General features: G+C 65.8%; 49 protein-coding genes and 1 tRNA gene. 32 read left to right on the forward strand and 18 right to left on the reverse strand.

Annotated elements, in window-relative coordinates:
• Positions 1 to 13 precede the first annotated feature (13 nt).
• A complete protein-coding gene (gene rplK, locus ACN4E0_RS02085) occupies positions 14 to 445 on the reverse strand; it encodes a 50S ribosomal protein L11 (RefSeq protein WP_221603399.1) in 432 nt (143 codons plus the stop codon).
• Between the two features lie 276 nt (positions 446 to 721).
• On the opposite strand from rplK, the gene ACN4E0_RS02090 reads away from it, so the two are divergent.
• From ACN4E0_RS02090 to ACN4E0_RS02100, 3 genes are all read left to right on the forward strand, one after another.
• On the forward strand, positions 722 to 1,756 hold the full coding sequence (locus tag ACN4E0_RS02090; RefSeq protein WP_419565040.1) for a retroviral-like aspartic protease family protein: 1,035 nt from the start codon (positions 722 to 724) through the stop codon (positions 1,754 to 1,756).
• A 52-nt stretch (positions 1,757 to 1,808) separates the two neighbouring features.
• Positions 1,809 to 2,183 (forward strand): hypothetical protein, encoded by a 375-nt coding sequence (locus ACN4E0_RS02095; RefSeq protein WP_419565043.1) that lies wholly within the window; start codon positions 1,809 to 1,811, stop codon positions 2,181 to 2,183.
• Positions 2,184 to 2,251: 68 nt separating this feature from the next.
• Complete coding sequence (locus ACN4E0_RS02100) at positions 2,252 to 3,364, forward strand: hypothetical protein (protein WP_419565045.1); 1,113 nt, start codon at positions 2,252 to 2,254, stop codon at positions 3,362 to 3,364.
• A gap of 63 nt (positions 3,365 to 3,427) precedes the next feature.
• Here ACN4E0_RS02100 and nusG read toward each other — a convergent pair whose 3' ends face one another.
• Both nusG and secE read right to left on the reverse strand, forming a co-directional pair.
• A complete protein-coding gene (gene nusG / locus ACN4E0_RS02105) occupies positions 3,428 to 3,964 on the reverse strand; it encodes a transcription termination/antitermination protein NusG (RefSeq protein WP_370032582.1) in 537 nt (178 codons plus the stop codon).
• Between the two features lie 27 nt (positions 3,965 to 3,991).
• The gene (gene secE, locus ACN4E0_RS02110) at positions 3,992 to 4,195 is read right to left on the reverse strand and encodes a preprotein translocase subunit SecE (protein ID WP_419565047.1); all 204 of its coding nucleotides are present in this window, start codon (positions 4,193 to 4,195) and stop codon (positions 3,992 to 3,994) included.
• 255 nt (positions 4,196 to 4,450) lie between these two features.
• On the opposite strand from secE, the gene ACN4E0_RS02115 reads away from it, so the two are divergent.
• Positions 4,451 to 5,974 carry an alanine/glycine:cation symporter family protein gene (locus tag ACN4E0_RS02115; RefSeq protein ID WP_419565050.1) on the forward strand — a complete coding sequence of 508 codons (1,524 nt, stop codon included), beginning with the start codon at positions 4,451 to 4,453 and terminating at the stop codon, positions 5,972 to 5,974.
• Positions 5,975 to 6,072: 98 nt separating this feature from the next.
• On the opposite strand, the gene ACN4E0_RS02120 is transcribed toward ACN4E0_RS02115, so the two are convergent.
• From ACN4E0_RS02120 to ACN4E0_RS02145, 6 genes are all read right to left on the reverse strand, one after another.
• Entirely contained in the window at positions 6,073 to 6,234 is a 162-nt protein-coding gene (locus ACN4E0_RS02120; protein ID WP_419565052.1) for a hypothetical protein, read from the reverse strand.
• A gap of 33 nt (positions 6,235 to 6,267) precedes the next feature.
• Entirely contained in the window at positions 6,268 to 7,428 is a 1,161-nt protein-coding gene (locus ACN4E0_RS02125; RefSeq protein ID WP_419565054.1) for a glycosyltransferase family 87 protein, read from the reverse strand.
• 100 nt (positions 7,429 to 7,528) lie between these two features.
• Positions 7,529 to 9,352, reverse strand: a complete 1,824-nt coding sequence (locus tag ACN4E0_RS02130) for a DUF885 domain-containing protein (RefSeq protein WP_419565056.1) — start codon at positions 9,350 to 9,352, stop codon at positions 7,529 to 7,531.
• A gap of 120 nt (positions 9,353 to 9,472) precedes the next feature.
• Complete coding sequence (locus ACN4E0_RS02135) at positions 9,473 to 11,029, reverse strand: flavin-containing monooxygenase (protein WP_419565058.1); 1,557 nt, start codon at positions 11,027 to 11,029, stop codon at positions 9,473 to 9,475.
• Between the two features lie 86 nt (positions 11,030 to 11,115).
• Entirely contained in the window at positions 11,116 to 12,384 is a 1,269-nt protein-coding gene (locus ACN4E0_RS02140) for an amidohydrolase family protein (RefSeq protein ID WP_419565061.1), read from the reverse strand.
• Positions 12,385 to 12,448: 64 nt separating this feature from the next.
• The gene (locus tag ACN4E0_RS02145; RefSeq protein WP_419565063.1) at positions 12,449 to 13,300 is read right to left on the reverse strand and encodes a MipA/OmpV family protein; all 852 of its coding nucleotides are present in this window, start codon (positions 13,298 to 13,300) and stop codon (positions 12,449 to 12,451) included.
• A 115-nt stretch (positions 13,301 to 13,415) separates the two neighbouring features.
• Between ACN4E0_RS02145 and crtY the strand changes: the two genes are divergently transcribed.
• The 7 genes from crtY to ACN4E0_RS02180 all read left to right on the forward strand — a co-directional run bounded on the left by crtY (position 13,416) and on the right by ACN4E0_RS02180 (position 22,925).
• Positions 13,416 to 14,603 carry a lycopene beta-cyclase CrtY gene (crtY, locus tag ACN4E0_RS02150; RefSeq protein ID WP_419565066.1) on the forward strand — a complete coding sequence of 396 codons (1,188 nt, stop codon included), beginning with the start codon at positions 13,416 to 13,418 and terminating at the stop codon, positions 14,601 to 14,603.
• A gap of 41 nt (positions 14,604 to 14,644) precedes the next feature.
• Entirely contained in the window at positions 14,645 to 16,150 is a 1,506-nt protein-coding gene (locus tag ACN4E0_RS02155; RefSeq protein ID WP_419565138.1) for a phytoene desaturase, read from the forward strand.
• Positions 16,151 to 16,158: 8 nt separating this feature from the next.
• Positions 16,159 to 16,740 (forward strand): TIGR00730 family Rossman fold protein, encoded by a 582-nt coding sequence (locus ACN4E0_RS02160; protein ID WP_419565140.1) that lies wholly within the window; start codon positions 16,159 to 16,161, stop codon positions 16,738 to 16,740.
• A 32-nt stretch (positions 16,741 to 16,772) separates the two neighbouring features.
• Positions 16,773 to 17,759 (forward strand): phytoene/squalene synthase family protein, encoded by a 987-nt coding sequence (locus ACN4E0_RS02165; RefSeq protein WP_419565068.1) that lies wholly within the window; start codon positions 16,773 to 16,775, stop codon positions 17,757 to 17,759.
• Positions 17,760 to 17,795: 36 nt separating this feature from the next.
• Positions 17,796 to 19,667: an acetyl/propionyl/methylcrotonyl-CoA carboxylase subunit alpha gene (locus tag ACN4E0_RS02170; RefSeq protein ID WP_419565070.1), complete on the forward strand. Its 1,872-nt coding sequence runs from the start codon at positions 17,796 to 17,798 to the stop codon at positions 19,665 to 19,667.
• 76 nt (positions 19,668 to 19,743) lie between these two features.
• Complete coding sequence (locus ACN4E0_RS02175) at positions 19,744 to 21,291, forward strand: acyl-CoA carboxylase subunit beta (RefSeq protein ID WP_419565072.1); 1,548 nt, start codon at positions 19,744 to 19,746, stop codon at positions 21,289 to 21,291.
• 17 nt (positions 21,292 to 21,308) lie between these two features.
• Entirely contained in the window at positions 21,309 to 22,925 is a 1,617-nt protein-coding gene (locus ACN4E0_RS02180) for an MFS transporter (protein WP_419565074.1), read from the forward strand.
• Positions 22,926 to 22,932: 7 nt separating this feature from the next.
• Here ACN4E0_RS02180 and ACN4E0_RS02185 read toward each other — a convergent pair whose 3' ends face one another.
• Positions 22,933 to 24,198, reverse strand: a complete 1,266-nt coding sequence (locus ACN4E0_RS02185) for a multidrug effflux MFS transporter (RefSeq protein WP_419565142.1) — start codon at positions 24,196 to 24,198, stop codon at positions 22,933 to 22,935.
• A gap of 66 nt (positions 24,199 to 24,264) precedes the next feature.
• Between ACN4E0_RS02185 and dinB the strand changes: the two genes are divergently transcribed.
• A complete protein-coding gene (dinB, locus tag ACN4E0_RS02190) occupies positions 24,265 to 25,380 on the forward strand; it encodes a DNA polymerase IV (protein WP_419565077.1) in 1,116 nt (371 codons plus the stop codon).
• Here the strand turns inward: dinB and ACN4E0_RS02195 are convergent.
• The 4 genes from ACN4E0_RS02195 to ACN4E0_RS02210 form a co-directional block, all read right to left on the reverse strand.
• Positions 25,377 to 25,847, reverse strand: coding sequence for an NUDIX domain-containing protein (locus ACN4E0_RS02195; protein ID WP_419565079.1), 471 nt, complete (start codon positions 25,845 to 25,847; stop codon positions 25,377 to 25,379). The two genes, dinB and ACN4E0_RS02195, sit on opposite strands and share 4 nt — an antisense overlap.
• Positions 25,835 to 26,455: a 6-phosphogluconolactonase gene (locus ACN4E0_RS02200; protein WP_419565081.1), complete on the reverse strand. Its 621-nt coding sequence runs from the start codon at positions 26,453 to 26,455 to the stop codon at positions 25,835 to 25,837. Before ACN4E0_RS02200 ends, ACN4E0_RS02195 begins: the two co-directional genes overlap by 13 nt.
• A gap of 75 nt (positions 26,456 to 26,530) precedes the next feature.
• Positions 26,531 to 26,992 (reverse strand): Dps family protein, encoded by a 462-nt coding sequence (locus ACN4E0_RS02205; protein WP_419565083.1) that lies wholly within the window; start codon positions 26,990 to 26,992, stop codon positions 26,531 to 26,533.
• A gap of 90 nt (positions 26,993 to 27,082) precedes the next feature.
• Entirely contained in the window at positions 27,083 to 27,646 is a 564-nt protein-coding gene (locus ACN4E0_RS02210; RefSeq protein WP_419565085.1) for a hypothetical protein, read from the reverse strand.
• Between the two features lie 89 nt (positions 27,647 to 27,735).
• On the opposite strand from ACN4E0_RS02210, the gene ACN4E0_RS02215 reads away from it, so the two are divergent.
• Together ACN4E0_RS02215 and ACN4E0_RS02220 are read left to right on the forward strand one after the other, a co-directional pair.
• Positions 27,736 to 28,530, forward strand: a complete 795-nt coding sequence (locus tag ACN4E0_RS02215) for an SDR family oxidoreductase (protein WP_419565087.1) — start codon at positions 27,736 to 27,738, stop codon at positions 28,528 to 28,530.
• A 64-nt stretch (positions 28,531 to 28,594) separates the two neighbouring features.
• Positions 28,595 to 29,668, forward strand: a complete 1,074-nt coding sequence (locus ACN4E0_RS02220; RefSeq protein ID WP_419565089.1) for a PLP-dependent cysteine synthase family protein — start codon at positions 28,595 to 28,597, stop codon at positions 29,666 to 29,668.
• A 23-nt stretch (positions 29,669 to 29,691) separates the two neighbouring features.
• Here the strand turns inward: ACN4E0_RS02220 and ACN4E0_RS02225 are convergent.
• A tRNA-Gly gene (locus ACN4E0_RS02225) sits at positions 29,692 to 29,765 on the reverse strand.
• Between the two features lie 131 nt (positions 29,766 to 29,896).
• On the opposite strand from ACN4E0_RS02225, the gene ACN4E0_RS02230 reads away from it, so the two are divergent.
• The 12 genes from ACN4E0_RS02230 to mmsB all read left to right on the forward strand — a co-directional run bounded on the left by ACN4E0_RS02230 (position 29,897) and on the right by mmsB (position 41,083).
• On the forward strand, positions 29,897 to 30,730 hold the full coding sequence (locus ACN4E0_RS02230; protein ID WP_419565091.1) for a Ku protein: 834 nt from the start codon (positions 29,897 to 29,899) through the stop codon (positions 30,728 to 30,730).
• A 4-nt stretch (positions 30,731 to 30,734) separates the two neighbouring features.
• A complete protein-coding gene (locus tag ACN4E0_RS02235) occupies positions 30,735 to 31,223 on the forward strand; it encodes an MgtC/SapB family protein (RefSeq protein WP_419565094.1) in 489 nt (162 codons plus the stop codon).
• On the forward strand, positions 31,210 to 33,735 hold the full coding sequence (gene ligD / locus ACN4E0_RS02240; RefSeq protein WP_419565096.1) for a DNA ligase D: 2,526 nt from the start codon (positions 31,210 to 31,212) through the stop codon (positions 33,733 to 33,735). The genes ACN4E0_RS02235 and ligD overlap by 14 nt, the downstream gene beginning before the upstream one ends.
• A 104-nt stretch (positions 33,736 to 33,839) precedes the next feature.
• On the forward strand, positions 33,840 to 35,336 hold the full coding sequence (locus ACN4E0_RS02245) for a CoA-acylating methylmalonate-semialdehyde dehydrogenase (RefSeq protein WP_419565098.1): 1,497 nt from the start codon (positions 33,840 to 33,842) through the stop codon (positions 35,334 to 35,336).
• A gap of 28 nt (positions 35,337 to 35,364) precedes the next feature.
• Positions 35,365 to 35,856 carry a hypothetical protein gene (locus ACN4E0_RS02250; protein ID WP_419565100.1) on the forward strand — a complete coding sequence of 164 codons (492 nt, stop codon included), beginning with the start codon at positions 35,365 to 35,367 and terminating at the stop codon, positions 35,854 to 35,856.
• Positions 35,857 to 35,882: 26 nt separating this feature from the next.
• On the forward strand, positions 35,883 to 36,167 hold the full coding sequence (locus tag ACN4E0_RS02255; RefSeq protein ID WP_419565103.1) for an I78 family peptidase inhibitor: 285 nt from the start codon (positions 35,883 to 35,885) through the stop codon (positions 36,165 to 36,167).
• Complete coding sequence (locus ACN4E0_RS02260; protein ID WP_419565105.1) at positions 36,164 to 36,550, forward strand: RidA family protein; 387 nt, start codon at positions 36,164 to 36,166, stop codon at positions 36,548 to 36,550. Before ACN4E0_RS02255 ends, ACN4E0_RS02260 begins: the two co-directional genes overlap by 4 nt.
• Positions 36,551 to 36,598: 48 nt before the next feature.
• Positions 36,599 to 37,753: an acyl-CoA dehydrogenase family protein gene (locus tag ACN4E0_RS02265; protein ID WP_419565108.1), complete on the forward strand. Its 1,155-nt coding sequence runs from the start codon at positions 36,599 to 36,601 to the stop codon at positions 37,751 to 37,753.
• An 11-nt stretch (positions 37,754 to 37,764) separates the two neighbouring features.
• A complete protein-coding gene (locus ACN4E0_RS02270; protein WP_419565145.1) occupies positions 37,765 to 38,139 on the forward strand; it encodes a VOC family protein in 375 nt (124 codons plus the stop codon).
• Positions 38,136 to 39,182 carry an enoyl-CoA hydratase/isomerase family protein gene (locus tag ACN4E0_RS02275; RefSeq protein WP_419565110.1) on the forward strand — a complete coding sequence of 349 codons (1,047 nt, stop codon included), beginning with the start codon at positions 38,136 to 38,138 and terminating at the stop codon, positions 39,180 to 39,182. The genes ACN4E0_RS02270 and ACN4E0_RS02275 overlap by 4 nt, the downstream gene beginning before the upstream one ends.
• Complete coding sequence (locus tag ACN4E0_RS02280; protein WP_419565112.1) at positions 39,179 to 39,961, forward strand: enoyl-CoA hydratase-related protein; 783 nt, start codon at positions 39,179 to 39,181, stop codon at positions 39,959 to 39,961. Before ACN4E0_RS02275 ends, ACN4E0_RS02280 begins: the two co-directional genes overlap by 4 nt.
• Positions 39,962 to 40,216: 255 nt before the next feature.
• Complete coding sequence (gene mmsB, locus ACN4E0_RS02285; protein ID WP_419565114.1) at positions 40,217 to 41,083, forward strand: 3-hydroxyisobutyrate dehydrogenase; 867 nt, start codon at positions 40,217 to 40,219, stop codon at positions 41,081 to 41,083.
• Here the strand turns inward: mmsB and ACN4E0_RS02290 are convergent.
• Positions 41,070 to 41,792, reverse strand: coding sequence for a hypothetical protein (locus tag ACN4E0_RS02290; RefSeq protein WP_419565117.1), 723 nt, complete (start codon positions 41,790 to 41,792; stop codon positions 41,070 to 41,072). The genes mmsB and ACN4E0_RS02290 overlap by 14 nt on opposite strands.
• 65 nt (positions 41,793 to 41,857) lie before the next feature.
• Between ACN4E0_RS02290 and ACN4E0_RS02295 the strand changes: the two genes are divergently transcribed.
• Positions 41,858 to 42,667 (forward strand): hypothetical protein, encoded by an 810-nt coding sequence (locus ACN4E0_RS02295; protein ID WP_419565120.1) that lies wholly within the window; start codon positions 41,858 to 41,860, stop codon positions 42,665 to 42,667.
• A 16-nt stretch (positions 42,668 to 42,683) separates the two neighbouring features.
• The gene (locus ACN4E0_RS02300) at positions 42,684 to 43,955 is read left to right on the forward strand and encodes a lipopolysaccharide biosynthesis protein (RefSeq protein WP_419565122.1); all 1,272 of its coding nucleotides are present in this window, start codon (positions 42,684 to 42,686) and stop codon (positions 43,953 to 43,955) included.
• Here ACN4E0_RS02300 and ACN4E0_RS02305 read toward each other — a convergent pair.
• A complete protein-coding gene (locus ACN4E0_RS02305) occupies positions 43,952 to 44,866 on the reverse strand; it encodes a tetratricopeptide repeat protein (RefSeq protein WP_419565124.1) in 915 nt (304 codons plus the stop codon). The two genes, ACN4E0_RS02300 and ACN4E0_RS02305, sit on opposite strands and share 4 nt — an antisense overlap.
• A 129-nt stretch (positions 44,867 to 44,995) precedes the next feature.
• Between ACN4E0_RS02305 and ACN4E0_RS02310 the strand changes: the two genes are divergently transcribed.
• Genes ACN4E0_RS02310 through ACN4E0_RS02325 form a run of 4 tightly spaced genes read left to right on the forward strand, consistent with a single transcriptional unit; the run spans position 44,996 to position 50,999 of the window.
• Complete coding sequence (locus tag ACN4E0_RS02310) at positions 44,996 to 47,446, forward strand: cyclic nucleotide-binding domain-containing protein (protein WP_419565127.1); 2,451 nt, start codon at positions 44,996 to 44,998, stop codon at positions 47,444 to 47,446.
• Entirely contained in the window at positions 47,446 to 48,342 is an 897-nt protein-coding gene (locus ACN4E0_RS02315; protein ID WP_419565129.1) for a hypothetical protein, read from the forward strand. Before ACN4E0_RS02310 ends, ACN4E0_RS02315 begins: the two co-directional genes overlap by 1 nt.
• A gap of 10 nt (positions 48,343 to 48,352) precedes the next feature.
• The gene (locus ACN4E0_RS02320) at positions 48,353 to 50,116 is read left to right on the forward strand and encodes a cytochrome c3 family protein (protein ID WP_419565131.1); all 1,764 of its coding nucleotides are present in this window, start codon (positions 48,353 to 48,355) and stop codon (positions 50,114 to 50,116) included.
• 31 nt (positions 50,117 to 50,147) lie between these two features.
• A complete protein-coding gene (locus ACN4E0_RS02325; protein WP_419565134.1) occupies positions 50,148 to 50,999 on the forward strand; it encodes a metallophosphoesterase in 852 nt (283 codons plus the stop codon).
• Here the strand turns inward: ACN4E0_RS02325 and ACN4E0_RS02330 are convergent.
• Positions 50,996 to 53,850, reverse strand: a 2,855-nt coding sequence (locus tag ACN4E0_RS02330; protein WP_419565136.1) for a multiheme c-type cytochrome, incomplete at its 5' end; no start/stop codon positions are given. The genes ACN4E0_RS02325 and ACN4E0_RS02330 overlap by 4 nt on opposite strands.

Below are 53,850 nucleotides of genomic sequence, written 5' to 3' on the forward strand. Positions count from 1 at the left end.
CTTTGCCATGGTCTTAGCCCTCCACCACGTCGAGGCCCATCGAACGCGCGCTGCCTTCGATGATCTTGGTGGCCTGTTCGATGTCGTTCGCGTTCAGGTCGGCCATCTTCTGCTCGGCGATTTCGGCGAGTGCCGAACGCTTGATGGTTCCGGCCGAAACCTTGCCCGGCTCCTTCGAGCCCGACTTGAGCTTGGCGGCCTTCTTGATGAGGAAGCTGGCCGGCGGGCTCTTGGTGACGAAGGTGAACGAACGGTCCGCGTAGACGGTGATCGTCGTCGGGATCGGCATGCCCTTTTCGAGGCTGTCGGTCGCGGCGTTGAACGCCTTGCAGAATTCCATGATGTTCACGCCGCGCTGACCCAGCGCAGGGCCGATGGGCGGCGAGGGATTGGCGATGCCCGCGGGCACCTGCAGCTTGATATAGCCGTCGATCTTCTTGGCCATGAATGGCCTCCTTTCTCACTGTTGCCGAACCTCTTTCGACGTCCGGCTCATGGTAAGCGGTCAAGCGGTCCGCCCAATGCGATGGGCTGCGGACCTTCCGCGCGGTTTCCCGAAGCTGGCTTGGGAAGGCGCGCACATAGCGTTTTGGCGCGGGAATGCAAGCGATTCGCGGGCCCGCCGGGTCGGCTAGGAATTGCCCGTTCCCCGATCGACCGCAGTGCCACGCCTGTCGAAGGTCCGTGGTTTTCGGCTTTCTTGTGGTATAGTCACACCCTTATGAGGAGAGGTATCAGCTCGATCGTAACCGTCGCACTGATGTGCGGTGGTTCTCCCGTCGCTGCCCAAGGGCAGAAACCTCCCGAATCCAACGACCTGCGCATGCCCAGCCTGCCAGCGGCGGAATTCGACGAAACGCTGGCCATCGGCGGAGAGGAGATCGGGGCGCGCAAATTGCGCAGCCGGATGACCGTGGACGTCATGGTGAATGGCACCGGCCCGCACAAATTCGTGGTCGACAGCGGTGCGGATTCCTCGGTCGTGGGCGAGAAACTTGCCGGAAGGCTTGCCATGCCGGCGGGCTCGCCGGCAATGCTGCACGGGGTTACCGAGAGCAAGCTGGTCAATCGCGTATTGGTGGACGAAATCGTCCTCGGTCCCACGGTGACGACCGACCTCGAGCTTCCCGTCCTCGACGAACGCGACTTGGGCGGCGACGGGATGATCGGGCTCGATGCGCTGGTCGAGCAGCGCCTGCTGATCGATTTCGAGAATCGCCACATCAGCGTCGACGACGGATTTACCCAGGGCCTGGTGATGGATGGCCTGATCGTGGTGAAGGGCCGTCTTCAGAAGGGCCAGTTGATCCTGACCGAGGTCAAGGTAGGCAAACAGAAGGTCGACGCGGTGGTCGACACGGGATCCGAAATCACCATCGGCAATCGCGCGCTGCGCGACAGGCTGGCGCTCAAACGCGCCGGCAATTTCAGCAAGATCAAGGTCTACGGCGTCACCGGCAACGAGATGGAGCTCGATTTCCTGCTGGTGAAGGAATTGAAGCTGGGTCCAATCCTGCTGCGCAACGTGCCGATCGCCTTTGCCGATATTCCGCCCTTCGAAGTCTTCGGACTGGAAGACAAGCCCTCGCTCCTGCTGGGCACCGACCTGATGGAAAACTTCCGCCGCGTATCGCTCGATTTCAAGGATCGCAAGGTGCGCTTCCAGCTCAAGAAATGCGACAATACTTCGCTCGTCCTGCGAACCACGACCATCGCATCGCGGCTGGCGGCCGATCGGTCGAGCGCCTGCAGCTGACCGCATAGCCGATGCTTGCCGGGCCCAAGCGGCCCGGCTAAGCGCGCGTGCCATGGTGCACGCGCGCTCACCCAAGGCGATTTGGCTGCTGCTGGCTGCAACGCTGTTCCTGCGTGCACTCGTGCCCGCCGGGTGGATGCCCGACACCAGCCGCGGCGACGTGATCGTGGCGAAGATGTGCAATTCGGCCGCCACCGTCACAATTCCGCTCAACCGCGAAAAGGCGCCGGACGATACGGCTGCGCATGACTCGGCGCCGTGCCTGTTTGCCGGTTTCGCCGGCGACGCACCCCTGCCCGCCGTCAGTCCGGCTCTGGTCGCCTCGCCCCCAGCCGCTCAGTTACCCGTCGCCGTCCTGGCCAGCCTGCTGCTCGAACGCACCGCTTTCCTGACCCCGCCCGGCCGCGGGCCTCCTGTCGCTGCCTGACCGGCATTACCCGCTGAATGGGTGATGCCGTCACCACGGCCACATCCAATTCACGACAGGAATCAACGATGAAACATGTATATGCGCGCGCCGTCCTGGCGTCGCTACCGCTGCTTGCCGCCCACCCCGTCCTTGCCCAGGACGCTCCCGCCACCACCGGCGGGCAGGACGATCCGATCGTCGTCACGCCCGTGACCCTGCACCCAGCCGCAGGGCTGATGAACGAGCACACCCATGACGGAGGCGAGTTCATGATCGGCCTGCGCTACACGAGAAGCCGGCACGCGGGCTCCAGCCAGTCTGGTACCGATCCCGTATCCGATGCCGAGATCCTCGCCGCCGGCTACAAGGTGAAGGCGCAGGAAATGACCATGGACATGGTCATGCTCGACCTCATGTACGCGCCCAACGACAAGCTGACGCTGATGGTCATGCCGCATTGGATGCGCCACGAAATGACCATGGTCGGAATCGATCCGATGAACACCGGGTCTGCCGGAATGGACATGGACGGGATGGACATGGGTCACGGCCATGCCGGCCTGCCGTTCGGCCAGAGCATGACGCATTCGGTGCAGGGGCTCGGCGACACGCTGGTGTCGGTGAGCTATCGCCTCGCCAACACGCCGAGATTCAAGGCGCATGCCACGCTGGGAGTGTGGGCCCCCACCGGCAAGGCGGATCGCAAGAATCCCGATGGCACCTTCGTTCACTACATGATGCAATCGGGCAGCGGAACGTGGGACGTGGAACCTTCCGTCACCGTTGCCGGCCAGTCCGGCATGGTGGGTTGGGGCGCTCAGGCAAGCTATCGCTGGCGCACCGAAAGCTCGAACGACAGCGGCTTCGCCTTCGGCGACAAGGCGCAGGTGAGCGGATGGTTGAGCTATCTGGTGGACGACGGCTTCAGCCTGACCAGCCGGGTTACCTGGGAACACGAGGGGCAGGTCCTTGGCCACTACAACGACCCCCACAACCACCGGACTCCTGCCGACCGGCAGGAGAATTACGGTGGGGACAGGCTGCTGGCCGGGTTCGGAGCCAATGTCGCGCTGCCATTCGGCGGAAACGAGCGTCCTCAGATCGGCGTCGAGCTGGGCGTGCCGGTGTACCAGAACCTCAACGGGATCCAGCTGCCAGAGGACTGGCGCGCCTCGATTTCGCTGAGCGACACGTTCTGAATCAAGAAGCCCCGCCGGGCACAGCCGGGCGGGGCTTCTTTCGAAGCATCGAATGTCCGGTGCTTATTTGACCAGTTCGACCTGTTCGAAGTCGAGTTCGACCGGCGTCGCGCGGCCGAAGATCGAGACCGAGACCTTGACCTTCTGCTTGTCGAAATCGAGCTCCTCGACGAGGCCGTTGAAGCTGGCAAAGGGTCCGTCGAGCACCTTGACCTGGTCGCCGATCTCGTAATCGACGCTGATGTCCTTCTTGGGTGCCGCCCGGGCTTCTTCCACACCGCCGAAATAGCGCGCCGCTTCGCGTTCGGAGATCGGCTGGGGCTTGTTGTTGGTGCCGAGGAAGCCGGTCACTTTCGGAGTGTTCTTGACGAGGTGATAGACATCGTCGGTCATGTTCAGCTTGGCGAGCACGTAGCCCGGCATGAACTTGCGTTCGACCTGAACCTTCTTGCCGCGCTTGACCTCGGTGACCGTCTCGGTCGGGACTTCGACCGCCTCGACGCCTTCGGACAGGCCCAGACGCTCGGCCTCCGCGATGATCGCGTCGCGGACCTTGTTCTCGAAACCCGAATAGGCGTGGATGATGTACCAGCGTGCCATGTTCTAACTACCCTGTCGAAATGCGGCTCAGGCGATCGTCAGCAGCCAGCGCACGACCGCGCTGAACAGCGTATCCACGCCGAGGAAGAAGACCGAGAGGATGAGCATCAGTATGAACACGAAGATCGCCGTGCGCACCGTTTCCTCGCGCGTCGGCCACACGACCTTGCGCGCCTCGGTCTGCACCTGCCGGAGGAATTCCGCCGGACTGGTCTTCTTCTGCTCTGCCATTGCTCACGTCTCTCGAGTAAAAATCGTGCCGCCTTCCGCCACGTCCCTTTCAGGTAGGGTCTCTCGCCGCCCCGATGCAAGACCGGGAGGGGCTTTTTCGATTCCCAATGTCGGAAGACAGCGCCGCACCTAGGCCCGCGCGGAGCAAAAGGCAAGCGCGTGGAAGCAGCGAAATCGGCCCTTTCCAAGCCGCGCCCGCGCCTCTAGCTTCCGCTGCGATCCACCCAAACGGGACGCATGAGGGGATAATCCACAATGTCTGCAGCCGAACCAGCCGGCCTGGGCGAGCGACTGATTCAACCGGTCACCAATATTTCCGACTTCATCTGGGGCGGGACCTGGAACGGCGAAAGCGTCATTCCGATCCCGCCGCTCGCCGTTGTCCTGCTCGGCGTGGGCCTGTGGTTCATGGTGGGACTGAAGTTCTATCCCATCACCCGCTTCGGAAGCGCGGTGAAGGGGCTCTTCGCGGGTCGCAAGCAGGCCGGCGAAGGCGAGATCTCGCCTTTCGCGGCACTGTCGACGGCGCTGTCCGGCCAGGTCGGCACCGGCAATCTCGCCGGGGTCGCCACCGCGATCGCGCTGGGCGGCCCGGGCGCGGTGTTCTGGATGTGGATCACCGCGCTGTTCGGCATGGCGCTCGCCTTCGCCGAGGGCAGCCTCGCCATCCGCTATCGCGAGACGACCAGCGACGGGGTCAAGCGGGGCGGTCCGATGAGCTACATCGTCATGGGCCTCGGACCGAAGTGGACTTGGCTGGCGATCGTCTTCGCGCTCGGCACGCTGTTCTCCGGCCTCGTCACGGGCAATTCGATCCAGGCCAACGCCATGGCCGACGGGATGAACGAGCTCTTCGGCATTCCCGAATGGATCGGCGGCCTGCTCACCGCAGCCGTGGTCTTCGTGGTCATCATCGGCGGCATCAAGTCGATCGGCAATGTCGCCGAGAAGGTCGTTCCGTTCATGGCGGCGACCTACATCGTCATGGCGCTTATCGCGCTGGCGCTCAATTTCCAGGATCTGGGCGAAACCTTCGGACTCATCTTCCACGGTGCCTTCAACCCACAGAGCGCGGTCGGCGGCTTCACCGGCGCGGCGATCATCATGGCGATTCGCGCGGGCGTGGCACGCGGCCTGTTCTCGAACGAGGCGGGCCAGGGTTCGACCCCGATCGCGCATGCCGTCGCCCAGACCGACGATCCCGAACAGCAGGGCCGCATGGCGATGCTCGGCACCTTCATCGACACGATCGTCATCTGTACCATGACCGCGCTGGTCATCCTGACGGTCGAGGGCAACTTCACCGCCAATGGCCAGCCGGTGATCCACGTGTGGCAATCGGACAGGGTCGGCTTCGAGATGACCAGCGGCGCCTTTGCCGCCGCCTTCCCGTTCGAGATCGGCTCGATCCCGCTGGGCACGCTGATCGCCTCGATCGCACTGATCCTGTTCGTCTTCACCACGCTGCTCACCTGGAGCTATTACGGGGAGCGTGCGATCACCTTCCTCTACGACCGGGTAAAGGGATCGACCCGCGAGGGCGAGAAGAAGCTCCACATGGCCTGGCGCGTGCTGTGGTGCGTGGTGATCTTCATCGGTGCCGCGCAACCCAGCGAACTGGTCTGGCGCCTGGGCGATATCTCGAACGCGGCCATGGCCCTGCCCAACCTGCTGGCGCTGGCGCTGCTCAGCGGCGTCGTCTTCGCGCTCGCGCGCGGCGACCGGACCGCCGGGCCCACGCACACCGCCGAAACGCCCGAGGAACCCGAAGAATACTGACCGGGTTCTGGGCCGAATAAGAATGGGGCCGGAAGTCGCTGCGACCTCCGGCCCCATTTTCTTGTACCCGGCGCCTCAACCTCGACGCCGGCAAAACCTCAGCGCAGGCCGAACAGCCGGGCGAGAAAGCCCGGCTCTTCCATCGGCTGGATCCGCCCGTGCGCCTGAAAGCGCAGCGAGCTGTCGCAATAGGGCTTGGGCTGCACCCAGCGGTCGGGCCGGCTGCTGTGGAAGGACAAGCTCGACATGGTCTTCTCCATGAAACTCTTCCCACCGTCCTGCCGCTAAAAACCCTAGGCCGCGTGTGTGGTTCCCGCACCTGCGCCGCCACGGCTCCACACCAGCGCCAGCAATGCGAGCGCGGCGAGCGGCATGAGGTTGATTCCAAGGGGAAAAGCGAGCGCGCGCGTCGCGTAGGGCGCGAGATAGAGCAGCAGGAGGGCGAGCTTCTCGTAGGGCCGGAAGCCTCTCGCGAGGCCCTCTGCGACCAGCCACAGCGTGGGAAACAGCAGGAAGGGCAGGTCGTAGTTGAAGAGATAGGGCGAGGCGAGCGCGCTCGCCGCGAGGACCGCTGCGCCGGCGCCGCGCGGATCGCGCGAAAACCGCCGATGGGCGAGCGCGGCGGCGGCCAGCGCCATCAGGGCCGACAACGCGCCCGCCGCCAGTCCCGCTCCCTCCCCGCCGAGCAGCCGCGCCTGCGAGAAGAAGGTGGTCATGCGCAGCAGGAAATCGGGGTTGGTCCCTTCCATCAGCGCTTCGCTCGCATGCCAGCTGCTCGTATAGGCGACCAGCGTCGCGCCGCCGAACACAAGCCAGGAAAGCGCGACGAGGCCGAGGGCCACTGCAGCCGCGACAAAAAAAGCACGCCAGCGCAAGCCCGCGGCGAACCAGACCGGCGCGAGCAGCGCCAGATGGGGCTTGATGACCAGCGCGCCGATGGCGGCCCCCGCTGCCGCCGGGCGCCTGTCCAACCGGTCGGCGGCCGCGATCAGCAAGGCGCCCGTCAGCAATCCCGTCTGGCCGTGCCCGGCGGCGATCAGCGCGCCGGGATAGGCGATGACAAGCGGCCACAGCCGCGGAAAGGCACGAATGCCGGACCATGCCCACAGCGCCCATGTGGCCAAGACCCAGACGATCCAGGCGATCGGAAACGGCAGTGCCCCCAGCGGCGCAACGGCAAAGAGGAAGGGCGGCGGATTGACGAAGGCGAACCAGCCTTCGCTCCCGGTGGCGGTCTGGATGCGTTGCTGCACCGCGAGATCGTAGGCCGCAGCCGGATCGCCCGCCGCGGTGACCTTTCCCGCTCCCCAGAAGGCGAGGAAATCGGTGCCCCCGGGCCCAATAGCGTTGAGATAGGAATTGGCCAGCAGCGCAAGGCTGGCAGCCGCGAGCAGCAGCGCATAGCCGCGCACCCGCTCGCGCGTCAGCCAGTCCGCCCGGCGCAGCCAGTCCATCGGCAGGTCACCCTATTTTGCCACAAACGTGCAAAGGGGGTAGCGCGCCGATGTCGCGCTCGCCAGCTGGGCCGGGCGGCAATCCCCGCCCGTACCCGCCTCACCGGGCCTTGGACGCGATCCAGCGGTCGATCTTCGCCTCGAGCACCGGCAGCGGCAGGCTTCCCGTGTCGAGCACCTGGGCGTGGAATTCGCGAATGTCGAAATCATCGCCCAGCTGCGCTTCGGCCTTCTTGCGCAATTCCTGGATCTTGAGCGCACCGACCTTGTAAGCCAGCGCCTGCGAAGGGATCGCGATATAGCGTTCCACTTCGGCGACCACTTCCGTGCGGGTCATTCCGGAATTCTCGAGCATGAAATCGATCGCCTGTTCGCGCGTCCAGCCCTTGGCGTGGAGGCCGGTGTCGACCACGAGGCGCATCGCCCGCAACTGCTCGTCCTGCAACGTGCCGTAACGGTTCCACGGGTCTTCGTAGAAGCCCATCCCGCGGCCCAGAGTCTCGGCGTAGAGCGCCCAGCCCTCGACATAGGCCGTGTTGCCGCCGAACCGCATGAAGGCGGGCAGCTTCTCGTTCTCGCGCGCGAGGCTGATCTGGAAATGGTGACCCGGGGCGCCTTCATGAAGATAGAGCGTCACATTGCCGGTCGTGAGACGGCTCGGCAAATCGTAGGCGTTGAAATAGAAAGTGCCGGGGCGCGACCCGTCGGGGGCGCCCGATTCGTAGGAACCGCCCGCCTGGAACTGTTCGATCGAGGGATCATAGGGCTTGATATCGAGCGGCGTCTTCGGGACCAGCGAGAACAGGTCGCCAATCTTCGCATCGACCTGCTTGCCGATATCGTAATAGGTCTGGGTCAGGGCCTCACGGCTCTCCGGCTTGAATTTCTCGTCGGTCCGCACGTAGTCGAAGAATTCGTTGAGCGTGCCCTCGAAGCCGACCTTTTCCTTGATCGCTTCGAGGCCCTGCTTGATGCGCGCGACCTCGGAGAGGCCGAGATTGTGCAGATAGTCGGCGGTGAGCGGCAGCGTGGTCGTCTGTTCGATCATCTGGGCATAGAGCTTGTCGCCGCCCTTCATCTGGCTCAGGCCGACGCTCTCGCGCGCCGCCGGCAGGTATTCGTCCCGCAGGAAATCGCGCATGCGCGCATCCGCAGCATAGATTTCCTTGGTCTTCGTCTCATAGGCCGCGGTCAGCCGCGCCTTGTCTTCTTCGGAGAAATCCTCGGGGAAGTTCTTGACCGGCTTCATGTATTGCGAATCCTCGATCGGAATCGCAAGCATGGTGTCGAACTGCTGGATCACATTTCCGATGGTGAGCTTGGTCTCCAGCACCCCGCTCTCCATACCCTCGCGAAACTTCTCGATCGCGCGGCCCGAGATGGCGATGTAATCGTCATGGCGCGAGAGGTTGTCCTCGTAATTTGCCAGCGTCTTGAACTGCGCCGCCGAATCGCCGCTGGCGAAACTGGGATAGAAGGTGTGGAAGCCCGAGAAATGATTCACCGGGCGGACTTCGGTGAGTGCCCGGATTTCGTCGGTCTGGCCGCGGAGCGCGGATTCTTCGTTATATTTGAAGACGTCGTAAGCCAGCTGGTCGGTTTCGCTCAGCTTGCTGCGATCGATCAGCTCGAGCTTGGCGAGGTTGAGCTGCGTATCGAGACGGCCCGCGTAGAAGGAGGAATCGGTCAGGAAATCGCCCAGCCGGTCGGCATTCTTGTCGTCGCCGCGGAACAGGCGTCCCAGCGGGTTGAGGTCGAGGCTGCGCTTGTCGGCATCGGCGAACAGGGCGAACAGCTTGTCGTGTTCGCTCGTTTGCGCAGTGGCTTCATTGCCGTCGTGGTGATCGCGCGCTAGCGCCGGACCGGCAGAAAGGACGAGCGCGAGCGCGGCACCCGAAGCGAGGGTGTGACGAACCAGTTTCATGCAAATTACCCCTGAATTGCGTATCGCACCGGCGATACAGGAACTGCGTCATCGAGCAAGCGGGCCCCCATGGCCGTGCGATGTCATTCGATAGACGTCTTTTCCAATCAGTTCCCCGGTTTACGCCGCGACCGCTTCCTCGCGCCGGCTCGCGCCGATCGGGCGATCCCCCGAATATGCGAATTCGGGGGCGTCGTAGGCGATGGCCGGAATTTCCTCGCGTTCGCGCCAGTAATCCTGGTTGTGCCGCCATTCCGCCTTGTCGCCGCGGCGCGGCATCGCATCGAGTCCGCGCATGAGATATCCCGGATTGAAATTCTCGCTTTCGATCCACGGCAGGATGTCCATGCCCTCGTCCTCGGCGCGTATCCGCACCTCGACCCGGTCGACGCCTTGGCTGCGCATATGGTTGAGCAGACCGCAGACGAAATCGCCCATCATGTCGACGCGCAGCGTCCAGCTGGCGCGGAAATAGCCCATCACCCAGGCCATGTTCGGCACGCCGGTGAACATCATCCCGCGATAAGTGACGGTATCGGCCCAATCGACCCTCTCGCCATCGACGGTGAAGGGAATGCCGCCCATGACCAGCAGGTTGAAACCGGTGCAGGCGACGATCAGATCGGCCTCGATCTCCTCGCCCGACGCGGTCCGGACGCCGGTCTCGGTGAAACGGTCGATCGTGTCGGTGACCACGGTCAGCTTGCCCTCTACCGCCGCCTTGAACACATCGCCTTCGGGGCAGAAGGCGAGCCGCTGCTGCCAGACCCGATATTTGGGCGTGAAATGCGGCTCGAACTCGAAATCGGGCTTGCCGGTAAAGGCACGCACGAGTTCCTTCAGCTCCTCGAACACCACCTCGGGCTCTTCCTGGCAGCGGCGGGTGAGCGCATCCTGGTCGAACATGATCTGCTGGCGCACGACGCGGTGAACGGTCGGCTCGTCGACACCGATTTCGCGCAGGCGGTCGGCGAGTTCGTTCTTGTTCTCGCTGCAGAAGAAATAGGTCGGCGACCGCTGGAGCATGGTTACATGCGCCGCCTTTTCGGCGAAGGCCGGGACCACGGTTGCCGCGGTCGCACCCGAGCCGATCACCAGCACACGCTTGCCGCTGAAATCGTAGTCGGGAACCCAGTTCTGCGCATGGACGAAGTCGCCCCGGAAATCGCCCAACCCCTTCTCCTCCCATTCGGGCGGGACGTAGGGATTTTCGTGATCGTAATAGCCCTGGCACATCCACAGGAAATGACAGGTGAAGGTCAGTTGGGCTCCGTCGGCGAGCCGCTTCGCGGCGACGGTCCACAGGCCGGTATCGCGCGAAAAGGCGCAGGAAGCGATCCGGTGACCGTAGCGGATGTGGTCGCCGATGCCGTTCTCATCGATCACCTCGCCCATGTATTTGAGAATTTCCCCGGCGCTGGCGATGGGCGCGCCCACCCAAGGCTTGAAGCGATAGCCGAAGGTGTAGAGGTCGCTGTCGGAGCGAACGCCGGGATATTGGTGCGTATCCCAGGTGCCGCCGAACGTGTCCTTCATCTCGAGGATCGCATAGCTCGCCCAAGGGCATTGCTCCTGCAGGTGATAGGCCGAACCGATCCCCGAAATCCCCGCTCCGACGATCAGCACGTCCACGTGGGTGGCCGCTGCATCGCCCTCGACCGCGCCGACAGCATTCATTCGCGTCTCCTCTCAAGGCAGTGTTTATCACAGCTGAGAGCAAGGCAATGCATTGATCCGCGTCAAATTGCGGGAAAGGCCAGCAACTATTCGATCACGCGCCCCCGGACCATGACCCATTCGACGTTTTCGAGGGTGGAGGTGTCCTCGAGCGGATTGGAATCGACGGCGATGATGTCAGCCGAATAGCCGGGCGCGATGCGGCCGATCTCGCCCTCCATCCCGAGCACCTTGGCGGCTTCCGTGGTCGCGCTGGCGAAGGCCTGTCGCTGGCTCATGCCCTGCGCGACCATCAGCGCGAATTCTCCTGCATTGCGACCGTGACTAAACACCCCGGCATCGGTACCGAAGGCGATCGGCACGCCCCAGCGCAGCGCCTTGCCCATGAATACGCGGGCGGTCTCGGCGACCGCCTCGATCTTGGCCTCGACAACCGGCGTATAGATGCCCTTGCCGAGCCGCTCTGTGACGCCCTTGAAAGCCATCAGCGTCGGGACGAGCACGGTGCCGTTCTTCTTCATCTCGCGCGCGGCTGCCTCGTCGAGATATGTGCCGTGCTCGATCGTGTCGATCCCCGCGCGGCTCGCCGCCTCAATCCCCCGCGCGCCATGGGCATGCGCCATGACCTTGAGGCCGAGCGAATGCGCGGTATCGGCGATGCTCTTCATCTCGGCATCGGTGAAATGTGCTTCGAGCCCGCGGCCCTGCTGGCTCAGCACGCCGCCCGTCGCAGTTATCTTGATGACGTCGGACCCGTTCTGGCTGGCGAGGCGGACCTTCTCGGCGCATTCGACCGCGCCGGTGCAGGTAAAGCCCGTGTCGAGCACCTCGTTGACCTCGGGCCGGAAGCCGTTGACGTCGCCATGGCCGCCGATGATCGACAGGGGGACGCCCGCCGCGACGATGCGCGGTCCGGAAATGAAGCCTTCCGCCGTCCCGCGGCGCAGCGCAAAGCCGCTCTCCGGCCCGCTGCCCGCTTCGCGCACGGTGGTAAAGCCGGCCAGCGCGGTCAGCCGCGCGTTCTTGGCGCCCACGACCACGCCCCATTCGTCGGGCTCGACCGCCTCCTTCCAGAAATCGCCGCCCGGATCGCCTGTCAGGTGGACGTGGAGATCGACCATGCCGGGCGCCAGGATCTTGCCCGCGAGATCCACCATGGTCGCACCATCGGGTGCAGCCTTGAACCCGTCTTCGATGCTGACGATCCGCCCGTCGGTGACGGTGACCGTCGACTGGCCGCGCGGGGGGCTGTCGGCATCGACGATCACGCCGTCGGCGTGGATGATGACGGTGTCAGCCAGCGCAGGCGTGGCAATCAGCGCTCCGGCGAGCGCGAGAACAGTGGCGAACTTCATGGTATCTCTCCCTTGGCAGCGAGAGATGCATGCCCACGGTGTCGAGGGCAAGCGAAAGCGGGACCTAGAAAGTGTAGCCGATCCCGATTGCGCCCATCCACTGGTCGGCATCACCCCGAATCGAGGTGAAAGGCGAACGTTTGGCATCACCGAGCATGCGCGAGTAGCCGCCAAGGACGATGAGGGAGAGGCCGCCATTGGCAAGGTCGCCGTCGAGGTCGACCGCACCGAGCAGGTTGACCCCCGCGCTTTCGAAGCCGCCCTCGGCCTGGAAGGCGGGCAGGGCCCCGCCGGCAGGCACCGAGTAATAGTAATCGGCATAATCGTCATCGACATGCGTCGCGCTGACCGAGAGCGAGATCGCCGCACCGCGACTGACAGGGGTGAAATAGGTGATGGTCGGAGACACGGTCATCCCGTCATGGGCCCCCGCGACATCCCACAGCGCATCGAGATTGAAGCTGAGGCTGTCGTAGCGATTGAGGAGCCCCGGAAAGCTGACACCGACCGTCGGCCCGACCTCGAACGCGGTGTCGAGCTTGCCGTAGCTTTCGACCACCGGATCCTCGATTTGCGTCGCGCGGTTGCGGTTGAGCTTGGCCGCCACGCCGGCGGAAAAGGCAACCTCGCCATCGGCATCGGGGAGAAAGTCGAGCGCCAGCCCGCCGGGCCGCGGGTTGATGCCGACACCGCCAAGGCTGCCCTGGATGATCGGCAGCGGCGAGACGACGTGATCGTCGGACCCCTTGTAGCTGGGCGAATAGACCGCCCCCGCCCCGATGCTGAGCCAGTCGCCGTCGAAGACCGAGCCCTCGTAGGCATCCGCTACCGTCTCGCTGTCGCCGGCCTCCTGGGCATATGCGGGTGAAGCGACGACAAGCACGGCGGAAAGCGCGGCAGCGGAAATGGTTTTCATCGATTTTCCCTGAATTCCCTGTTTGCTGACCAACACCCGGAGCGAGGGCGCGTTCCCGGTGACTCCAGCCTAGACGATTGCCGCAGGCATGCTTCAGGCCTAAGCCCCGGCCACGATGGACGGGCGCGCGATAGACTTGGCAGTGGTAGGCGGCGGGCTGGCGGGCGGCTTGTCCGCGCTGGCCGTGCACCGCGCACATCCCGAAATGCGGATCGCCCTGTTCGAGGCGGGGGAAACGCTCGGTGGCAACCACCGCTGGAGCTGGTTTACCAGCGATCTCGATCCGGCCGGCGCGGAATTGCTGTCGCTGTTCCGCCAAACCGAATGGAACCGGGGCTATGACGTCGCCTTCCCCGGGTATGAGCGAACGCTGGGGGCGGGCTACCGTTCGCTCGCCAGCAGCGATTTCGACGAAACGATGCGGGGCGAGCTTCCGCCAGAGGCAATCCGCATGCGCAGCCGCGTGTCGCAGGTCTCTTCCGACAGCGTGACGCTCGAGAGCGGCGAGCGGATGGCGGCCCGCGTGGTGGTCGACTGCCGCGATTTCGAACCGTCCCCGCACCTGCGCGGAGGGTGGCAGTTGTTCATGGGGCGCCACCTGCGAACCCGCGAACCGCACGGCCTTACCCGACCGATCATAATGGACGCACGCGTGCGCCAGCACGATGCCTATCGCTTCGTCTATACCCTGCCGCTGGCTGCCGACGAGCTCTTCGTCGAGGATACGTACTACTCGGACAGTGCGGAGCTCGACCGCGATGCGCTCTCGAAACGGATCGATCGCTATTGCGAGGCGATGGGCTGGCAAGGCGAAACCATCGGCGGCGAGACCGGCGTGCTGCCCGTCATCACCGGCGGCGATTTCGCTGCCTATTACGCGGGCCTCGGCGAGCCGGGCATCGTGCGCAGCGGCGCGCGCGCCGGATTCACTCATCCGCTGACTAGCTACACCCTGCCCTTCGCCGTCGCCAACGCGCTGGAACTGGCGCGTCATGCCCGCCTGTCTGGCCGACGGGTCGCCACCCTGTTCGAGCAGCGGGCCGGCGACCACTGGCGCGCCACGGGCTTCTACCGCAGCCTCGGCCGCATGCTCTTCGACGCGGCCCGGCCCGAAGAACGATATCGGGTCTTCGGACGCTTCTATCGCCTGCGCGAACCGCTGGTCGAACGCTTCTACGCCGGGCGCTCCACCCCGACGGACAGGCTGCGCGTCCTCTCGGGCAAGCCGCCCGTGCCCGTATTCGCCGCCATGCGCGCGCTGCTTGGCAAGGGCAGCCCGCTCGTCCATGAAAGATCGCAATGAACGCCGAGACGACTACCCCCGTTACCCCGAGCGACGCGACCATGCCCGATACGCCTCCAGCCGGCGGCAAGAGCGCATGCGTCATCGGCGCCGGCTTCGGCGGCCTCGCGCTGGCGATCCGCCTCCAGTCGGCGGGCATCCGGACGACGGTCGTCGAAGCGCGCGACAAGCCTGGCGGGCGCGCCTATTTCTGGGAGAAGGACGGTTTCACCTTCGATGCGGGGCCGACCGTCATCACCGATCCCGACTGCCTGAAGGAGTTGTGGGCGCTGTCGGGGCACGACATCACCGAAGATGTCGAGCTGATGCCGGTGATGCCCTTCTACCGCCTCGCCTGGCCCGACGGCACGCAATTCGACTATTCGAACGACGAGGACCAGCTGTTCCGCGAGATCGCACAGCTCAATCCCGCCGACGTCGCCGGCTACCAGCGCTTTCTCGACTATTCCGAGGCGGTCTATCAGGAAGGCTACGTCAAGCTCGGCCATGTCCCCTTCCTCGACTTCAAGTCGATGCTCAAGGCGGCCCCGGCCCTCGCCAAGCAGCGCGCCTGGCGCAGCGTCTATTCGACCGTGGCAAGCTATGTCGAAAACGAGAAGCTGCGCGAGGCGCTGAGCTTCCACACGCTGCTGGTCGGCGGCAACCCGATGAAGACCAGCAGCATCTATGCGCTGATCCACAAACTCGAGGTCGACGGCGGCGTGTGGTGGGCCAAGGGCGGTACCAACCGGCTGATCGCCGGCATGATACGCCATTTCGAACGCCTCGGCGGGACCCTCCGCCTGCACGATCCGGTGGTCCGCATCCACACGCTCGGCAAGCAGGTGACCGAAGTGGAGACTCATTCGGGCTGGCGCGCGCGTTTCGATGCGATCGCCAGCAATGCCGACATCATGCACAGCTACAAGGACCTGCTCGCCGGGTCGAAGCGCGGCGCCGACTATTCCCGCAGCCTCGCACGCAAGAGCTTCAGCCCGAGCCTGTTCGTGGTTCACTTCGGGATCGAAGGCAGCTGGCCGGGGATTCCGCACCACATGATCCTGTTCGGACCGCGCTACAAAGGCCTGCTCGAGGACATTTACGATCACGGCGTGCTGCCGCAGGATTTCTCGATCTACCTGCACCATCCGACTGTCACCGATCCGTCCATGGCGCCCGAGGGCATGAGCACCTTCTATGCGCTCATTCCCGTGGCACACATGGGCAAGCTCGCCGTCGACTGGGAAGAGATGGGGCCGCTGCTGGAAAAGCGCATCCTCGAAGAGCTCGAACATCGCCTGATCCCCGGCCTGCAGGACCGCATCGTGACCAAGTTCCACTATGCGCCGCGCGATTTCGCAATGGACCTCAATGCGCATATGGGCAGCGCCTTCAGTCTCGAGCCGCTGCTCACCCAGAGCGCCTGGTTCCGCGGGCACAACCGCGACGACGTGCTTGACAATTTCTACCTCGTCGGTGCTGGGACGCACCCCGGCGCCGGAATCCCCGGCGTGGTCGGCAGCGCCAAGGCGACTGCCGGACTGATGCTGGAGGATTTGGCGGGATGAGCCGCGAGATGAAACGACTTGCCGTCTACTGCGGATCGGCCTCGCCCGAGGACCCGCGCTTTATCCAATTGGCCTACGATGTGGGCAAGGGCCTCGCCGAGCGCGGAATCGGCGTCGTCTATGGCGGCGGCCGGCTGGGCTTGATGGGCGCGACCGCACGCGGTGCGCTGGACGCGGGGGGCGAGGTGATCGGGGTGATCCCCGATGCGCTGGCGAATTCCGAAGTCGCCAACCACGACTGTACCGAGCTCTACACCGTCTCGGGTATGCACGAGCGCAAGCAGCGCTTCACCGATCTGTCCGATGGCTTCGTGACCATCCCCGGCGGTGTCGGCACGATGGACGAGTTGTGGGAAGCGGTCAGCTGGGCGCAGCTCGGCTATCACACCAAGCCAGTCGGCCTGTTGAACGCTTTCGGCTTCTACGACCACCTCATCGCCTTCAACCGCCACATGGCCGATGTCGGCTTCGTGCGCCCGGCGCATCAGGGGATCATTCTCGATGCCGAGACGCTCGCCGCGCTGCTCGACAGGATGGGCGCCTACCGCGCGCATACCCCGATCTTCCAGATGAAGGCCGAAGAGCTCTGAACACGCCGCGCCCCCTCGTGCCTTCGCGTTACATGCGGCCCACGCCGGCGCGGGCGGGGGGCGGGCGCGATCGCGCGATGCTGGTCGAGAAATCGCTCGAATCGATCGAGCAGGGCTCGCACAGTTTCGCGGCGGCCTCCAAGCTGTTCGACAAGGCAACGCGCGAACGCAGCTGGCTGCTCTATGCCTGGTGCCGCCGCTGCGACGACATTGCCGACAATCAGGACAAGGGCGGGCCGCTGGGCGACCAGGGCACGCCGAAGGATGCCGAGGATCGCGTCCAGGCCTTGCGCGTCCTGACCAAACGCGCCTTCGAGGAACAGCCGACCGCCGACGCCGCCTTCGACGCTTTCGGCCTCGTCGCCGACGAATGTGGGCTGACGCTGGCGGAAGCGAACGACGTGATCGCCGGTTTCGCGCTCGACGCGACGCGCTGGAGGCCGAAGACCGAAAAGGACATGCTGCGATATTGCTATCATGTCGCGGGCGCGGTCGGGATCATGATGGCGCGGATCATGGGCGTGCACCCCGACGACGGCGAGACGCTCGATCGGGCCTGCGATCTCGGCCTCGCCTTCCAGCTCGCCAACATCGCGCGCGACATCGTCGAGGACGATGCTGCCGGGCGCTGCTATTTGCCCAAGACCTGGCTCGACGAGATGGGGTGGGAACAGGGCGAGCATGCCCTGCCCGAGAACCGCTTCCGTCTCGCCTGGCTGATGCCGCGACTCATCGCACTGATGGAAAAGCACGAGGCGGCAGCCAGGCTCGGGACGAAACGGCTGCGCTTCCGCCAGCGCTGGGCGGTGCTCTCCGCCGCGCGCATTTACGGCGCGATCGGACGCAAGGTGCTCACCCGCGGCCAGCTCGCCTGGGACAGCCGCACCCGCGTCGGCTCGATCGAGAAACTGTGGCACATGATTGCCGCCTTCTTCGAAGCGCTCTGGAATCGCCCCAAAGGTCCGCGCGAACCGATCGTCTGGTCGCGCCACGATTTCAAGCCCGTCGCGGGCTGGTAGCTTGATACGCTGCGACGCTACGGCTAGCGCGCTCGCATGATCAGCAAACTCCTTATCGCCAACCGCGGCGAGATCGCCTGTCGCATCATCCGCACCGCGCGCGAGATGGGCATCGCCACCGTGGCGGTCTACTCGGACGCCGACGCCCGGGCGCTGCACGTGCGCAGCGCAGACGAGGCGGTGCATATCGGGCCCTCGCCCGCCGCCGAAAGCTATCTCGTCGGCGAGAAGATCATCGCCGCGGCCAAGCAGGCCGGTGCCGAGGCCATCCACCCTGGCTACGGGTTCCTGTCGGAGAATGCAGGCTTCGCGCAGGCAGTGATCGATGCGGGGCTGATCTGGGTCGGACCGAAGCCGAGCAGCATTGAAGCCATGGGCCTCAAGGACGCGGCCAAGAAGCTCATGCGCGAGGCGGGCGTGCCGGTGACGCCCGGTTATGAGGGCGAGGACCAGTCGGTCGAGCGCCTCCAACGGGAAGCCGAAGCGATAGGCTATCCGGTGCTGATCAAGGCCGTGGCGGGCGGCGGCGGCAAGGGCATGCGCAAGGTCGATGCTGCGCAGCAATTCGTTGAAATGCTTGAGTCTTGCAGGCGTGAGGCCAAGGCCAGTTTCTCCAATGACGAGGTCCTCCTTGAAAGGTGGATCACCTCGCCGCGACATATCGAGGTGCAGGTCTTCGGCGACAGCCATGGCAATGTCGTCCACGTCTTCGAACGCGACTGTTCGCTTCAGCGCCGCCACCAGAAGGTCATCGAGGAAGCGCCCGCGCCCGGAATGGACGAGGACACGCGCGCTGCAATATGCGGTGCAGCAATTCGTGCAGCAAAGGCGGTCGATTACGAGGGCGCCGGCACCATCGAGTTCATCGCCGATGCGAGCGAAGGCCTGCGCGCCGACCGTATCTTCTTCATGGAGATGAACACGCGCCTGCAGGTCGAGCACCCGGTGACCGAGGAAATCACCGGCGTCGACCTGGTCGAATGGCAGCTGCGCGTGGCCAGCGGCGAGCCGATCCCGCTGCAGCAGGACGAGCTCGTCATCGACGGCCATTCGATCGAGGCGCGCCTCTATGCCGAGGACCCGGCCGGCGGCTTCCTGCCCTCCACCGGTGCGCTCGACCATTTCGACCTCGGTGTCGAAGGCCGCATCGAGACCGGTGTCGAGGAAGGCGACATGATCTCGCCCTTCTACGACCCGATGGTAGCCAAGCTGGTCGTCTGGGGCGAGAGCCGCGGCGACGCCATCGACCAACTCGCCGAGATCGCCGAGGGCGTCGAGATCTGGCCGGTGAAGACCAACGCCGCCTTCATCGCAAATTGCCTGCGCGACGAGGATTTCGAGGACGCCAAGCTTGACACCGGCTTCATCGAGTCCAAGCTCGACAGCCTCGTCGCGTCCGACGAGGCGGATGACGCCATCTGGCAAAGCGCCGCCGATTTCATCGCCCTAGCCGAGGTAGAGGAACACGAGGACCTGCCCATCGGTCTGCGCCTCAACGCCTCAGGCGTGCTGGCGACCACGCTCACGCACAAGGGTGAAACGCGCAAGGTTTCGGCGGCCCTTTCGGGTCCCGAACTCGCCGCAACAGGTTTCGTCGACGCGGCACGCGCGGTGGTCTTCGCCGACGGACAGAGCTTCACCTTCGAACGCCAGTCGCGCGGCTCCGGTGCCGCTGCCGCCGGCGATGGCGCGATCGTCGCGCCCATGCCAGGCAAGGTCATCGCGGTCGACGTGGCCGAGGGCGACACCGTTACCGCCGGCCAGCGGCTGATGGTGCTCGAGGCGATGAAGATGGAGCACGCGCTCACCGCGCCGTTCGACGGAACGGTGACCGAGCTGTCGGTCAGCGAAGGCGGCCAGGTCCAGGTCGAGGCCGTGCTCGCAGTGGTCGAGCCGAACGACGAATAAGGCTTCACAAACCTGCCAGTCATTGCGAGCGTAGCGACGCGGCGCCTGCGGCGTCTTGCAATGACGGGAGAGGCTGGTGAGTTGGGAGCGAGAACTCGAGGAACTGCGCCATCGCGAAGCGCTGGCGGAGCAGATGGGCGGCGAAGCGAAAGTCTCTCGCCAGCATGCACGCGGCAAGATGGATGCCCGCGCGCGGCTCGCCGCACTGGTCGATGACGGTTCCTTCCGCGAGATCGGCAAGATCGCCGGGCGCGGCTCCTATGACGAGGAGGGCAACCTCACCGGCGTTCTCCCTGCCCCCTTCCTGTTCGCCAAAGCAGAGATAAACGGTCGACCCGTGGTCGCGACAGCAGACGACTTCACCATTCGCGGCGGCGCGGCCGATGCCGGGATCAGCCGCAAGATGGTGCAGGCCGAAAAGATGGCGCATGAGCTCAAGCTGCCCATCGTCCGCATGATCGACGGCACCGGCGGCGGCGGCAGCGTCAAGACGCTCGAGATGATCGGCGCGACCTATATCCCGGCCGTGCCCGGATGGTCCGATGTCGTGACCAATCTCGACACCGTGCCGGTGGTGGCGCTCGCGCTCGGCCCGACTGCCGGGCTCGGCGCCGCGCGGGTCGCGGCCAGCCACTATTCGATCATGGTCCGCGGCCTCAGCCAGATCTTCGCCGCCGGACCCGCCGTGGTCGACGGGCTCGGCGAAGCCTACAAGGGGTCCGAGGATCACCAGCAGGCCAAGGAGGATCTCGGCGGCAGCGGCATCCACACGCGCAACGGCGTGGTCGACGACGAGGTCGGCTCCGAGGCCGAGGCCTTCGCCCGGGCGCGCCACTTCCTGTCCTTCATGCCCGAACATGTCGGCCAGCTCGCCCGCCGCTCCAACTGCACCGATCCGGTCCACCGCCGCGAGCAGGCGCTGCTGAGCATCGTCCCGCGCGAGGAGAAGCAGGTCTATTCGATGCGGCGCTGCATGGAGATGGTCTTCGACCAGGGCACGGTGTTCGAGATCGGCCGCATGTGGGGCCGCGCCTGCATCACCGCACTCGCCCGGCTCGACGGCTGGCCGGTGATGGTGCTGGCGAGCGACCCGTCCTATCTGGGCGGAAGCTGGGACGCCAAGACCAGCGAAAAGGTCGAGCGCTTCGTCAAGCTGGCCGACCTGTTCCGCCTGCCGATCGTCCATCTGGTCGACAATCCCGGCTTCATGATCGGGCGCGAGGCCGAGATAGCGGGCACGATCCGCTACGGAGTGCAGGCAATGAACGCGATCTACAAGGCGACGGTCCCGCTCGCCTCCGTGGTGCTGCGCCGCGCCTATGGCATCGCCGGCAGCGCGATGAGCAATGCCGAGAGCTATCAGTACCGCTATTGCTGGCCCTCTGGCGACTGGGGCAGCCTGCCGATCGCGGGCGGGCTCGAGGTTGCCTACAAATCCGAGCTCGAAGCGGCAGAGGACCCGGCGGCAGAGCTTGCGGCGATCCGCGAGCGACTGGACAAGGTCACCTCGCCCTTCCGCAGCGCCGAGCGCTTCAACGTCGAGGACATCATCGACCCGCGCGACACGCGCCCGCTGCTGTGCGAATTCGCCGGCCTTGCATGGCGGCGCCTGGGAAGCGAGTGAGCGTCGGGGGGAATTTCATGAACGAGACCGCAATCGCCGCGCCGTCGCACCGCAAGGTGATCATCGCATCGTCCCTGGGGACGGTGTTCGAGTGGTACGACTTCTACCTCTACGGCCTGCTCGCGACGATCATCTCCGCGCAGTTCTTTTCCGGCGTCAACGACACCACCGCGTTCATCCTTGCGCTCGGCGCCTTCGCGGCCGGCTTTGCGGTACGCCCCTTCGGCGCGCTGGTTTTCGGCCGGGTGGGCGACCTTGTCGGGCGCAAGTACACCTTCCTCGTGACGATGGGGCTGATGGGCCTGTCGACATTCGCAGTGGGCCTGCTGCCGAGCTATGCCAGCATCGGCGTTGCCGCGCCGCTTCTGCTCGTCGGCCTGCGCTTGCTGCAGGGCCTGGCGCTCGGCGGCGAGTACGGCGGCGCGGCGATCTATGTCGCCGAACACGCGCCCGAAGGGAAGCGCGGGTTTTACACCAGCTTCATTCAGACCACCGCCACGCTCGGTCTTTTCGCCGCGCTGCTGGTGGTCATCGGACTGAGGAGCTGGATGGGCGAGGAGGCCTTCGCCGACTGGGGCTGGCGCGTGCCCTTCCTGCTGTCGGCGATTCTGCTCGGCGTATCATTGTGGATCCGCCTGCAGCTCGCCGAGAGCCCGGTCTACCAGGCGATGAAGGAGGAAGGCGAAACCTCGAAGGCCCCTCTGTCCGAAGCCTTCGGCCGCTGGCGCAATCTCAAGTGGGTGCTTGTCGCGCTGCTCGGCGCGGTCGCCGGGCAGGCCGTGGTCTGGTACACGGGCCAGTTCTACGCGCTGTTCTACCTCGAGAAGGTACTCAAGGTCGATGGCGGCACGGCCAACATACTGATCGCCATCGCGCTCGCCATAGGCACACCGTTCTTCCTCGTCTTCGGCTGGCTGTCGGACCGCATCGGACGCAAGCCGATCATCATGAGCGGACTGGCCTTGGCCGCGCTGACCTATTTCCCGCTGTTCGGCGCGCTGACCGGGGCTGCCAATCCGGCGCTGGCGGAAGCGCAGGCGCGCGCGCCCGTGGTCGTCAGCACCGCACTCGACGAATGTTCGGTCCAATTCGATCCGGTCGGGAAGACTGCCTTCGACACCAATGGCTGCGACATCGCCAAGTCGGCACTGGCCAAGGCGGGTGTACCCTATACCGACGGCTCGCTCAGCGACGCGCCGGGGCTCGCGAGAGTCAGCATCGGGACCCACACTGTCGACATCCGTCCTGGCTCGGGGACCGACGAGCTCACCGCGGCGCTGGCCGAAGCAGGCTATCCCGCCAAGGCCGACCCGGCACGGATCGACAAGCCCATGGTCGTCGCCATTCTCACCGCACTCGTGCTGCTGGTGACCATGGTCTACGGGCCGATCGCGGCACTGCTGGTCGAGCTCTTCTCCGCGCGCATCCGCTACACTGCGATGAGCCTGCCTTACCATATCGGCAACGGCTGGTTCGGCGGCTTCCTGCCGACCATCGCCTTCGCCATGGTCGCGGCAACGGGCGATATCTATGCCGGACTTTGGTACCCGGTCGGGGTGGCCTTGCTGAGCTTGGTGGTCGGCCTGCTGTTCCTGCCGGAAACCTTCCGGCGTACCATCGGGCATCGCGACTAGCCGAGACTCAATCGTCGTCAGGTTCCGGCGCACCGAACAGCGAGCCGCGTTCCGAGTAGAGCACGAACAGAAGGCTCGTCGTGGCGGTCACCAGCAACGCCAGCGCAAGCGGCCGGGCGGTGCCGTCATATGCGTAGCCGATCCCGGCGCCCAGCAGTGCCCCCGTGGTCATCCGCAGGAAGCTCTGCGCCGAGGAGGCGGCACCCGCGATATGCTTGAACGGCTGCATTGCGATCGAGCCGAAGTTCGCCCCGATGAAACCGAGTAGGCTCATATTGGCGGCCATCAGCGGGACGAAAGTCCACAGCGTTTCATCGGGCTGGTTGGCGAACCACAGTTGCAGACCCGCGACCAGGATGAACAGGAACAGCGCCGTATGGCTGACCCGCCGCGCACCGACGCGCTCGACGATGCGGCTGTTCGACCAGTTCGCGATCGCCATGCAACCGGCACAGATGGCAAACAGCAGCGGGAATTTGTCGCCCGCACCGAAGGCCTCGCCGATCAGCTGCTGCGAGGAGTTGATGAAGCCGAACAACCCGCCGAAGACCAGCGCGCTCGCCAGCGTGTAGCCGATGGTCGAGCGCAGCGTGACCGCGCTGCGCATGTTGCGCGCGATCACCGCAACATTGATGGCCTGCCGGTCTTCATCGTGCAGCGTCTCGGGAAGGCGGAAATAGACCCAGCCGCTCATGACGCAGCCGAGCAGCGCCATCGCCACGAAGATCCAGCGCCAGTCGCCCAGCAGCAGGAGCACGCCTTGTCCAATGCTCGGCGCGACCGCCGGCACGAGCAGGAAGATGACGAAGATCAGGCTCATCATCCGCGCCATCTTGTCCCCGCCCACGCGGTCGCGGATGATCGCAGGGGGGAGCGCGATGATCCCGGCGGCGAAGAATCCCTGCAGTGCGCGCAGGACGATCATCTGCGGAAAGGTGGTGGCTGCGGCGCAGGCCAGCGACAGCACAATGTAGCAGCCCAGCGCGGTAAACAGCACGGGCCGCCTGCCATAGCGATCGGCAAACGCGCCCGGGACCAGCGTGCCGACACCCGCCGCGAGCAGGTAGACGCCCACCACGAACTGGCGCGAATTGCCCTCCGCCCCGAGGCTGGTCGCGAGGTGGTCGAGCGCGGGCAGGATCGAATCGATGCCGAAGGCATTGCAGGCCATCAGCAGCGCCATCATCCAGATCAGCTCGCGCTCGCCGATTCGCTTGCCGCGGGCGGCCTCCGCAATCGGGCGTTCGCCGCCGGCCAGGTGTTCGCTTCGCATCTGCACAAAATGGCAGGTGACGGACAAGGTTCCGCTTTGCAACCCGTCCGACTATCGTGAGCTGCAATGAGTGACGCGAAAGACACGGATGACGGTGGCGAGGCCGACGGCCTGCGCAAGATCATCCATGTCGACATGGATGCCTTCTTCGCCAGCGTCGAACAGCGCGACAATCCCGAGCTGCGCGGCAAGCCGGTTGCGGTCGGCGGCTCGGGCGGCCGGGGCGTGGTGGCGGCGGCGAGCTACGAAGCGCGCAAGTTCGGCGTGCGCAGCGCCATGCCCTCGGTCACCGCCAAGCGGTTATGCCCAGACCTCATCTTCGTGCGCCATCGCTTCGATGCCTACAAGGAAGCGAGCCGGCAGATTCGCGCGATCTTCCACCACCACACGGAACTGGTCGAACCGCTCAGTCTCGACGAAGCCTATCTCGACGTGACCGAGGACAAGCTCGGCATTGGCAGCGCGACGCGTATCGCCGAGCTGATCCGGCAGGAAATCCGGGCCAAAACGAAACTGACCGCGAGCGCCGGGGTCTCCTACAACAAGTTCCTTGCCAAAATTGCCAGCGACCAGAACAAGCCGGACGGAATGTGCGTCATCCGCCCTGGCCAAGGCGCCCAATTCGTCGCCAAGCTACCGATCCGCCGCTTCCACGGCGTTGGCCCCAAGGGTGCGGAGAAGATGGCGCGGCTGGGCATCGAGACCGGCGGCGACCTCGCGGCCAAGGATATCGCGTGGCTGCGCGCGCATTTCGGCAGTTTCGCCGATTATCTCTACCGTGCCGCGCGCGGGATCGATCTGAGGCCTGTTCGCTCCAGCCGCATTCGCAAATCGGTGGGGGGCGAGCGCACCTTCAGCCGGGACCTCTCCTCGGGCAGCGAGCTGCGCGAGACGATGGAAGACATCATCGACATCGTCTGGGGTTATATCGAGCGTGCCGAGGCCCGGGGACGCACGGTCACGCTGAAAATGAAATACACCGACTTCCAGATCTTCAGCCGCGCCAGGACGGTCGACCGGCCGATCGCCGACAAGCAGGAATTCGCCGCCGTCGGCAGGGCGCTGCTCGAGGAAGTGCTCCCCCTGCCGATGCCGATCCGGCTGATGGGGCTGACGCTGTCGAAGCTCGAAGCCGATGAAAGCGAGGAGCTGCGTCCCGATGCGCAGCTGTCGCTGCTCTAGAACTTGCGCGCGCGCCACAGATCGAGACGCGCCCTCGTCCTCGGGCTGAGCGGCTCGGGCAGCGAATGCGTCGGGAAGAAGCGAGCCTCGACGATTTCGCGGCCGTCGGCCTGCGGCATGCAATTGACCGTGCCGTCGAAGACATGCGCCCGGTGCGGTGCTCCCGACAGTTCTTCCTCGATCACCCCGACCAGCGTCATCCCTTCGATCTCGCAGGCGGTTTCCTCGAGCAGCTCGCGGCGGGCGGCGTTTTCGGCGCTCTCACGGCGACCGATGCCGCCGCCGGGGAGATACCATCCCTGCGGGCCGTAGCTGTGCCGGACGAGGAGAATTTGGCCGTCGAAATCGCGGCCGATCACACTGACCCCGTCATTCGTGCTGCCGCTCAGGCGCCGCCAGTGATGGCGCAGTCGATGGGCGATCTTGAGCGCCAGCTGGTGCAGCGGCTTGGGGATCAGGCGAAGCATGTAACCGGCTGTGTAGCTGCCGCGAGCAGCCGCGCAACCGGAAGATCGTGCTTACCCGCAACCGCTTGATCGAACACCGCGCGCTTGTCAGCCCCGCGGATCACGAAGACCAGCGCATCGCTCGACAGCAGCGCCGGGAGCGTCAGGCTGATGCGGTCGAAGGGCGCCTCGGGCGGCAGCGGGTCGGGCGTCAGGCGGAGGATGCTGCGCGGCTCGTCGGGCCGCGGGTCGGTGTTGGGAAACAGCGAGGCGATGTGGCCATCCGCCCCCATACCCAGCCAGGCGAGCGCGAAATGCGGAACCGCCTCCATTTCGGTGAGCGTGACGACCTCAGCCCCCACCGGCTCGAACAGGTCGCGCAGCTTGCCTGTATTCGACGCGGGATGATCCTCGGGCACCACGCGGTCGTCCCCCGGCCATACGACCAGCCGCGTCCAGTCGATGTCGTGATCGAGCAGCGCCTCGATGATCGGAAACGGAGTCGATCCGCCGGGTACGGTGATGGTGACCGGCCCCTCGTGCGTGCCCATCTGCTCGCTGAGCCGCGCCGCAAGCCAATCGGCAATCGCGGCGTCGCTGCATTTCTCGATTATCGTGACGTGTTCCATGGGCCCTTGATACACCAGGGCCGCCCTTCCCCAACAGGAAAGGCGGCCCGAGCGCTGATACGCATAGCTATGCGCTCATTTGCTGGTCTGGTTGAGGAACCAGATGCGCTCCTCGCACAGGTCTATCCAGTCGTCGACGACGCCACTGGTCGCGTTGTCGCCGATCTCATCCGCGGCATCCTTCACTTCACCCAGCCGCTCGTGCAGCTTCCGATTGTCGTCGCGAAGTTCGGCGACCATCGCATCGGCGGTGATCGTGACGTCGTCCTGATCCTTGATCCGGGCCTGCTTGCCGACGCTGCCGATCGAGGTGAGCGTGTATTCGTCGTTCTTGCGCACGCGTTCGCCGATTGCGTCGACCGTGCCGATCAGCTGGGCCGCCTGCTCGTCGAACAGCAGGTGGAGATCGCGGAATCGCGGCCCCGCGACATGCCAATGGAAGTTCTTGGTCTTGAAATAGAGCGCCATCGTATCTGCCAGCGCGCCGTTGAGCGCCTCGATGAGAGCTGCTTTCGAATTATCGCCGACTTCGGCCATGGAATTCCCCTTTCGTCAAACTTGGATTCACCAACCCAACGGTGGAAACGAATGTCGGTTTCCCGATTATAAGAAGTTGCTGTGATCGACCTAGCCGATGATGCCGCGTGCGCTGAGGCCGGTGATCGTCGCGAGAAGGAACAGGATCACCGCCATCGCCAGCCGCAGGCCGCGCAACGGCAACTTCTGTTCGAGCGTGCCCGCCATGGTCCAGCCAAAGGCCAGCGCAGCGCCGCCACCGATGGCGCCTCCCAACCCCGCCAGCGGCCAGCCGGCGAAGACCACGGCGAAGGAGGCCACGAGGAAGCGCGAGGCATCGGTCAGTTGCCTGGTAAAGAGGACGATCGCGATCGCGCCGAGCGAACGGGTCGGCTCCTGCGGGGTCTTTTCACGGTTGGGCCAGGCGCATTCGAACGCCGCCAGCAACAGGGCGATGGCGACGAACATGGTCGCGGCGCTTTCCGACATAGTACGCGCCAGCCATGCGCCGACCCACGCGGCGGCCAAGGCCGAAAGTGCCGAGCTTGCAAGCCCCACGACCAGCAAGCCGCCCGATGCCCCAAGCCGGTCTGCGAGGCGCGCCACCAGCAGCTGGTCGCGCGCGCCGAGTGCGGTAAGGAAAGTGGCGACCATGGCAAACAACAGTGAAGTCACGCTATTCCCTTTCCCCTTCCTATCTATTGTCTCGACCCTGCAGCCTGCGATAGCAGGGGCGCAAGGAAAACGCACAGGGGGAAGCGGGAATGAAGCTTGAACAGGGCATGGCGGCGGTCGTCACCGGCGGGGCATCGGGCCTGGGCAAGGCGAGCGCTCAGGCGCTGGCGGATGCCGGGCTCAAGGTCACCATCTTCGACGTCAACGAGGAAGCGGGCGAAGCGCATGCCAAAGCGATCGGCGGGACTTTCGCGCGTGTCGACATCACCGACGAGCAATCGGTCGTCGACGGTTTCGAGGCGGCGCGCGCGGCACATGGCCAGGAACGCGTCACGGTGCATTGCGCGATGACCAGCCGCCGCGGGAAGACGCTCGGCTGGGACAAGGAGAACCACCGCTACAAGCGACTGGCGACCGAGGACTATGCCTTCGGGGCGGAGGGCATCCTCGTCGCCTCCTACCGCATCGCCAGCCACTCGGCGCTGGGCATGGCCAATTCCGAGCCGCTCAACGAGGACGGCGAGCGCGGCTCGATCACGCTCACCGCCAGCGTCGCGGCGCAGGACGGGCAGATCGGCCAGGTCATCTACGGCAGCTGCAAGGCGGGGGTGAACGGTCTCGTCCTGCCCATGGCGCGCGACCTGATGGACATCGGCATCCGCGTGAACTCGGTGATGCCGGGGATTTTCGCCACGCCGCTCATGCTCGGCATGAAGGACCGCAACCCGCAGATGTGGGACCAGCTCAACGCCTCGGTCCCCTTCCCCAAGCGGCTCGGCCATCCCGAGGAATTCGCTTCGCTGATCCTCGAGATCGCGCGGAACAGCTATATCAACGGCCACCAGTTCCGGCTCGACGGCGCGATCCGGATGCCGCCGAAGTAACCGCAGCGGAGAATAGCTCCGCCTGGGGTCTTCCCCTCACCCCTCAGCGCGATAGAAGGTCCGCATGACGACGAAACGCGAATGGGTGAGTTGGGCGATCGGGCGGATCGAGGCGGACTTCAACCGGTCAGCCGACACGCATTTGTTGCCGCTGCCCGTTCCCGCTCTGCCCGACATCGCGATCTACCTGAAGGACGAATCGAGTCACCCGACGGGCAGCCTCAAGCACCGGCTGGCGCGCTCGCTGTTCCTCTACGGCCTGTGCAACGGCTGGATTTGCGAAGGCACCCCGGTGGTCGAGGCCTCGAGCGGCTCGACCGCCGTGTCGGAGGCCTATTTCGCCCGCATGCTCGGCCTGCGTTTCATCGCGGTCGTGCCCAAGTCGACTGCGCAGGCGAAGATCGACGCAATCGCCTTCTACGGCGGCGAGTGCCATTTCGTCGACAGCCCGGCCGAGGTGTACGAGGCGGCGCAATCGCTCGCCGACGATCTCGACGGGCATTACATCGACCAGTTCACCTATGCCGAACGCGCGACCGACTGGCGCGCCAACAACAACATCGCCGAATCGATCTTCGCGCAGATGGCGCGCGAGCCCCATCCGGTGCCTCACTGGATCGTTTGCGGGGCGGGAACGGGCGGCACCTCGGCCACAATCGGCCGCTTCGCGCGCTACAATCGATTCGATACGCGCGTCTGCGTGGCCGACCCCGAAGGCTCGGTCTTCCACCGCCATTGGGCCGATCGCTCGGTCGAGCGGGTCGATCACCCCGCGGGCTGCATCGAGGGGATCGGCCGCCAGCGGGTCGAGCCGAGCTTCCTGCCCGATGTGGTCGACCGGATGGAGGCAATTCCCGACGCCTGTTCGATCGCCGCGGCGCATGAGGTGAGCGAGCGGCTCGGGCGGCGCTGCGGTGGGTCGACCGGGACCAATGTCTGGGCTTGCGCCATGATCGCCGCTGATATGGCCGAGCGCGGCCTCAAGGGCTCGATCGTCTCGATCCTGTGCGACGACGGCGCGCGCTATGCCGACACGATCTTCGACGATGGCTGGCTGGTCGCCAAGGGTTTCGACATCGCCCGCGAGCGCCGGAAGATCGCCCACTTCTTCGATACCGGCACCTTCGCCGCGGGCTGATCCGGAGCGGCCGGGAACGGCGCTGGAGCGGGTGAAGGGAATCGAACCCTCGTCGTCAGCTTGGGAAGCTGCTGCTCTACCATTGAGCTACACCCGCGGAGCGCAGGCGCGCTTGCCCGACCTTGCGCGTCCGGTCAATATGGCGCGTCGCTTGCCCCCCTCCTCACCCGACCGCGCCGCAGGAACGCTTGAGCCGCAGAAACGCTTTCTCGGACGAAGGGAAGGTTCATGGCAGCACGCGCTTACTGGCAGGGACAGATCAGGCTGGCGCTGGTCTCGATCCCGGTAGAAATCTATTCGGCCACCAAATCGGGGGCCAAGATCCGCTTCAACCAGATCCACGAACCGAGCGGGAAGCGGATTTCCTACGAGAAGGTCGTGCCGGGGATCGGCCCGGTCGACCGCGACGAGATCATCAAGGGCTACGAGATTTCGAAGGGCAATTACGTCCTCCTCGACGATGAGGAAATCGAGGCGGTCAGGATCGAGAGCAAGAAGACGCTCGAGCTGGTCCAGTTCGTCGATGCCTGCGAGATCGACCCGCTCTATTTCGAGAAACCCTATTACGTAGCGCCGCAGGACGAACTGGCCGAGGAAGCCTTTGTCGTGCTGCGCGAGGCGCTGCGCAAGGCGAAGAAGGTGGCGCTCGGCCAGCTCTCGGTGCGCGGAAGCGAGAAGCTGGTCGCGATCAAGCCTTGCGGCAAGGGCCTGCTCCTCGAGACGCTGCGCTATGCCGACGAGGTGCGGCAGGGGCAGGCCTTCTTCAACGATATCGACGATGCCAAGCCGAAGAAGGCGCTGCTCGATCTCGCCCAGACGCTGATCGAGGACAAGAGCGCGCCCTTCGATGCGGGCGAGTTCGAGGATCGCTACGGCGCCGCGCTTAAGAAGCTGATCGACAAGAAGGCCAAGTCGAAGGGCAAGCGGGCCGTCATCGAGGATGTCGACGAACCCGAGAGCGGCGGAGGGAACGTCATCGACCTGATGGCGGCATTGAAGAAATCGGTCGGGGACACGTCGCCTCCCGCGAAGTCGGCGCCGAAGCGCAAGAAGAGCGCTTGAACGGATGGAACTCAACGACCCCATCCTTATACACTGGCTCGACCTCGACATGCTCACCCGGCTTGGCGTGGCAGCCGCACTCGGTCTGTTGCTCGGCCTCGACCGTGAATGGCAGGGGCATGCCGCCGGCCTGCGGACACATGGCCTGATCTGCTTCGCCAGCGCCGCGATGACCGTCGCGATCATTGCGCTCTCCTACCAGTTGAACGGCACGCGAATGGACCCGTTGCGCATCTTCGAGGCGACCGGCGCATTCGTCGGAATCATTGGCGCCGGCTTGATCGTGTTCAGCAAGGGCGAGGTGAAGAACCTCACGACTGCGGCGCATCTGTGGCTGACAGCGGTCGTCGGCATCGCCTGCGGCGCCGCGCTGTGGCCATTGGTCGGGATCGCCGCGGTGATATCGGTCGTCATGCTTACGCTGCTCGGCTTCGTCGAGAAGCGCTGGTTCCCGGAGGCGGAGGCGGAGGCGGAGAGCAATGGCGAGCGCTAACCTCCTTGCCGAATACAACGCCAAGCGCGATTTCGGGAAGACGCCCGAACCCTCGGGCGAGGCACGGGCGAGCCAAAGCGGCAACCTGTTCATCGTCCAGAAGCACGATGCCACACGCCTTCACTGGGACTTGCGGCTGGAAGTCGACGGCGTGCTCAAGAGCTGGGCGGTGACCAAGGGCCCCTCGCCCGATCCCGACATCAAGCGCCTCGCCGTACGGACCGAAGACCACCCGCTGTCCTATGGCACCTTCGAAGGCACCATCCCCAAGGGCGAATATGGCGGCGGCACGGTGATGCTGTGGGATCGCGGCAGCTGGGCCCCGATCGAAGGCAAGAGCGCAAAGGACCTGGAAAAGGGCCACCTCCATTTCACGCTCGACGGCGAGCGGATGAAGGGCGAATGGCTGCTCATACGGCTGAAGAAGAAGCCAGGGGAGAAGCGCGAGAACTGGCTGCTGCGCAAATTGCAGGACGATCACGCGCAGACGGGCGACGCGCTGGTCGAGCGCGAGTTGACGAGCGTACTCACCGGGCGCTCGATGGCCGAGATCGCGGCCGACAAGCAGGGCGAATATCCGCTGGCGGGCAAGAAGGACGAGGCCTTCATGGCGCAGATGCGCAAGGCGTCCTCCCATAATGCCAAAAAGGCGAAGCCCAGGCGCCGGAAGGCCGCCCCGCTGCCCAAGTTCCGCAAGCCGCAGCTGGCGACGCTGGTCGACGAGGTGCCCGCCGGAAACGGCTGGATGCACGAGATCAAGTTCGACGGCTATCGCGCCATGCTTGCCATCAAAGGGGAGCAAGTGCGCGTCTATACGCGCAGCGGCAAGGACTGGACCGACAAGTTCGGCCCGCTGGTCGAGGCCGTCGCCGCACTCGACCTGCCGGCCTGCCTGGTCGATGGCGAAATCGTCGCCACCGATGCCAAGGGCAACCCCGATTTCTCGACACTGCAGCAGGTGCTGAAACGCGGGCAGGGCAGCCAGACAGCATCCGACCGGTTGGCCTTCCATGCCTTCGATCTGCTCGAACTCGATGGCGAGGATCTGGCGCCGCTGCCCAATATCGAGCGCAAGGAGCGGCTCGAGGCGCTGCTATCCGGGGCCGAGCCGCCGATCCATCTCGCCGACCATGTCCTCGGCGCGGGGGAGCAGCTTTACGCGACGATGTGCAAGGCGGGGCAGGAAGGCATCATCGCCAAGAAGATCGACGCCCCCTATCGCCACGCCCGCAGTCGGGCCTGGGTGAAGGTGAAATGCACGCGGCGGCAGGAATTCGTCGTGGTCGGGTGGAAGAAGAGTGCCGCCAAGGGCCGTCCGTTTGCATCGCTGCTGCTCGCCCAGCACGAGGGCCCAAAGGGCAAGGAGGAACTGGTCTACAAGGGCAATGTCGGGACCGGCTTCACCGCCGACGAGATGGACGATCTCGCCGCGAAGATGAAGCGGCTCGAACGCAAGACGCCGCCGGTCGAGACCGACAAGGCGAGCGCGCGCGGCGTCACCTGGCTGACTCCGAAACTGGTCGCCGAGATCGCCTTCGCCGAGTTCACCGCCGAGGGGAATGTCCGCCATGCGAGCTATCTCGGCCTGCGCGGTGACAAGAAAGCGCAGGCAGTGAGACCCGAAACTCCCACCAAGGCCCCGGAAATCGAAGAGGAAGTCACGATATCGAGCCGCGACCGCGTGGTCTTTCCCGACAGTGGCCAGACCAAGGGCGAACTGGCCGATTACTACGCCGCCGTCGCGCCGATCATGCTGGCCCATGCCGCGCGGCGCCCGATCAGCCTGGTCCGTTGCCCACAGGGACGCGCGAAGAAATGCTTCTTCCAGAAACACGATAGCGGCAGCCTGGGCGATGCCGTCCGCCACGTGCCGATCCGCGAGAAGGATGGCGGGAGCGAGGACTATATCTATATCGAGGATGCGCGCGGCATCCTCCAATGCGTCCAGATGGGCACGATCGAATTCCACGGCTGGGGCTCGCGCAGCGACGATGTCGAACTGCCCGACCGGATGGTGTTCGACCTCGACCCCGACGAGGGGCTCGGCTTCACCGAGGTCAAGCAGGCGGCGCGCGACATCCGCGGACGCCTCTCGGACCTCGGCCTCGTCAGCTTCGCCATGCTCTCGGGCGGCAAGGGCGTGCATGTCGTCGTTCCGCTCGAGCGCGGGCATTCGTGGGAGGCGCACAAGGATTTCGCGCGCCGCTTCGCCGAGGCGCTGAGCCTCGCCGAACCCGACCGCTTCACCGCCACGATGAGCAAGGCCAAGCGCAAGGGAAAGATCTTCATCGACTGGCTGCGCAACCAGCGCGGCTCGACCGCGGTGCTGCCCTATTCCGCCCGCGCACGCTCGGGCGCGCCGGTGGCCGTGCCGCTCGCCTGGAACGAGCTGAAAGAGATGGAGCACGCGCACCCCTTCTCGATCGATCAGGCGAAGACCCTGCTCGACCGCGCCGGCTCGAAATCGCTGCAGGGGTGGGGCTTCGCCGAGCAGCGACTACCCGACCATTGACGCGGGAGAGCGGGGCCGTTTCGACGCCTATCACCATTCTTTGCGGTTGATTTCGGACCTCTCGTGCGTATGGGCCGTTGCCAAGAAAAGAGAGGATTTCCCCCATGCGTCAGGTTGACCATTTCATTGCCGCTGGAGCTTCTGGTTCCGGTACCCGCACCCACAAGATCTGGAACCCCTCGACTGGCGAGGTGCAGGCCGAGGTCGCGCTCGGCGATGCCGCGCTCCTGCAGACGGCAGTCGATGCCGCGAAGAAGGTCCAGCCCGAATGGGCGGCGACCAATCCGCAGCGCCGCGCGCGGGTGATGTTCGCGTTCAAGGAGCTGGTCGAAAAGAACAAGCAGGAGCTCGCCGAGCTGCTCTCGAGCGAGCACGGCAAGGTGGTCGACGATGCGCATGGCGACGTTCAGCGCGGGCTCGAAGTGATCGAATTCGCCTGCGGCATCCCGCAGGCGCTGAAGGGCGAGTACACGCAAGGCGCGGGCCCGGGCATCGATGTCTACTCGATGCGCCAGCCGCTCGGCATCGGCGCGGGCATCACCCCGTTCAACTTCCCGGCGATGATCCCGATGTGGATGTTCGGCATGGCGATCGCGGCGGGCAACGCCTTCATCCTCAAGCCCTCCGAACGCGACCCCAGCGTGCCGGTGCGCCTCGCCGAGCTGTTCCTCGAGGCGGGCGCGCCCGAGGGCCTGCTGCAGGTCGTCCACGGCGACAAGGAAATGGTCGACGCGATCCTCGACCATCCCGATATCCCGGCGATCAGCTTCGTCGGCTCGTCGGACATCGCGCAGTATATCTATTCGCGCGGTACCGCCAACGCGAAGCGCGTCCAGGCCTTCGGCGGTGCCAAGAACCACGGCATCGTCATGCCCGACGCCGATCTCGACCAGGTGGTGGGCGATCTCGCCGGCGCGGCCTTCGGCTCGGCGGGCGAGCGCTGCATGGCCCTGCCCGTGGTGGTGCCGGTGGGCGAGGACACGGCCGATCGCCTGCGCGAAAAGCTGATCCCGGCGATCAATGCGCTGCGTGTCGGCGTTTCGAACGATCCCGACGCGCATTACGGCCCCGTCGTCACCCCCGAGCACAAGGCGCGCGTCGAAGGCTGGATCGACACCGCCGAGAAGGAAGGCGCCGAAGTCGTCATCGACGGACGCGGCTTCACGCTGCAGGGCCATGAGAAGGGCTTCTTCGTCGGCCCGACGCTGCTCGACCGGGTGACCACCGACATGGAGAGCTACCAGGAAGAGATCTTCGGCCCTGTGCTCCAGATCGTCCGCGCGAAGGATTTCGAGGAAGCAGTCAAGCTGCCAAGCGAGCACCAGTACGGCAACGGCGTCGCCATCTTCACGCGCAACGGCCATGCCGCGCGCGAATTCGCGCACCGCGTCAACGTCGGCATGGTCGGGATCAACGTGCCGATCCCGGTTCCGGTGAGCTACCACAGCTTCGGCGGGTGGAAGCGCTCCGGCTTCGGCGACATCGACCAGTACGGCATGGAAGGCCTGCGCTTCTGGACCAAGGCGAAAAAGGTCACCCAGCGCTGGCCCGACGGCGGCGGCGACGGTTCCAACGCCTTCGTCATCCCCACGATGGGATAGAATGGGTAGGCGGTGCGTTGGAAAAGCCATGAAAGCCATGCCCAGCCTCCGCTCCGCCCTCCCCCTCGCGCTGCTCGCCCTCTCGGCCTGCTCCGCCGAACCCGACGAACCCGCGGCTCCCGCGGCGACCGAGACGCCGATGCCCGTCGAACCCGATGGCGGCATCGGCGATGGCGCCCCCCCGCTGGGGGATGCCTCCGACTCGACCATCCCCGAGGCGCTGCAGGGCCGCTGGGGACTGGTCCCGGCCGACTGCACCTCGACCCGCGGCGATGCCAAGGGGCTGATCACCGTCGAGGGCGACACCATCCGCTTCTACGAATCCCGCGGCACGGTCGAGACGGTCGAAGCGAGCGATCCGGAGCAGATCCACGCGCAGTTCGCTTTCAGCGGCGAGGGGCAGGAATGGACGCGCGAGATGCAGTGGTCGGTGACCTCGAACGGGACCCAGCTTCTGCGTACCGATCTCGACGGCGAGACCCCCGGTGAGACGCTGACCTATACCCGATGCCAGAGCTGAGGCCGCCGATGAGAATGATCCTGGCCATGAGTACGAGCGCCCTGCTCGCCGCCTGCACCACCGTGGGCGATGGAGGCGATACCAGGGAGGACCCGCCTCTCCTGCCCCAGCAGTGCGATGCGACCGCGGTACAGCAGCACATCGGCGAACAGGCGAGCGAGGAGCGCGGCGAGGCCATCCTCGCCGGCAGTGGCGCGCGAACCCTGCGCTGGGGCCCGCCCGGCGCCATGTGGACGATGGATTACCGCACCGATCGCGTGAACGTGCGCTATGACGAGGCCATGGCGATCACCGAAATCACCTGCGGATGAGGCCGGAACACGCCTTCACCGGTTCGCCCTACGAGGCGCAGTTCGGCTTCGCGCGCGCGGTGCGCGCGGGCAACCGCATCGTCGTCGCCGGGACCGGCCCGGTCGAGGATGACGGCTCCTCCACTCCCGGCGACGCCGCCGCACAGGCCGAGCGCTGCTTCATCCTGATCCTGCGCGCGATCGAGCAACTCGGCGGTACCGCGCAAGACGTCGTGCGCACGCGCATGCTGCTGACCGACCCGGCAGACCAGGGCGCCGTCGGTGCGGTCCACGCCCGCTTCTTCGGCGAGGCCCGGCCCGCCGCGACCATGGCCGGGGTCGCCTGGCTGTGCCGCGAGGAATGGAAGGTCGAGATCGAGGCAGAGGCGATTCTCCCCGAATGATCGCCTCACCCCTTCCCTAGCGTCACCGGCGACGCTAGAGCGCGCGCCATGACTACGAATGCAGGCCAATTCCAGCTCACCGATGAGCAGCTGCAGATCCAGGACATGGCGCAGCGCTTCACCGCCGACACCATCACGCCCTTCGCGGCGGAATGGGACGAGAAGAGCCACTTCCCGCGCGACGTGATCAAGCAGAGCGCCGAGCTGGGTTTCGGGGCGATCTACGTCAGCGAGGAATCGGGCGGTATCGGCCTCGGCCGGCTCGAGGCGGCGCTGATCATGGAGGCGATGGCCTATGGCTGCCCCGCGACCAGCGCCTATATCTCGATCCACAACATGGCCGCGTGGATGATCGACCGCTTCGGCGGGCAGGAGGTCAAGGACAAGTACCTGCCCGACCTCGTGACGATGGAGAAGATCGCCAGCTACGCGCTGACCGAACCGGGCAGCGGGTCGGACGCGGCCGGCCTCAAGACCAGCGCCCAGCTCGAAGGCGACCACTACGTGCTCAACGGCACCAAGCAGTTCATCTCGGGCGGCGGCTTCAACGACGTATACGTCACCATGGTCCGCACCTCGGATCACAAGACCAAGGGCATCACCTGCCTGGTGATCGACAAGGACACGCCCGGCGTCTCCTTCGGCAAGCCCGAGAAGAAGCTCGGCTGGAACGCCAGCCCGACCGCGCAGGTGATCTTCGAGGACGCGCGCGTGCCCGTGGCGAACCGCGTCGGCGACGAGGGCGAAGGCTTCCGCTTCGCCATGATGGGTCTCGACGGCGGCCGCCTCAACATCGGTGCCTGCTCATTGGGCGGGGCGCAGCGCTGTCTCGACGAGGCGGTGAAGTACACCAGGGAACGCCAGCAGTTCGGCCAGCCGATCGCCGATTTCCAGAACACGCAGTTCATGCTCGCCGACATGGCGACCGATCTCGAGGCGGCGCGTGCGCTGCTCTATCTCGCGGCGGCCAAGGTCACCGACAACGCGCCCGACAAGAGCAAGTTCTCCGCCATGGCCAAGCGCCTCGCCACCGACAACGGCAGCAAAGTGGTCAACGACGCGCTGCAGCTGTTCGGCGGCTACGGCTATCTCAAGGAATACCCGATCGAACGCTTCTGGCGCGATCTGCGCGTGCATTCGATCCTCGAAGGCACCAACCAGGTCATGCGGATGATCGTGGGCCGGGAGATGCTGCGCCAGTGACCAGCCTTGCGATGACCGCGCTGGTAGTGCCCGATTACGACGAGGCGATCGCCTTCTTCCGCGATGCCCTGGGCTTCGCGCTGGAGGAAGACAGCGATCTCGGCGGGGGCAAGCGCTGGGTGGTCATGGCCGGGGCGCAAGGCGGCAAGCTCCTGCTCGCGCGCGCCGTGAACGACGAACAGCGCTCCGCGATCGGCAACCAGGCGGGCGGCCGCGTCGGCTGGTTTCTCGCCAGCGAGGATTTCGCCGCCGATCATGCCCGCATGATCGCATGGGGTGTGGATTTCACCGATGGACCGCGCGACGAACCCTATGGCACGGTCGCAGTCTTCACCGATCCCTGGGGCAATCGCTGGGATCTGATCGAACACAGGAAAGCAGCATGACCGACCAGGTCCATACCCATATCCACGGCGGCGCGGGTCATATCTCGCTCAATCGCCCCAAGGCGCTCCACGCGCTGACGCTCGACATGTGCCACGCGATGAGCGCGGCGCTGAGCGACTGGGCGGGGGATGATGCCGTGAAGGCGGTGGTCCTCGACCATGCCGAAGGCCGCGGTTTCTGCGCCGGGGGCGACATCAACCTGCTGCGCCACTCGGCGCTCAACGATGGCGGCGCGTCGGGCCGCGCCTTCTTCCACGACGAATATCAGCTCAACCATCAGATGATGACCTACGCCAAGCCCATCGTGGCCTTCATGGACGGCATCACCATGGGCGGCGGCGTGGGCATCGCGCTTCCATGCAAATACCGCGTCGCCACCGAGCACACGCGCTTCGCCATGCCCGAGACGGGGATCGGCCTGTTTCCCGATGTCGGCGGTGGCTGGCACCTGGCCCGGCTCGGCGGCCGGCTCGGCCAGTTTCTCGCGCTGACCGGCGCGCGGCTCGACGGCGCCGAATGTCTGTGGGCGGGCATCGCCACCCATTACCTGCCGAGCGACAAGCTCGCCGAAGCCAAGGCGCGGATCATCGAGCATCCCGAGCGGGTCGCGGGCATCCTCTCCGAGCTCTCGGTTACCCCGCCGCCGGCGCGGATCGAGGGCAATGCCGAGCTGATCAAGAAGCATTTCGCCTCCGATCGCTACGAGGACATCCTCGCCAGCCTGGATGCCGATGACGGCGAATGGGCGGCCAAGGAGCTCGCCACCTTGCGCAGCAAGAGCCCGCAGACCTGCAAGGTCGCACTCCGCCAGCTGGCCGAGAGCGCCAAGCTCGACGACTTCGCCGACAACATGGCGATGGAATACCGCATCGCGAGCCGCGTGCTGACCCGCCCCGATTTCGCCGAGGGCGTGCGCGCGGTGATCGTCGACAAGACCAACGACCCCCAATGGGATCCGGCGACGCCCGAGGGCGTGAGCGAGGAACTGCTCGACAGCATCTTCGCCCCGCTTCCCGCAGACGAGGAATGGAAACCCCTATGAGCTTCGAAACCATCACCGTCGAAACCCGTGATGCGGTCACGCTGATCACGCTCAACCGCCCGCAGGCATTGAATGCGCTCAACAGCAAGGTGCTCGAGGAACTGATCGAGGCCTTCGCCGCCTACCAGGCCGACCCCGGCCAGCTGTGCGCGGTCCTGACCGGGTCGGGCGACAAGGCCTTCGCCGCGGGTGCCGACATCAAGGAAATGAGCGAGAAGGCGGCGGCCGACTTCTATCTCGAGGACTTCTTCAGCCCCTGGACCAGCGAGATCGTCAAGAAGACCCGCAAGCCGTGGATCGCCGCGGTCAACGGCTTCGCGCTGGGCGGCGGCTGCGAGCTGGCGATGATGGCGGACTTCATCATCGCCAGCGAGAACGCCAAATTCGGCCAGCCCGAAATCAAGCTCGGCGTCGCCCCCGGCATGGGCGGCAGCCAGCGCCTGACCAAGGCCGTCGGCAAGTCGAAGGCGATGGAAATGTGCCTCACCGGCCGCATGATGGGCGCCGAGGAGGCCGAGCGCAGCAATCTCGTCGCGCGCGTCGTGCCGCATGACAGCCTGCTCGACGAAGCGATGAAGACCGCCACTCAGATCGCCTCGATGCCTCCGATGGCCGCGATCGCGAACAAGGAAATGGTCAACGCCGCCTTCGAGACCAGCCTCGACCAGGGTCTGGTGATCGAACGCCGCATCTTCCAGATCCTCACCGCGAGCGAGGACAAGAAGGAAGGCATGGCCGCCTTCGTCGAAAAGCGCGAGGGCAAGTGGAAGGGGCGGTAGTTCTCAAAGGTCTGGGTCTGATACTATTCGGCCTGCTGTTCGGCCTCGTCGGGCTGGATGGCTGGCGACATCGCCGCCAAGAACGCATCAGCGCGATCGAGGCGGCGATCCTCAGGGCGGGAGCGGACGAAGAGCCACTGCCCTTCAATCGGTGGGACCGGACATTGGCATATGCCCAGCCGGTCCTCATGCTAATTTTCGGACCGCTCATGATCCTAGGTGGCGTGGCGATCCTTTCACTTCTGGGAGAGTGACATGAAAATCGCCTTCATCGGCCTCGGGAACATGGGCGGCGGAATGGCTGCCAACCTCGTCAAGGCGGGGCATGCGGTGAACGCCTTCGACCTCAGCGACGATGCGCTGTCGGCGGCCAAGGCAAACGGGTGCGAGACCTTCACCGATGCAGCCGAGGCCTGCGCCGGGGTCGATGCGGTCGTGACGATGCTGCCCAACGGCGCGATCGTGAAATCGGTCTATGAAGGCAGCGTCATCGGCAAGGCGCCAGAGGGCGCCGTTCTGCTCGACTGTTCGACCATCGACGTCGCCACCGCCAAGGACGTGATCGCGAAGGCCGAGGGCGCCGGATACGACATGGTCGATGCCCCCGTCTCGGGCGGCATCGCGGCGGCCAATGGCGGGACATTGACTTTCATGGTCGGCGGCACCGACAAGGCGTTCAATCGCGCCGAAGAGGTGCTGCAGGCGATGGGCAAGGCGGTGATCCACGCGGGTGATGCCGGTGCCGGACAGACCGCCAAGATCTGCAACAACATGCTGCTCGCCATCACCATGATCGGCACCGCCGAGGCCATGACAATGGCAAAGAAGCTCGGACTCGATCCGCAAAAATTCTATGAAATCTCAAGCCAGTCCTCGGGCTACAACTGGTCTCTCAATGCTTACACCCCGCTACCCGGCGTCGGCGTCGAGAGCCCGGCCGACAAGGACTATCAGGGCGGTTTCGCGACCGGCCTAATGCTCAAGGACCTGCGCCTCGCGATGGAAGCGGCGGACACCGCCGATGCATCCACTCCGCTGGGGCGGCACGCGAAGGAACTCTACGAAGCCTTTGCCGAGGACAATGGCGGGCTCGACTTCAGCGCGATCATCAAGACGCTCTGATCTCCGCCAGCACCCGCGCGAGCCATTCGCGCGGGGCCTTCCGCCGGCCGATATCGGCAACGAATTCCTGCCCTCGTGCCACGCTCTTGAGCCTGCCGCCGCGCAACCAGCGTTCGGGCCGGTCGTGATAGCTGAGCCCGCCACGCGCGAGCCATGCGGGCCGGTTCCAGAGCGAAGGCGACCCGCCGGCCACGGTCAGGCGCAAGGCATCGCTCGCGCTTTCGGCCTGCTCCCCGCCTCCGGCGTAGATCACGTCGTTTCCGGCATGGAGCGCGAGCGCATGCGGGTGGCCGCGCTCGACCAGATGGCCGGGCACGTCGCTCGTCAGGTCGACGACCTCTTCGACCTCGAGATAGCCGTAGATTCGATGGTGCGGGTCGCCCCCGTCCTCGCGGAACAGGCCGAAGAAGAGGAACACGTCGCCCACCCCGACACCGCGATTGACGAGATGCGTCTGTGCCGCGCCGCATTGGCCGAACAGGCAGGTCCCGTCGGGGAGAAACATCGGATCGTGGTGGCAGAGGTCTCCCGCGCCGAGGCGCCCCCTGCTGACCCGGGACGCATGATCGCCCAGCCCGAGATCGCCATAGGTCGTGCACGAGGCCGCGCCTGCCGGGATCGGCAGGCTGACCGGTCGACCCGCGACGATCGGCGACGGCCCGCCTCCCGAAGAGCTGTCGAATCCCTTGCGCGAGAAGATAATCCGCATGGCCGCAGCCGTGCCCGAGCGGCGAGAGAGTGACAACCGCCGCATTCGTCCCTATTTGCGCGGCCATGACTACCGAAAACGATGGCAAGGTGACCGCGCTCATCATGGCGGGCAAGCGTTCGGGCGCGCTCGATCCGCTCGCCGAGCGCGCAGGCGTGGCGCAGAAATGCGTGGTTCCGGTCGGCGGCATGCCGATGATCGAGCGCGTGGTGATGAACGCCGCCGCGAGCCCGCGCATCGGCGAAATCCGCGTGGTCGCGCATGAGGCGGACGAGATCGCAGCGATCCCATCGATCGCCAGACTGGTCGCCGAAGGCCGGCTGGTGTTCAAGCCGGGCGCCTTCAACCTCGTCGACAGCGTCTTCGCCGGGGCCGAGGGTGCCAGCTATCCGATCCTCATCACCACCGCCGACAACTGCCTGTGGCTGCCCGAGGATTTCACCGAATTCGCCGACAAGGCGATCGCCAGCCGTGCCGGAGCTGCCGCTGCATTGGCGCGCAAGGAAGAGGTCATCGCCGCCGACCCCGTAGGGCAGAAGAAGTTCTACGAATTTTCCGACGGCGGCTATTCGAATTGCAACGCCTACTGGATCGGGGATCCCAAGGCGTTGTCGGCGGCCGAGATCATGCGCGGCGGCGGGCAGTTCGTGAAATTCCCCAGCCGCATCGCCAAGGCCTTCGGCGTGGTCAACCTGATCCGCTTCTTCCTCGGCTGGGGGACCAAGGAAAAGCTCTTTGCCCAGGTCTCCCGCCGCTTCGGCTTCACCATGGTGCCGCTCGAGATGGACCACGGCTATTGTGCCATCGACGTCGACAACGAACGCACCTTCCAGGTGACCGAAAAGCTGCTGACGAAGCGGCTCGCCACGGCCTGATTCCGGTCGTCGAGCGATGGGACGCCTGATCCGCAATATCGGCTGGCTGCTGACCGGACGCGGCGTGAACGCCGTGCTCAGCCTGCTCTATCTGGCGCTGGCGACGCGGACGCTGGGCCTCGACGGCTTCGGCTATTTCGCGCTGATCGTCGCCATGGGGCAGACCGTGGTCGGCATCGCCAACTTCCAGACCTGGCAATTCGTCGTCCGCTGGGGGGCGGGCCCCGATGGCCCTGGCGAGGCGACCGGCTTCGCCATCGCGCTCGACCTGCTCTCGATCGCACTCGGCAGCGTCCTGGCCGCGGCCCTGTGCTGGTCGGCCCAATACTGGTTGCCGCTGCCCGCCGACCTGCTGTGGGTCGCCTTCGGCTATTGCATGGTGTCGCTGCTCGCGATCCGCACGACGCCGACCGGGCTGCTGCGCCTGCGCTTCGAATACGGCAGGGCGACCGCCGCCGAGGCAGTCCAGCCCGTCGTCCGCGCGCTGGGCGCCATTCTCGCCGCGATCCTGTTGCCCACCGTGCTCGGCTTCATCCTCGCCTGGGCCGCGGCCGAGATCGCGGTGGCGACCACGCTGTGGATCGTCGCCGGCAGGGCAGACCGCATCGACCTGTCGCAGATCAGCTTCTGGCGCATCCCGCGCGACCACCCCGGCGCCTGGAAGTTCGTCTGGTCGACCAATCTGACGGGTAGTCTCAATGTCGGTTCGAAGCAGGTCCTGATCCTGCTCGTCGGCGCCATCGGCGGCGAGGCCTTCGCCGGCGGCTTCCGCGTCGCCAGCCAGCTCGGCCAGGCGCTGGTCAGCCTTGCGCAGACCGTGTCCAAGGCGATCTATCCCGAACTCGTCCACGCGCAGGATGCGGCGCACGACATGGCGCGACGGATGGCCAATATCGCGCTGATCGGCGGGGGGATCGCGGTGCTGGTCGCGCTGTTCTTCGGGCGCCCGGGCCTCGTGCTCATCGCCGGGCCGGAGTTCAGCGTGGTCTATTGGACGATGGTCATCCTGGCGATCGCCGGCGCGATCGAACTTGTCGGCGCCAGCCTCGAATCGCTGCTCGTCAGCGCCGGCCGTGCCGGAACCGCTTTCGCGATGCGCGCCGTGCCGACCGTGCTCGGCCTCGCGCTGCTGCAGGTCGCGATGGACTGGAACGGCCTCAAAGGGGCCGCCTTCACCGTGCTCGGGGCGAGCGCGCTGTCGGTCATCGGCTTCTGGGTCGCGGTGATCTCGCTCAGCCAGATCGCGATTACCGTCACCGCCAGGCCCGACGAGGACGAAACGACCTAGCGGACCCCGAGGACCTCGGCCTCGGCGCGCAGGCGCTCGGCAGAGGCGGGATTGGCCGCGATCGCACCGGCCAGCGCCTTGCGCGCGCGGTCGGGCTGGCCGAGCGTCATGCGCGAGCGCATCAGCATCACCCAGCCGTCGAGATTGGACGGGTCGGCCGCCAGCTTGCCCTCGAGCCGGGCGACCATGCCCTCCGCCATCTGCCGCTGCTCGCCGGGCGGAATAGCCGAAGCCGCGGCGATCTGCGCGGCGTCGGGCCCTGGAATCGCACCGGTAGCGACCATGCCCTGCCCGCCATCGGGCCCCTCCGGGCGGGCAGCCTGCGCGCTGCGCAGCCGCGCCGCGACGTCTACCTTGTTGATCGCGGCGACCTGTTCGATCGTCCGCGCGAGATCGGCTTCCCACGGCGCCCCCTGCGGCGTCTCCTCGAGCAGCGCCAGCCAGTCGGCGATCGCGCCCTCGTGATCGCCGTCGAGATCGCGCTTCACGGCGAGGAAATAGCGCGCCCGCGGATCCGCCGGGTCGAGCTCGATCGCCCTGCGGAAGGCGGTCAGCGCTGCCTCGGGCAGGGGTTCGCGCTGGGTGTCCATCACCAGCGCCTCGCCCAGCGCCGACCACAGCACGGCCCTCCCCGGCTCGAGCGTGGTCGCGCGGCCATAGGCCTCGGCCGCGGCCCCGAAGTCGCCTCCATCGAAATGGGCGAAGCCGAGTTCCTGCCAGGCCGCCGCATCGCGCGGATCGTCGGCCACCCGCGCTTCGAGCGCCGCGATCGCCGTCATCGCTTCGGGTTCCCCAACCCCTTCGCGGTGGTCGAGCGAACGATAGCCGAGCGCGACCACCACGCTCGCCAGCGCCAGGCCGAGCAGCAGCACGCCGCCCCGCATGCGATCGTCGGTCGTAGTCTCGGCCATCCCATCCCCCTCGCCATGCTGGCTATCGCCTCGGCATCATTCAGGCAATTGCCACCGCCCGCGTTTCCCTTATGATGCCCACACATAAACAGAACAGTGGGTTCGCAAGCCTCCGGGGGGGATTGCGGTTTGGGCGACAAGTTCCGCGTTGCGATTGTAGGGTCCGGCCCGGCTGGCCTGAGTGCGGCCGCCCACGCGGCGGCGCGGGGCATGAGCCATGTGCTGCTCGAAAAGACCGACCATCTCTCCGACACGATCTACAAATACCAAAAGGGCAAGCACGTCATGGCGACGCCCAGCAATCTGGTGCTGCGCAGCGATCTCGACTTCGAGGCCGGCAAGCGCGAGGCAATCCTGGATAGGTGGGACGAGCAGGTTGCCGACGGCAAGGTGACGGTCCGCCTCAATGCCGAAGTCACGGGCATTTCAGGGCAGACCGGCGCCTTCACGCTGACGCTCAAGGACGGATCGACCATCGCGGCGGAGGCGGTGGTGCTGGCGATCGGTACGCAGGGCAATCCGAACCTGCTGAAACTGCCCGGCGCGGAACTGCCGCACGTCCAGTACCAGCTCGACGATCCCACCGCCTATGTCGACGAGCACATCACCGTAATCGGCTCGGGCGACGCGGGCATCGAGAATGCCCTGGGCCTCGCCGCCGACGACGCCCAGGGCAATGTCGTCACCATCCTCAATCGCGGGACCGAATTCGCCCGTGCCAAGGGCGCCAATGTCAAGCTGCTCGAGGAAGCCGAGGCCGACGGTCGTATCGTCGTGCGGCGCGAAACCAGCCCGCTTGAAGTGCGTGAGCGCGAGATCGTCCTTGAAACACGCGACGGGCAAGAGGCGATCCGCTGCGACCGGATCATCGCGCGGACCGGCTCGCAGCCGCCGCGGGCCTTTATCGAAGCCTGCGGCGTCGAATTCACCAGCGAGGACCGCGCCGCCTTTCCCAAACTGTCGCCCAGCTTCGAGACGACCCAGGCGGGCATCCACGTGATCGGCGCGCTCGCGGGCTATCCGCTGATCAAGCACTGCATGAACCAGGGCTACGACGTCATCGAGTTCCTCGACGGAAACACCGGGCTCAAGCCCGCGGACGAGCCCATCCTGGCCGAAAAATTCGCCGGTTTGCCCGGCCGCCACACGGTCGATGAATGGCTCGAGATCATCCGGACGCGGGTCATCATCCTGCAGGAGCTGAGCCCGCTGCAGATGCGCGAGCTGATGCTCGACAGCACGGTCCACGCCTATGAGCACGACGAGGTGATCTTCACGCGCAACGAGCCGGGCTCTTCGATGTTCGCCATCGCCGAAGGGTCGGTGCTGGTCGAAGTGGACCCCGACGATCCCTCGGTCACCGTGCCGATCGAAACGGGCTCGATCTTCGGCGAAGTCGGGCTGATTTCGGGCCGCAAGCGCGGCTCCACCATCCGCGCCGCCGAACCCACGGTGGTGGTCGAATTCTCGCGCCTCGCCGCGCTCAAGCTGCTGGCTACCGCGCCTTCGGCCAACCGCGCCGTCAACCGCATCTCGATCGAGCGACAAGTGCTGCAGATCTTCGGCGCCGGCCTGAGCCCGGCGGATATTGCCGACCTCGTCGAGGAGGCCGAGGTGGTTTCGGTTCCGGCCGGCGAATTGGTGATCGAGGAAGGCGCCGAGGACAAGGACATCTATATCGTGCGCGTCGGCTCGATGGTGGTCGAGAAGGACCTGGGCGGCAAGCCGGTGTTCCTATCCTACCTCCCCGCCGGGTCCTATTTCGGGGAGATGGCGGTGATCGATGGTTCGAAGCGCACCGCCAGCGTTCGCGCCGCGATCAAAAGCGAGGTGATCCGGTTCCCCGGCGAGGCGTTCAACGCGCTGCTCGACGCCAAGCCCGACATCCGCGAACGTGCGCTGGCCGACATGGCCTCGCGGCGCGAGATCAACGACTTCATCGAGAGCCGCAAGGCAAGCTTCGGCGGGGCGGTCGACATGTACTCGCAGACCGCCCAATTCCTCGTCGACAACGGCCTCGGCGAAGCGACCGACGTGCTGCTGATCGACGAGCAGCTGTGCGTCGGCTGCGACAATTGCGAAAAGGCCTGCGCCGACAGCCATGACGGGTTGAGCCGGCTCGACCGCGAGGCGGGCCGAACCTACGCGCATCTCCATGTGCCGACGTCATGCCGCCACTGCGAACATCCGCATTGCATGGCCGATTGCCCGCCCAATGCGATTCGGCGCGGGCCCGATGGCGAGGTCGTGATCGACGAGACCTGCATCGGTTGCGGCAATTGCCAGCGCAACTGCCCCTATGGGGTGATCCGCATGGATGCCAAGCCGGCCGCCAAGCCGGGGCTGCTGAGCTGGCTGCTGTTCGGGGCTGGGCCCGGCCCGGGCGAGGCGAGCTATGCCTGGCGCAAGCGCAAGGCCGCCGAAGTGGGAGAGAGCGCCAAGCTGGCGATCAAGTGCGACATGTGCAGCGGGATCGAGGGCGGTCCGGCCTGCGTCCGCGCCTGCCCGACGGGGGCGGCCATCCGCGTCAGCCCCGAACGCTTTCTCACGGTCGCGCGGCTCGAAGAGGAGGTCGACTGATGGCCTCGCTGTTCTCGCGCAGGGAAGGTTCGGCGCACGCCGAAATCGAGCATCGGCGTTCGGCCACGCACGAGAGCTTCCTCTCCCATCGGGCCTATTTCTGGGCCCGCGTCTCCGGTTTTCTCAGCCTGTTCGTGGTTCTGACCTATGTGCTCGTCGACGTCGAGCCGCGCCACAACGGCGGCAGCTGGTATGGCTATACGCTGGGCACGGTCGGCGCGGGGCTGATCGTCTGGCTGTCCTGGCTCGGCGTCCGCAAGCGCCGCCCCACGCCGGGTAGCTGGAGCCTCAAGGGCTGGACCAGCGCGCATGTCTATCTCGGCCTGTCGCTGGTGGTCATCGGCACGATGCACACCGGCTTCCAGCTCGGCTGGAACGTCCATACGCTCGCCTGGGTGCTGATGATGCTGGTGATCCTCTCCGGCGCCTACGGCATTACCGTCTATGCCACCCTGCCGCAGGCCCTGTCGGAAAACCGCCGCGAAATGACGCGCGAGCAGATGATCGAGAGCCTCGCCACGATCGACCGGCAACTCGAGGCCGCCGCCCAGCCGCTGGCGCGCAAGGATGCCGACATGGTCATCGCCGCGCTCGAACAGGATGTCTTCGCCGCTGGGATCGTCGCGCGGTTCCGCGGTCCCGGCGGCCGCGATGCCACCCGCCGGGCGCTGGAGCACATTTCCACGGACCGGGCCTATGACGACGATTCCGACGACCTCGCGCAGCAAAAGGTGCGGGCGCTGCTGGGCAAGCGCGCCGCACAGATCGACCAGATCCGTCGCCAGATGCAGATCAAGGCCCTGCTGGAAGTCTGGCTCTACATTCATGTACCGCTGACCGTCGCGCTGCTGGCGGCGCTGACCGCGCATGTCATCAGCGTATTCTACTATTGGTGAGGGGCGGATCGTGACCTTTCTCATCCGCACGATCGACCATACCGCCACGGGCCGCGAGATCGTGCGCGACCGCGAGGTCGAGGGTGACCGGCTGACCATCGGCCGGGCGACCACCAACGACGTGGTGGTCGCGGATCTTTCGGTCGAGCAGCATCACGTCGTCGTCACGCTGGCCAAGCGCGGCCTGCTCTCGCTCGAAGCAGCGGGCAATCGCGATTTCACCTTCGACGGGAATCGCCACAAGGCGGTGACCGCCGACCCCGCGAGGGGCGGCGCGCTGACGCTCGGCCTCTACACCCTGACCTTCGCGCGCGAGGCCGACGGGCGGATACTCGTGACGGTGACGCAGGAAGAGCGCGAATTCGGCAATCGCGATGCGGTGCGCGGCTTCGATCTCGCCAGCGCCATGCCCGGCAAACGCGCAGCCGCCTGGATTGGCGTCCTTGCGATCCTCGGCGCGTTCCTTGCGGTCCCGATCTGGAGCAGCCTGGCGCGCTCCGACAGGCAGCCCGGAGCCGACGGCCCCGACCAGGTCGCCTGGGATTCGAGCTGGAGCACGGGCAAGCTCAGCCTCGCGCACCACTCGCTCGAGAACAATTGCGAGGCCTGCCACGTCGAACCCTTCGTCTCGGTGCGCGACGAGACCTGCCTATCCTGCCACGAGGACATCGGCGACCACGCCGATGGGGACCGGCTCGCCGGCGCGCGGGGGCCGATGGGTACGGGCGAGGCGCTGTTGTGGCAGGTGGCCGGGACCTTCGGCAAGGAAGGGCCCGAGGCGTGCACGACGTGCCACACCGAGCACGAGGGCGCGGGCCGGATGGAACCGGCAGCGCAGCAGTTCTGTTCGAACTGCCACGACGCCATGGATACGCGACTGAGAGACACCGCACTCGGCAACGCGCATGATTTCGGCACCGCGCATCCCGAACTGCAGGCGGTGGTTTTGGCCGAAGTCGGAAGCGACGAGACGCGACGCGTCATGCTCGACGGCAAGGCGCAGGAGGCCAGCGGACTGCGCTTCCCCCACGCCATGCATCTTTCCGAAACGAACGGCGTGGCGCGCATGGCGGGGACCTTGCCCGGCTTTGGCGAGGCGCTCGTGTGTTCGGATTGCCACCGCCCCACCGCCGATCGCAACGGCTTCCTCCCGGTCGAGATGGAGGTTGCCTGCGAGAGCTGTCACAGCCTCGTTTACGACAAGGTCGGCGCGACCTTCCGCACGCTCCGCCATGGCGATGTCGCGCAGATGCGCGCCGATCTGATCGCCATGGATCGCGCCCCGCGTGCTCCCGTTACCCGCGGCCTGCGGCGACCGGGCGAGTTCAAGCGCGGCGGTCGCTATTTCCAGGACTTCGGCAGGCCGGCCCGCAATTATCTCGGGATCGCGCAGGCGCTGTCGGAAGACGGAGTCTGCGGCGAGTGTCACATTCCCACGACCGCCGGTGGCGAAGCCTCGGTGATGCCGGTGTTCCAGCCCAGCCATTATTTCCTCAACGCCCGCTTCGACCACGAGGCGCACGAACAGGAAGACTGCGTCAGCTGCCATGCCGCCGATACATCGCGCAAAGCCACCGACCTGCTGATGCCGACGCTGGCGACTTGCCGCGAGTGCCACATGGGCGCCGAGGCGGTGAGGGCCGAGGTGCCCTCCACCTGCGCCATGTGCCACAGCTATCACCCGCCGAACTTTGGCGGCCGGAAAGACGGGCCGCTCAGCCCCGCCCCCGAAAAGGTCGCTCGTCTGGCATCGCCCCGCGGTGGCCGAGAATGAAGCCCGGTCGCGAGACACGAGGAGAGGTCTATTGCTGATCGCGCAGCTGACCGATGTGCATATCGGATTCGATCCCGACGCACGGCCCGAGGAGCTCAACCGCATCCGGTTTGGCGCGGTGCTGGAGCGGCTCGAACAGGCGCCGCACAAGCTCGATTTCCTGGTTTTGTCGGGTGATCTCACCGACCACGGCGATCGCGACAGCTTTACCAAGATCGCGGCCGTGCTGGGCGACATGCGGTGCCCGCTCCTGCCGCTGGTCGGCAATCACGACGATCGCGAGGAATTGCGCCGCGCCTTCCCGGACACGCCCCGCGAGGACGAGTTTCTCCACTATGTCGTGGAACGGGACGGGCTCAGGATCATCTGCCTCGATACGTTCGAGGAAGGGCGACACGGAGGCGCCTTCTGCACCCGCCGACGCGACTGGTTGAAGGGCCAGCTCGCCGCGGGCGGCGACAGGCCCTGCGTGATCTTCATGCACCATCCGCCGATCGTCAGCGGGATCGACTGGATGGACCCGGCTCCCGACGAACAGTGGATCGCCCATTTCGCCGAGGCGGTGGAGGGCCACCAGCATGCCATCCGCGCAATCCATTGCGGGCATTTGCATCGCCGGGTCAGCGCGCGTTTCCGGGGCATACCGCTGGGCATCACCCCCTCGGTCGCGCCGCTGGTCGCGCTCGACCTGCGCCCGATCGACGAGAACCGCGCCGACAGCCGCGCGCTGATCACCACCGAGCCGCCGAGCTACGCCCTGCACTATTGGGATGGCGAGGACCTGGTGACGCATTACGAGAGCTGCGGCGAATGGGAGGTGCTCGCCCATTTCGGCGAGCATCTGAAGCCGATGGTACGCGAGATGAAGGCCGAGCGGCGCTAGTCGCCCGTCGCCGCGCCGCCGTGGTCGAGCCACGGGCCGCGCCCGCCGACCCAGGCGCGCATGTCGGGCTCGTCGCTCACCTTCCAGGGCACACCGGCGCGCGTCAGGAACAGCCGCTCCATTTCCTCGCGATTGAAGGGGCGTGAGCCGAGGCGGCCGAACACCGCCATCTGCCCGCCGGTCTCGTCGACCCCGCGATCGCGATCGAGACCCTTGCTGAGCGCTCGCGCCGCTCCCTTGGTCTTCGCCCAGGCGATCAGTTCGGGCTTGGGGGCGGGGCTGAAGCCGTAGAAATTGGGCTGGCTGTCGGGGCTGGTGAGCTGCAGCACCTTGAGCCCGTTCCTCCCGTCGGCGACATAGGCGAACAGCGTCGCGTTGGTCGAGCCGACGATGACGTCCTCGGCATCGTCGAGCGTGCCGCCGAGCGTGACGCGCTGGTAGATCTTCGGCGCCAGCGGGTTCTTCACGTCGAGAATGACGAGCCCGTCCCGCTTGGCCGCGACATAGGCATAAGTACGCGCGACATAGACCCGCCGCGCATCCGCCAGCGGGACGGTGGCCTGCGGCAAGGCGACCGGGTTGCGCATGTCGGTGACGTCGAAGAGCTTCACGCCCTCGGCGTCGGTGACCCAGAGATAGCGGAACTGGATTGTCGAGGCGCGCGCATCGGTCAGCTCGCGCACCGCCATCAGCTGCGGGCTGGTCGGGTCCGACAGGTCGACGGTCACCAGCCCCGCCCGCGCCGCGATATAGGCGATGTCTCCGGCGAGCGTGATGTGCCGCGCTCCGGTCAGGATACCATCGGGGTTCCATGCCGTCCGCCCATCGGCGAACTTCGTTCGCTTGAGCTTGTTGTTGCGGAACTCGCCGTCGGCCATGGTCTCGATGTCGACCAGCACCAGCCCTTCGACCGCATCGGTGATCACCGCATAATCGTAGATCGGCTTCATCGTTTGCTCCTGATTGACCTGGAGCAGGGTCATGGGCGTGCCGTCGGGGTTGAGGACGGGCTTGCCCTCCGCATCCTTGACCTCGGTCGCGGCCATCGCCTTGTTGCGATCCGGACGGACCGGCTGGGTGGTGGCGAGCGCCATGCAGGTGGCGTTTCTGGTCTTCACATGGGTGTCGTGGCCCAGCGCGCTGAAGGGCGCAGTGAGGATACGCTCCGAAACGCCCTTGTTGGCGATCGAGGCGACATCGTAGACGCGGAAGCCGCCCTTGCCCTCGGCGACGAACATGTATTCGCCGCGCAGCTGCAGGCAGCCGACCCCATCGCGCGTGCCCTCGTGGACATTGGCGAACTGCTCGAACGTATGCGTTTCGCCGCCGACATCCTTGTCGAAGGTCTTGCCACGCACCCAGTCCTTCAATTCTCGGCCATTGTCCTCGACATGCATGCGCCAATAGTCGGGATAGGCGTATTTCTGCAGGTAACTGCCGATCACCGCCTGCGGCTCGTCCCATTCGGTGACGCGCACCGCCTCGAAGCCGGTGTCGAGCCCGACCCAGGCGTTGAGGCCGACGAAATTGACGAAATTGGTGCCGAGCAGGAGCAGCTGGCTCATGATCGCATTGTTGTCGTCCGCGGCCGAGAGGTGGCAGTCGGTACAGGTCTTGGTCTCGGTCAGCCGGACGGTGTGCGGGAAGTGCGGCGCGAAGGCCTGGCTCGAATAGCCCGAGGCCGCGACCGGCGGCTGCTGGACGTAGATACGCTCGCGATTGATATTGGTCGAGGACAGCACCAGTGCGCTGGTCGACCTGATCGGCGCGATCTGGTTGCCCTTGGTGGTCTGGTGGCGGCCAAGCTGGAACATCTGGTCGCGCGCAACCTGCGGATTGTAGGTCGCGAAATTGCGCGTCTCCTCGCCGCCATAGCGATGCGACTTGGTCTTCCAGTTCGCCTCGATCGGCAGGTGGCAGCCGCCGCAGCTGGTGGTCCAGGAAAGGTGGCAGGTGAAACAGGCCATCTCCTCGGTGCCGTGCGCGCGGTCCTCGGGGGCGATGCCGGTGCCGAACTCGAACAGTCCGGTCTCCGCGCCCTGCTTGCTCATCAGCTTGGCGCGCGCCGCCTTGGCATTGAAGTGGTTCGAATCCGGATCGACGCTGTCCCGGACGAGGCTGACCTCCCATTCGAGCCGCGGATCGACGATCGAGCGCTGGACGAGCACCCGACGTCCGTCATCGCCATAGGTCCATTCGAAGCGCCGCTGGCCGTCGGGATTGCGCAGCAGCGAAAGATCGGTCCCCTTGGGGGGCGCAGCGGGCCCGCTGGTCAGCAGCGTGGGATAGGCATCCGGCGTTCCGTGGCAGTCCTTGCAGCCGATTTCGACCGCATTGGCAACCTCGCCATAGATCAGCCCGTTACCGTGGCTGTCCTGGCCGAAATGGCAGTCGGCGCATTGCAGGCCCTTCTCGGCATGGATGTCCATCATGTGGACCGTCTTGCCCGGATTGGTGCCGGGTTCGACGAACTTGCCCTCGCCCTCCTTGCGCCATTTCTCGGGATCGTCGGGCGCGACGATCTGACCGTCCTTGTCGAGCAGATTGCCGTCGCGGTCGCGTTTGAGGATCGCGCGGAAGTTCCAGCCGTGGCCGTGGTAGTCGGCGAACTGGGTATCTTTCAGCTCTGGATTGAGATCGTAGACGTTGCGCAGGAAATCGAGATCGGCCCACTTGCCCTTGGGCGCGGCGCCTTCGGGATTGCGGTCGAGCACTTCGCGAACCTCGGCGGCGGTCGGATACTTCTGCTCCTCCGGCCACATATGCGGCGCGTCGCTCTCGTAATCCCACATCGTGTAGCCGAGGTAGGAATTCAGGAAGATGTTGGGCTGGTGCATGTGGCAATTCATGC

Source organism: Qipengyuania sp. (assembly GCF_048550555.1).
Classification (GTDB): domain Bacteria; phylum Pseudomonadota; class Alphaproteobacteria; order Sphingomonadales; family Sphingomonadaceae; genus Qipengyuania.

Bases quoted from the DNA above. Each gene is read 5' to 3' on its own strand.
- ACN4E0_RS02205 (WP_419565083.1), bottom strand. From the start codon at position 26,992: ATGGCCGAAGTCGGCGATAATTCGAAAGCAGCTCTCATCGAGGCGCTC.
- ACN4E0_RS02250 (WP_419565100.1), top strand. From the start codon at position 35,365: ATGAAAGCCATGCCCAGCCTCCGCTCCGCCCTCCCCCTCGCGCTGCTC.
- ACN4E0_RS02155 (WP_419565138.1), top strand. From the start codon at position 14,645: ATGCCCGATACGCCTCCAGCCGGCGGCAAGAGCGCATGCGTCATCGGC.
- ACN4E0_RS02095 (WP_419565043.1), top strand. From the start codon at position 1,809: ATGGTGCACGCGCGCTCACCCAAGGCGATTTGGCTGCTGCTGGCTGCA.
- ACN4E0_RS02220 (WP_419565089.1), top strand. From the start codon at position 28,595: ATGACGACGAAACGCGAATGGGTGAGTTGGGCGATCGGGCGGATCGAG.
- ACN4E0_RS02275 (WP_419565110.1), top strand. From the start codon at position 38,136: ATGACCGACCAGGTCCATACCCATATCCACGGCGGCGCGGGTCATATC.
- ACN4E0_RS02125 (WP_419565054.1), bottom strand. From the start codon at position 7,428: ATGGACTGGCTGCGCCGGGCGGACTGGCTGACGCGCGAGCGGGTGCGC.
- ACN4E0_RS02195 (WP_419565079.1), bottom strand. From the start codon at position 25,847: ATGCTTCGCCTGATCCCCAAGCCGCTGCACCAGCTGGCGCTCAAGATC.
- ACN4E0_RS02180 (WP_419565074.1), top strand. From the start codon at position 21,309: ATGAACGAGACCGCAATCGCCGCGCCGTCGCACCGCAAGGTGATCATC.
- ACN4E0_RS02230 (WP_419565091.1), top strand. From the start codon at position 29,897: ATGGCAGCACGCGCTTACTGGCAGGGACAGATCAGGCTGGCGCTGGTC.
- ACN4E0_RS02145 (WP_419565063.1), bottom strand. From the start codon at position 13,300: ATGAAAACCATTTCCGCTGCCGCGCTTTCCGCCGTGCTTGTCGTCGCT.
- crtY (WP_419565066.1), top strand. From the start codon at position 13,416: ATGGACGGGCGCGCGATAGACTTGGCAGTGGTAGGCGGCGGGCTGGCG.
- ACN4E0_RS02295 (WP_419565120.1), top strand. From the start codon at position 41,858: ATGACTACCGAAAACGATGGCAAGGTGACCGCGCTCATCATGGCGGGC.
- ACN4E0_RS02305 (WP_419565124.1), bottom strand. From the start codon at position 44,866: ATGGCCGAGACTACGACCGACGATCGCATGCGGGGCGGCGTGCTGCTG.
- ACN4E0_RS02255 (WP_419565103.1), top strand. From the start codon at position 35,883: ATGAGTACGAGCGCCCTGCTCGCCGCCTGCACCACCGTGGGCGATGGA.
- ACN4E0_RS02280 (WP_419565112.1), top strand. From the start codon at position 39,179: ATGAGCTTCGAAACCATCACCGTCGAAACCCGTGATGCGGTCACGCTG.
- ACN4E0_RS02165 (WP_419565068.1), top strand. From the start codon at position 16,773: ATGCGGCCCACGCCGGCGCGGGCGGGGGGCGGGCGCGATCGCGCGATG.
- ACN4E0_RS02290 (WP_419565117.1), bottom strand. From the start codon at position 41,792: ATGCGGATTATCTTCTCGCGCAAGGGATTCGACAGCTCTTCGGGAGGC.
- ACN4E0_RS02090 (WP_419565040.1), top strand. From the start codon at position 722: ATGAGGAGAGGTATCAGCTCGATCGTAACCGTCGCACTGATGTGCGGT.
- ACN4E0_RS02265 (WP_419565108.1), top strand. From the start codon at position 36,599: ATGACTACGAATGCAGGCCAATTCCAGCTCACCGATGAGCAGCTGCAG.
- ACN4E0_RS02300 (WP_419565122.1), top strand. From the start codon at position 42,684: ATGGGACGCCTGATCCGCAATATCGGCTGGCTGCTGACCGGACGCGGC.
- ACN4E0_RS02135 (WP_419565058.1), bottom strand. From the start codon at position 11,029: ATGAATGCTGTCGGCGCGGTCGAGGGCGATGCAGCGGCCACCCACGTG.
- ACN4E0_RS02170 (WP_419565070.1), top strand. From the start codon at position 17,796: ATGATCAGCAAACTCCTTATCGCCAACCGCGGCGAGATCGCCTGTCGC.
- ACN4E0_RS02120 (WP_419565052.1), bottom strand. From the start codon at position 6,234: ATGGAGAAGACCATGTCGAGCTTGTCCTTCCACAGCAGCCGGCCCGAC.
- ACN4E0_RS02245 (WP_419565098.1), top strand. From the start codon at position 33,840: ATGCGTCAGGTTGACCATTTCATTGCCGCTGGAGCTTCTGGTTCCGGT.
- ACN4E0_RS02115 (WP_419565050.1), top strand. From the start codon at position 4,451: ATGTCTGCAGCCGAACCAGCCGGCCTGGGCGAGCGACTGATTCAACCG.
- ACN4E0_RS02200 (WP_419565081.1), bottom strand. From the start codon at position 26,455: ATGGAACACGTCACGATAATCGAGAAATGCAGCGACGCCGCGATTGCC.
- ACN4E0_RS02215 (WP_419565087.1), top strand. From the start codon at position 27,736: ATGAAGCTTGAACAGGGCATGGCGGCGGTCGTCACCGGCGGGGCATCG.
- ACN4E0_RS02235 (WP_419565094.1), top strand. From the start codon at position 30,735: ATGGAACTCAACGACCCCATCCTTATACACTGGCTCGACCTCGACATG.
- ACN4E0_RS02140 (WP_419565061.1), bottom strand. From the start codon at position 12,384: ATGAAGTTCGCCACTGTTCTCGCGCTCGCCGGAGCGCTGATTGCCACG.
- nusG (WP_370032582.1), bottom strand. From the start codon at position 3,964: ATGGCACGCTGGTACATCATCCACGCCTATTCGGGTTTCGAGAACAAG.
- dinB (WP_419565077.1), top strand. From the start codon at position 24,265: ATGAGTGACGCGAAAGACACGGATGACGGTGGCGAGGCCGACGGCCTG.
- rplK (WP_221603399.1), bottom strand. From the start codon at position 445: ATGGCCAAGAAGATCGACGGCTATATCAAGCTGCAGGTGCCCGCGGGC.
- ACN4E0_RS02315 (WP_419565129.1), top strand. From the start codon at position 47,446: ATGGCCTCGCTGTTCTCGCGCAGGGAAGGTTCGGCGCACGCCGAAATC.
- ACN4E0_RS02160 (WP_419565140.1), top strand. From the start codon at position 16,159: ATGAAACGACTTGCCGTCTACTGCGGATCGGCCTCGCCCGAGGACCCG.
- ACN4E0_RS02260 (WP_419565105.1), top strand. From the start codon at position 36,164: ATGAGGCCGGAACACGCCTTCACCGGTTCGCCCTACGAGGCGCAGTTC.
- ACN4E0_RS02100 (WP_419565045.1), top strand. From the start codon at position 2,252: ATGAAACATGTATATGCGCGCGCCGTCCTGGCGTCGCTACCGCTGCTT.
- mmsB (WP_419565114.1), top strand. From the start codon at position 40,217: ATGAAAATCGCCTTCATCGGCCTCGGGAACATGGGCGGCGGAATGGCT.
- ligD (WP_419565096.1), top strand. From the start codon at position 31,210: ATGGCGAGCGCTAACCTCCTTGCCGAATACAACGCCAAGCGCGATTTC.
- ACN4E0_RS02185 (WP_419565142.1), bottom strand. From the start codon at position 24,198: ATGCGAAGCGAACACCTGGCCGGCGGCGAACGCCCGATTGCGGAGGCC.
- secE (WP_419565047.1), bottom strand. From the start codon at position 4,195: ATGGCAGAGCAGAAGAAGACCAGTCCGGCGGAATTCCTCCGGCAGGTG.
- ACN4E0_RS02270 (WP_419565145.1), top strand. From the start codon at position 37,765: ATGACCGCGCTGGTAGTGCCCGATTACGACGAGGCGATCGCCTTCTTC.
- ACN4E0_RS02130 (WP_419565056.1), bottom strand. From the start codon at position 9,352: ATGAAACTGGTTCGTCACACCCTCGCTTCGGGTGCCGCGCTCGCGCTC.